Below are 57,671 nucleotides of genomic sequence, written 5' to 3' on the forward strand. Positions count from 1 at the left end.
TTCTTGTAATTGGAGCAGGTCCTGGTGGATATTCTGCTGCATTTAGATGTGCTGACTTAGGTTTAGATACTGTTTTAGTAGAAAGACACCCAACTTTAGGTGGAGTTTGTTTAAATGTTGGTTGTATCCCTTCAAAAGCATTACTTCATGTTGCTAAAGTTATTGATGAAGCTGCACATATTGAGCATGCTGGTATTAAATTCCCTAAACCAGAAATTGATTTACCAGGTGTAGCAGCATATAAATCAGGAGTTGTAAAAAAACTTACTGATGGTCTATCTGCTATGGCTAAAATGAGAAAAGTAACTGTTGTTCAAGGTGTTGCTAAATTTGTAGATGAGCATACTGTAATTGTAAATCATACAGATAAAGAGGGTGAACAAACTAAAGTTTCATTTGATAATTGTATTATTGCAGCTGGTTCTCAGTCTTCTAAAATGGGATTCATCCCTCATGAAGATCCAAGAATTTGGGATTCTACAAATGCACTTGAAGTAAAAGAAGTTCCAAAAAGACTACTTGTAATGGGTGGTGGAATTATTGGTCTTGAAATGGCTACTGTTTATCAAAGATTAGGGTCTGAGATTGATGTAGTTGTTAGAGGTCCTCAAGTTATGACAGGAACTGATAAAGATATCGTTAAGGTATATACAAAAGCAAATGAGAAGAAGTTTAACTTTATGTTTAAAACTCAAACTCAAGCTATCATTCCTAAGCAAGAGGGTATCTATGTAGAGTTTAAAGGTGACAATGCACCTGCTGAACCTCAAACTTATGATGCAGTATTAGTTGCTATGGGTAGAACTCCAAATGGATTAAACATAGGATTAGAAAATACTGGTGTTGAAGTTGATGATAAAGGGTTTATCTCTGTAGATAATCAAATGAGAACAAAAGTTCCTCATATCTTTGCTATTGGTGATATTATTGGTCAACCAATGCTTGCTCATAAAGCAGTACATGAAGGTCATGTAGCAGCAGAAGTTATTGCAGGTCACAAAGTATTCTTTGAACCTAAACAAATTCCTGGTATTGCATATACATTCCCAGAAATTGCAACTGCTGGTATGAGTGAAATTGAAGCAAAAGAGGCTGGAATCAACTATGAAGTTGCATCATTCCCTTGGTCTGCTTCTGGTAGAGCATTAGCTTCAGATGTATCTGAAACAGGTATGACAAAACTAATCTTTGATAAAGACACTCATCAATTAATCGGTGGTTCTTTAGTTGGTGAAAATGCAGGTGAATTACTTGGTGAAATTTCATTAGCTCTTGAGATGGATTGTGATGCTGAAGATATTGGATTAACAATTCATGCTCACCCAACTTTACATGAATCAGTTGGTATGTGTGCAGAAATCTTCCACGGAAGTATTACTGATTTACCAAACAAAAAAGCTGTAAAGAAAAAATAGTTTAAACTATTTAAACAATTTGAAATAAGCCTATCTTCTTTTGTGAAGGTAGGCTTTTCTATTAATGCATATCTCTTAGTGGATTATGTTTAAGAATTTCTTCTAATTCAGAAAATTGAGTTTCTGGAATTTTGTCAAAATCTAAATCTTTTAATGTATTTAGTGCTAATATTTTTATTTCTTCTGGCATATGAGGTACTTTCTTTATTCTTTCAAGAAACATTTCTTTTCTTTCCTCTTTCGAATAAGTAGATTTATACAAATCAAAAGTTTTTATATGATTAATTATTAATCTTCCTATAACTTCTTCAATTTTAGAAATAACTTCTAAAATAGTATGATCAAAACTAGTATATTCTTTTTTACCACTTTTATTTGGAATAATAGGTGGTGCAATTAATATTGGTATTTTGTCTGTAAAATTTATTGCAGAACTAATGTCATATCCACGATGAATAATTGAATTTCTTAATTCCCTTAGATAGTTATAGTTATTTTCCCCAGTATTTTCTTTATTGAAAGAAAATGCAATGTAAAGTTCTTTTTTGAAATTTTTATTATTTTTGTAAGTAGGTTCTAAAAGTACTTCTATCCCTGACATAAGTGATACAAAATAATTGGAATAAGACATTCTAAGTTCATGTTGTTCTATAATATTTAAAGGTGATTTTATTTGAAGTGCTTTATTTAAATTGTAGTTTTTAGATTCGAAATAGTATTTTAAAGCAGATATAATTTCTTCATTTTTATACTCACCTATTGCAAAAAACTCTTTTATCATATAATCTCCATAATCTATATATATTTATTTTATTTAAATTTCTTTAAAACCCATAGCTTTTTGTAATGCTTATAAAACATTATATTAATAAGTGCACCAATACAAGCTAAAAGTGTATCTTTATGTGCATCCCAAATATCTCCTTGTATTCCCAAGAAAGCCATTCCTAATTCAGGGTAGAAAGTAAATGCTGCAAACCATTCTACTAATTCATAAATTGTAGCAATACAAACCACTAAAGAAAAAGAAAAAAATAGGGCACTTTTTAAACTGTTTGAATAAATAACAACTATCTCAAACAAACTTCTAAAAACAAGTAGTCCAAAAAGAAAATGTACTACTCTATCAAAATGATTTCTTTCAAAACCAAAGAGTTGTGTTATAACATTAAAATACTCCATTTGGGCATATGTAAAATGAGCACCAAGTGAGTGTAAACTTGCAAATATTAAAAGGAAAAAGATACTTAAAAGAGTGAATTTGTATTTTATATCAGACCAAAGTACAAATGGGAAAAGTAGAAATACCAATATATTTTCTAAAAACCAGTCTTCTGGATATTTAGGATTTATTGCTAGAATAATCCAAATCAATATATAAATACTATAGATGATTTTATGAGACTTTGCCATTATATCTCCTCTTTTTAAAGTATACTCTTTTCTCGTTGACTTTATAATATATTTCAATAAAAAGAAAATTATGATAAAGTTTATTATGAAACATATTTTAATATTACTACTACTTACAAACTTTTTATTTTCTTATGATAAGAGCTTTTCATATAGAAAATATATCCATGTAAAGAAGTTTTATTCTTCTTTGGTAAAAGAAACCGTTGATATAGCTTTGAAACACAATATGCCACCAGCAGCTATCTTAGCAATAGCAAGTGTTGAGTCAGGATATGGAAGAGGTTATGTAGCTTCTATTTCTGGAAATATCTTAAGTCTTGGAGCAAATAAAAATGATAAGGCTCTACCTTCTTTATATTTACCTAATACTAAAGGGCCATATAAAGTAATATACAATAAAAAAGAGATAGCAACTTTTTCAAAAGATGAATTAGTATGGAAGCAAAGACCAAAGAGTCTTAAAAAAGATTATAGACCAAAAGGTATAGCTGGTACTACTACAACCCTTGATTACTTTGATTATAATAAAGATGCAAAGAGAAAAGCAAATCTTAAAAATATAGAAGAGTTTTGTACCCTTTGGATAAGTTATGAAAATCGTTTTAAAGCTTTTAATGGTGCAAGAGTCTTTTTAGATGAGCAGGTTAAAAAATATGGCAAAGAGATACTTTTTACAAAAAAGCTTAATGAAGAGTTTATAAATCATATTGGTGGAAAGAAAAACTCTTTTAACTACAGAAAAACTTGGCCAATAAAAGTAATCAAAGTCTTAGAAAAAACAGGATTAACTAAACTTACAAAAGATATTTACAAGAATAAAAGCTTTGATGAAAGCTGGTAAATATTTCTTTTTAATACAGCTTAAGTAAAATAATATATAATAAAGTATTATAAATTATTAGGAATATTATGCAAGTATCAAGAGTTGGAAATAAAGAAGAACTAAATCAAGTACGAATAGATGATATAAAAAAACCTATTACGGAAACTAAATTTGATGACTTACTAAATCAACTAGATGTAGAGCTTTTAGACGAAGAAAAAGAACTATTTCAATCAATTATTGTAGATAGAAGAGTTTCAAAAGATGAATTAAATACTTTAAGTTATGAAGAGGTAAAGAAACTTAAAGAGATAGTTTATAGAAGTGATTTAGATGGTAAATTTTTGACTGATTCTTTAGTTGTATTTGAAAGTTTGGATATGGCAGCTTATTTAGAAACACCAAATTTAAGTGATGATGACAACTTCAATAAAGCCGTATTTGAGATGTTAAGAAAGTTAAATCTTTCTCAAGAGGAAGGTTTAAGCCTTATTAGAGAACTTGGTGACTTTGTTGATAGTGAAGAAAAAAGAGATTTTGAAAATAGACTTTCAAATAGTCAATATGACTCAGGGGTAAGATATAAAGTGCATATGGGAAAAGATATGCAAGAGTTTATCTCTAACCGACTTGAGGAGTTAAATAGAGGTTTAGATACTACAAATGATGAGATAGTAAAAGAAGACTATTTATATTTAATTAATATCTATAACAAAATAGACTCAAAGTATAACTCTCTTAAACAAAAAGATGAAGCTTATTTAGAACAATATACAAGAGACACAAAACCAAACCCTATATATAATCAAGACGTAATAAATCTTTATAATGATGTTGTAAAAGAACATGAAGAAAAAGATAAAAAAGAGTTTGAAGAGCTTTTAAAAAAACTTGAGATAAACAATTTATCCCAAGATGAAAAAGAGAAGTTTAGGCTGATTTTAGAAGATAAAGAGTTCTCAAATATTGAAATGGATAGCTTAAGTTATGAACAGATGAAAAAAATAAGTCAGCTAATATCTCAAAAAGATTCAAATAATATTCCTATAGAAGGTACTTCTGTTACTTTAGGAAGTAGAACTTCTGCACTACTTAAAGCAGTAACTGCAACTGATGATGATAGTTTTAATAAAGCTTTATTTGAAAAGGTAAAAAGCTTTAGTACCATGGAAGAGATAAATAACTTTTTACTACCTATTTTGCATCATATTGATGAGCAGTTAAAAAGATTTGATGAGATCATAAAGTTAAATATGGATGAAGTCTTAAATGACTTAATAAATGGATTTAAAGAAGAGTACAACAAAGCAGAACATAAAGAGATAAAAGAACATTATGAAAGTGTGATTGAAGAGTATAGTGATTTTAAAGAGTTCTATGAAAAGATAAAAAAAGAGGATGAAAGCTTATAGTATTTTCTTTGAGTAAGGTGTAATTGACTTTAGTGTACAATCACTTTTTAAAACAAAATATATAAAGAGCATCATGATACAACTAAAAAATCTTTCAAAACATTTTGGTGAAAAGACACTATTTACAGATTTAAATTTAATATTAGGACAAGGTCAAAGAGTTGGTCTTGTAGGAAGAAACGGTACAGGTAAATCTACACTATTTAAACTTGTTTTAGGTGAAGAGCAAGCTGATGATGGGGAGATTTTAATTCCTAAAAACTATAAAATAGGGGCTTTAAAACAGCACTTGGTTTTTACAGAAAAAACTTTAGTGGATGAAACAGCTTTAGCTTTAGCAGAAGATGATAAATACTCTATTTATAAAGTAGAGAAGATACTTTTTGGTTTAGGGTTTTCCCAAGAAGATTTACAAAAAGATCCTTTATCTTTCTCTGGTGGTTATCAAATTAGGATAAACCTAGCAAAACTTTTGATTACAGAACCAAATTTATTACTTCTAGATGAGCCTACAAACTACTTAGATATCCTTTCTTTAAGATGGTTAAAAAACTTTTTAAAAAGCTTTGATGGGGAAGTGATACTTATTACTCACGATAGAGACTTTATGGATACTGTTTGTACACATACAATGGGTATTGTAAGACAATCCTTATTTATGCTTGAAGGAAGTACTCATAAGTTTTATGCTCAACTTGAAGCAAATGATGAACACTATGAAAAACAAAAAGAAGCACAAGATAAAAAAAGAAAAGAGCTAGAAGAGTTTATTGCTAAAAATAAAGCAAGAGCTTCGACAGCTGCACAAGCTCAATCAAAAGTTAAACTTTTAGAAAAAATGGATGAGATGGATTCAATTGTAGATGAAGCAACTTTAGAGTTTGACTTTAACTATAAAGATACTCCTGCAAAGGTTTTACTTGATGTAAAAGGTTTAAGCTTTGGATATAAAGAGAATGAGATACTTTTTAAAGATATCTCTTTTACTCTAAAAAAAGGTGAGACTTTAGGAATCATTGGTAAAAATGGTAAGGGTAAATCTACACTTCTAAATAATATTGCAAAAGAACTAAAACCACTTAGTGGAACTATTGATTATCATGGAACTACTACTTTTGGGCACTTTGGGCAAACAAATATTTCTCACCTAAATCCAAACAATACAATCATGGATGAAATCTATGTTTCAAATGCAAAACTTCCTGAAGCCACTGTAAGAGGTATTTGTGGTTCTATGATGTTTAGTGGAGATGATGTTAAAAAGAAAATTTCACTTTTATCAGGGGGAGAAAAAAGTAGGGTGATGCTAGGACAAATCTTAGCAAAAGATGTAAATCTTCTATTTCTTGATGAGCCTACAAACCACCTTGATATGCAATCAATTGATTCACTTACAAAAGCTATTAAAAACTTTGAAGGTTCTTGTATCATTGTAACTCATAGTGAAGAGTTATTAAGACAAGTATGTGATAGACTTATTGTTTTCGCAAAAGATGGAGCTGATTATTTTGATGGAACTTATGATGAGTTCTTAGAGAAAATTGGTTGGGATGAGGAAGAAGGTGAAGAACAAAAAGAGAAACCAAAACAACCAAAGATAAATAAAAAAGAGAACAAAAAGCTTAGAGCTTCGATTATTCAAGAAAGAAGTAAAGAAACAAATCCTTTAAAAAAGAAGATAGAAAAGCTTGAAAACTCTATTATGGAAATAGAAGACCATATTGAAAAACAACAAGCAGAACTAATCCAAGCTTCAAATCAAGGTGATAATAGCAAGATTATAGAGCTGTCTCAAGTTATCAAAAAACAAGAAGATGAAGTTGAGCTGATGTTTGAGTCTTTAGAAGAGAATCAACTAAAATTAGATGAGTTGATGGCTTTATATGATAAGAAGTTAGAAGAGATTTAGGGAGTGGAACTATTTCATAGTTGGCAATATTGTTTGAGGCCATACTAGATTAATTTTAAATTTATGACTTAAAAAGTAATTTTTGTTGTTCAAAAAGTCCTTAGAGTTTGAGCGAATCTCTAAACTCTATTTCTTGAATACTTTTGGGAACAAATTATATCTCTAAATAAAAGTATAAAGCCAATAAGTTAGATTTTCTAATTTTGTTCCAAAAGTAAGAGGTTGGGTAACGATTAAAATGAGCCTATTAAATAAAACTAATGGCCATCTCAACTTTCATAAATTTCATCTTTTATATTTATTAATACAATATTTTCCATATTAGCTAGTTCTTTAGCTCCACTAGTGAACCCTATTAAAGATACAACGATTGTGTTTGGATTATCAGGGTGATTCTGTCTAATACCAATCATTTCTCTAATAACTGCTACACCAACATTTTTAGTATATTTTTTTACTTGTACAATTGTTGGATTCTTATTTTTATCATTGCCTACTAGATCAATACCTCCATCAGCAAAGTATTGTGTTACTTTCAAATCGTACCCTTGTTTATTTAACCAAGTGGCTACTGCATATTCAAACTTTTTAGGATTTAGACTTTTCCAAGTATTATAGTTTTCTAACTGTTTTTCAAAAGATGATTTTACTTTATTTAAATTATCAGTTTTATTTTGAATCAGAGACTGTTTATATTCTAATAATTCTTTTAATTTATTAATATCTGCCTTTTTATCCTTTCGCCAAGTCTTATAATTCCAATCAATCATTAATAAAGCAGGTAAACAAAATAATATCATTCCCCAGCCATAATTAATTGATAAAGCAATAAATATAACTAAAATAATTGATGCTATAATATTCTTTGTGAAGTTACCTTTTTCTTCTCCTGCCCAATATTTCTCTTCATTAGTAAAATGTAAATATGCACCGATAGGAAGTTCTTCTAAGGTCTTTGTCTTACTCCATTTATATAATAAAATATCGTTTTGTTTAATTACTCTAAGATATTTTGCATTATATTCAATTATATTATCATTTATTTTTGTTTCTTCTTCTACTTCAAGTAAGTAATCTGTTTTATATCTACTATTGGACTTAATATGATTTTGAAATCTCATCTTAGTTATCTTGCTTAATTTATCATTCAAATCAAGAATTACTAATTTTTTATCGCTTATACGTTCTATTGCTACAAACTTCCCACTGGAGTTATATTTATAAATTTGATACCTTTTAAATGTCATTAATCTTATTTCTCCTAAAATTTATCTTTTTTCTTCTAATATCATAGACGCTGTTTTCCAATAATCTCTTTTATTTTCTTTCATAATAGTTACATTTTCTAGTATTTCTTTCATAAACAAATTATTAAGCTCATCTTTTTATGGTTTGTTCTTCTTTATAATATGCCTAATATATTATAAATAATTCTATTGGTAAACTAATAGATATCTCATTTAAGTAAAAAAGATATTTTAAGATAAATAGAACTATAAAAGTAGAATTAGTATTCTGATAAACAACAGAGAATAAAACATAAAATTATGGACGAATTGTTACAAATATAGATTATAAAAAATGTATCTTATTGAATATGCTCCAAATCTCAACTCTATTTTGAACAAGCTTTCTGTTAGTAAAAATTATTCAAAAAGTAAGAGGTTTAGTAACTTAAAGTTTATCTTGAGAAATAAGTTACCTTTAGGCTACTTATTTCTCTCTAAGTACTTGTTAAACTTTTATACATTTTAGCCAAGCAAATTTTCCTACAATAGAGTTCTCGTCTATATTCTCCCAAATGAAATCAAAATTAAAAGTATTTTTCAATTTGTAATGATTTCTAAATGAACTCAAATTACCACTATGTCCATTTGAAGTGTTAAATGTGTTGTCTCTTTTGGTACTTGCATTGAAGTATGGTTTTTCATCTGTAATCATAAAAAAATAGCCATTAATAATATGTTTATTATGTTCTTTTAAATAAGATAATCTTGCTATATCTTTATAAATTTTTTTTCTAGTTTTTGTTTGATTTGAATTTCCACTTGCTGATTTCATTGGTGCTTTGAATTCAATTGCATATTTATTATCAGGTTTTTCTAATTCATAAACAAGTAAATCTAAATATTTATCACTGCTATCAACTTTTTCATATACCTTAACTTCAAAATCAATAACAATATTACTACAGTTATACAATTTTGATAGTTCCATTGCAAATTTAAAAACAAGTGTTTTTTCAGATGATATTTAAATAACATCAGACTTTTCAATTTCTATTTGAATGTTATTCCAAGTTTTTTCAATGTTTTTTGATAATCTTTCACTCATCTAAATATCTATCCTTATGCATGTCTAACACTTACTTAATCGGAAAATATAGTTAGCTAAAATGTTTCATGAAGTGAAAACAGCCAACTGTATTTTTCCATTTGAAGTTCTTGTTAAATCTCGTTGTCTATAGCATCCCAGTAAACTCTATTAAGTGAACCGCCCCATTGAATTGGTAGAAGTTCAATCCAACCAAGAGCATAAAGAATTGTAATAATACCAATACCAAATGCATCGCCTTTTACTTCTTCAATTGCTAAGCTCGCCGAATAATCCTCATCGTAAAAAAGAGCGCTTTTAATCCCATCTGGTCCAATGTTCACAGTTTGAGTTGCTACTTTATCTTCCCCTAGAATCATAAGATCTGGGTTGTTAGAATCTACCGTAACTTTATCAGGAAAAAAACCATTCGAACTTCTAGAAATAATGGCACAAAAAGGCTGATTCTTCCGTTTAGGAAAATTCCTTGGCCAGTCCCTAGTTGTATGATTATAAATAGGACCATTTTTTTCAAAATCAGGGTTGATTTTTGCAGCTCGCTCTAAAATAAGGCTCTTGACCTTTCTGACTTGAGATAATGCTTTATTAAAGACATCTTCATCATTTATAGAGTTTTTACATTCAATATAAGAATATACAGCTTCAATTGGTATTTCCTGTTTGATAGAAAAATCATTCCCATACATTGGTCTAAGTACAGGGAAAGACATTTTATCAAAAATAATAAGATCATCTCCAGCAGTTTTTCCATTTTCACTAACTACAAACCCTCTACAGACACCAAATCTCTCAGGCAAAAAATCTGATAATAAGTAGCACATGGCTATTTCAAATTCATCTCCTAAGTCAAAATTATAGATAGCTTCAATATCATTTAATCTTGCCTTGACTTTCTTTGATAAACGTTGAATGTATCCATTATAACTACTCATATATACCCTTTAGATTTAACTATTTAATAAACATACATTATATATAAGATAGCCTGAAAATGAATAATAACATGCATAAAGTGTTGTGTATTAAAATAATGACAAAGACCTTAAATAAGACAATTATAAAAATCTTACACAAAAACATTCTAGTATGAAATATTTTTCAATAATTCTAATCTTTTAGTATAATTTATATAGATTAAGGTGATATCGTGATAAAGCTGCAACATGTTAAATATATTGGAAGATGTACTGTCGTTAAAAACTTGATACAAAGATGTGTTATAAAAATAAGTTCAACAACCTGTTATATTTGGCAATCTTTAGCTTTAGGGTAGAAATACGCAGCACCGCCATAGGTGACTACAAATACTATAAGGCTTATGATAGAGTTACTAGTAAATAATTGTGTAATAGTTACTGCAACTACAGCTAATGAAAATATGATAACTAACTTGATTATAAATTTATAGGGTGTACATTGTCCTAGCATTTGAACCTCATATATATTTTTAAAAAGTATATCAGAATAGTCTTCAGATTTAATTCTCTTCTATTTACTCTCTTTAATACTAGATATTAAGCTTGAAAGAGTACTTATTAAACTAGTATGCTCAACAGGTTTTTGAAGTATATGTGTTACACCTATTTCATTTAGTTGAGCTATCTTTTCTTTTTCAGTATGTGCAGAAATCACTAATACTTTTTGTTCTTTGTTTATTTTAAATATCTCTTTGCAAAGTTCTATTCCATCAAGTTTTGGCATACTTATATCTGTAATTACTAAGTCATAAAAGTTATCATTGTCTGTTTTGTGTTTTTTATACTCTTCAAGTGCTTCAAAGCCATTAAAACATACATCAATATTGGAAAAAAAGTTCTCAAATAGTTTGTTTAACTGTTCTCTTACATCAAGATTATCTTCAATAAAAAGTATTTTTAACCCTTTACTAAACTCTACTAATTCTTTTAAACTTTGCATTTTTTTCCTTTATTTTTAGATAGGTAAATCAATTAAAAATGTTGCTCCATTGTTTTCATTGATAACTTTTAGATTACCTTTACAGTGGTCGTTTATTATGATTCTACTCATATATAAACCTAATCCTGTGCCATCTTTATCACTTTTTGTTGAGAAGTATGGGTCAAAGATTTTTTCTATAAGAGACTCTTCTATTCCACCACCATTATCTTGAATTTTGATAATAATACTATGGTCATTTCTTTTATAGGTAGTGATACAGATTTTTTTATTTGGAATATCTTTTTCTGTTAGGATATCTTCTGCATTTTTTATGATATTTAAAATAACTTGTTGTATCTCTGTTGCATAAGAGAACAGTGTTAAGTTCTTTTCTAAGTCTATTTCTAGTTTAATATTTTTTGATTCAATTGAAGTTTTTGTAATACTTATTGATTTTTTAATTACCTCTTCTAAGTCAAACTCTTCTTTCTCTTTATCTGTTTTGAAAAAGTTTCTAAAGTCATCAATAGTAGAAGAAAGATGTTTTGAATACTCTGTTATTAAAATCAGCTCTTCTTCAAAGGACTTTTTATTTACTTTATCTTCAATCATAAGTTTTACTAGAAGATTATTTGTAGTAGCTGAGATTGCTGCAAGAGGTTGTCTCCATTGGTGAGCAATCATAGAAATCATCTCTCCCATTTGAGCTAGTCTACTTTGTTGTATTAGTTGTTTAGTACTATTTTCATTTTTTCTAATCTCTTTTTTGATTCTCTCTTCTAGGTTTGCATTTAACTCTTCAAGTCTTTGTTCTAATATTTTTCTATTTGAAATATCTCTAATAACTGTATGAATTACTCTTCTATTTTCAATCTCAATTGAAGTTAAAACTATCTCTACCCATACTTTTTTCATTTGATAGTTATAAAGTACTGCTTCAAAACTACTAACACCAAAGATTAAAACCTTTTCTAGTTTGTTATCAAATAGTCTTTCAGAAGAAGTGTTATCTGGTTGATACTCTGGAGCGATATCATGTAAGGGTTTATTTACAATCTCTTTTTTAGTAAAACCTAAAACATTTCTTGTTGATTCATTACAGTCAGTTATGATTTTGTCTTTTATAATTAAAACACTATCTGATGATTTGTTATATAGAGTCTCAAAAAGAAGTTTTTGTTTTGCTAACTCTATTGTTTTTTCTTCAATTTGATTATTTGCTTCTTGAAGTTTTCTATTGTGTTTATTTAAAATAGTTTGTCTGTAAATAAATACTGCAAAAACAATAATTGTTATGATGATTATTTGCCAGATTAGTTTATAATCAAACCCTTCTGTAATAGATACAGCCGTCCATTTATTAAAAATCTCTCTGTGTTCATCTTCACTTACTTTATCAAGGGCTTTATTTAAAATACTTAATAAAATATCATTGTTTTCATGTACTGCCATATTTACAGAGTAAGTCATATTTGTATATCTTGAAATATATAAGTTTTTTAAAGCGTATTTTGACATATAATATGAGGCAATAGGTAAAGGCTGAATGGCAAAGTAAGCATCACCTTTACTAACTTTTTCTAAAGCTTCTCTATGGGTTTTTGTAATAAGAATATTTAAACTTGGATTAGCACTCTTTAATTTACTGATTAAAAAAGAGTCATACTTTACAGCCATTGTTTTATCAAGGATTTCTTGTAATCCAGAAACAACAGATTCATCTTTTTGAGTAATAATTGCAAGTTTATAGTTTAAATAAGGTCTTGTAATACTTGTAAAATCTTTTATATCTTCATCATTTGTAACAGTTGGGATAATATCACATTGTTTGATTTTAAGAAACTCTTTTGTCTGTTCCCAAGAAACTGTTGGAATAGGAATAAACTTAATATTTATCAGCTCTTCTAGCTTTTCAAGAACATCAATAGAAATACCTTTTACTCTTCCACCTTCTTCAAAAGAGATAGGTTTTAAATCAGAGATATTACACATCCTAATAACTTTTCTATTTTTTAGGTATTCAAGCTCTTCTTTATTTAAAAAAGAGGCTTTCTTTCTTTTTACTTGTTTATTTGTACCAAACCATTTTCTTTTTAGTTCTAATATCTCTTCATCGCTAACACTTTTTTGTGCTTTTTTTAGTATATCTCTTAATATTGTTTTTTCTTTTGATGTTCCAATTGAGATTAAACTAACCATTCTATTATCATCAACAAAACTTGTAGGTGTAACTCCTGAGATATTGTTTGTAGTAATTACATAATCAAGTACATTTTTCTTTCCTACTGTTGCATCTGCTTTTCCTAAAGAAAGAAGTTTAAGTGCTTCAAGGGAATCTTTTACCAACATTTGGTTTATGTCAGGATAGTACTTTTCAATAGCTTTTTGAGCAAAAAAGCCTTTTGGCATGATTATTGTTTTACCCTTTAGTTTTTCTAAGCTATCTATATACTCATTGCCATCTTTTACATAAATGGCATTTGCAGCAGTATGAAAAACAGAAGTGAAGGCAATATATTGAGAACGTTTTTTATTTTTTGAGATATTTATAATTGCATCTATCTCATCTTTTTTAAGCATTTGTAAGAACTCATCCCACGAAGGACCAGTTATATATTTAACTTCAGTATCAAGTTTTTTAGCCAAAAGATTCATATAATCAATAGAAAAACCTTTTGGTTCTCCATTTTCAAAGAAGTTAAAAGGTGGCCAATTTAATTCATTGTGTAATCTTAAAGGAGAATTGTTTTTTAAAAACTCTTTTTCTTTTGTTGTTAAATCTATTTCACTATCTGAATATAGAAAGTTAAGAAATAATAGAAAAGTTATAAGATATTTACTTATTTTAATCATGTTGGTTTAATTATATATTATTTTAGATTAATTCCTATTATAGTCAAGATAAGAGTACCTTAAAGCTTTTTAGAGATAATTATGTAAAAGAAATATTTAAAGGGAAAGAATGAATTTTTTTACAGCTGATATTTGTGATGAACATCCAGACAAAGTACATGTACTTGATAATGAATTTAAAAACTATGGTGCAAAAGATAAAGTATGCGCACAAGTTGTAACAGTAAAGCTTGATAGAAATAATAGTGAGCTTATTAAGATTTTAAGAGATGAAGATGGAACTGGTAAAATAGTTGTTGTTGATGTTGACGATGAGTATTTTGCAGTTGTTGGAGAAAACTTAATGAAGTTTGCCCATGGAAATAACTATGAAGCTATATTAGTAAATGGTTATGTAAGAGATACTGAGCAAATCAAAGATATTCCTGTAGCACTTTATGCAAGGGGAACTTGCCCTAGAAAGTATATTCCTGTAACCGAAGGTGAAAGAAATGTTGAACTATCTTTTTGTGGAGTACAGTTTAATGATGGGGATTATGTTTACGCAGATGTAGATGGAATAATTCTAGCAAAAGAGAAGATTGTCTAATGTATCTTTTTGGTTTTGGTTCTTTGATTAATCTAAATAGTGCCCAAAAATCTTTTGAAAGAGAACTTAGCTATAAAGATTTAATTCCAGTTAGAGTAAAAGGTCTTAAAAAAGTTTGGAACTCTATTGAGCAGATTAATTTTGATGGCAAAGATACAAATGGAGTATTTTTAAATCTTCAAAAAGATGAAAACTCTTCTACTAATGGTGTAGTTATTAAACTAAGCCAAGAAGAGTTTGAAGTTTTAAAACAAAGAGAAAAGAACTACTCTCAAGTTATAATCAAAGCCCAAGATGTTCAAGGAGCAAATCTAGATGAAGATGTTATTGCTTTTATGACTACAAATGAAGAGAAGCTGGCAAAAGTAGGAGATGAAAATACTTATATTCCTGCTAAGTATATTGATATTTTAACAGCAGCTTTTGAACACTATGACGAAGAGTTTGTAAATGAGTATAAAAAAGAAGCTTTAGAAGAGTTTCCTTTCCCTTTAAAGCAGGGTGTTTATAAGTTTTCAGACCCTTTACAAAACAAGTTAGCTAAAGAGGGTATTAGAAAATAGATGATTCAAAATAAGTGTACTATATACTCTTCCACTCTATATAAAACAAATAGAGAAAAACAAAGTGATGCTCTTATTACTAAAAAAGGCAATTGTTTAGATATAACCTTTTGTGAAGAGGATGACTTCGATAAGTTTGAAGAGGACTTAAGCTCTTTATGTGGGAACTCTTTTTCTTATTATTTTAAGAAAAGAGTTTCATCTTCAATAATCTCAATAATCTCAATAGTTGTAATAATGTTTGCTTTCCTTTCTGTATCTATATATGAAGACTTACTTAAAAAAATAGTTTTTGAAATGCCTTTTGAATGGGAAACAAATGATTCTATTGCTTTAGGTTTTGTTTTACTATTTTTATTTGGACTTTTTTTAATGCCATCAATTTTAGAGGCAAAAAGAAGTGAGTTTAAAAACATACTAGCTTCATGGTTAAATAAGGATATTAAAAAACAAAAAAGAGTTTCTCTTGCTTTTTCACAATATGATAAAAAGACTCAAATAGATATATACAATATTGACTTATTAGAAAAAGAGCATTGGGTTTATCAAATCTTATTGAAAGCCTTATTTAAAAAGTTCTCAAATATAAATATTCATGTTAGAAATGATGAAGTAAAGAAAATAGAAAAAAGATTAAGTTCTTATAATATAACTAATATAGAGATAGTAAAAGAGAAATCAAAAGCCTTTACAAAAGATATAAACTTTCTTTTCTCTTCAAGGGAACAAAAACTAAACTCTTTATTACAACTATGTTCTACAAAGAAATTTAATACATCTTTGGTTTATGTATCATTAGAGCTTTTTGAGTATTGTGGTAAAAACCTATTAGAAAGCAATGAGAAGAATGAACATTTAACTTTTGGTTTCCAAAACTTTATAAATAGAAGTTTTGATGATTTTAAGTTTTTAAGACAAGAAGACTCTTCAAGGATATACTTTACTAATAACTTCCATTTTAAGGTTTTAAGTGATGAGCAAAGAAGATTAGCTTACTTTTTAAGAAATCATATAGAAGAGTGTATTGAGTATTTTGATAATCCTATTTCATTATTGATTTTATATAACTATGTAAAAGATATTGTATTAGATGAAAGAAGAGTTTTAAATATCTTAGAAAGGTTTATTGTAACTGTTGAAAAGAGACAACAGTATAAGCTTATAGATGAGTACTGGTTTGATATAGCTGGAAAGATGTTTGATTCATATGATTTAAAAAGTTTTGAAACTACAAAAGAGTCTATATATAGAAAACTATCTGTTGAGAGTCTAAATCTTCTTTTAGCTTTATTTGAAAGAAATGGTTATTTTGAACAAGCTATTTTAGTGGCAAAATATCTTTATGAAATAAATCCAAATAAATACTCTGTACTAATCTCATCTTTATATGAAAGAATGGGATTGTTTGATGAAGCCTTTTCATATTTACCAAAAGAGTTACAAATAAATGAAAATAAAAAGCCAAGTGAAATAGAAATAAAATACTTACAAAGAAAAGCATGGATAATAGTAAGTCAAAGAAAAGAAGAGTTAAGACAAGAGGGTAAAGAGACTTTAGAAAAACTATTTACTTTAATCTCTTCTCATAATGAAGATAATGAACCAATTTGGTTATGGCACTATTATAATATCAAAGCAAACTATGAAGAGTGGGATTGTAACTTTGAGGAAGCTATTAAAAACTATAAAAAGTGTCTAAGTATTCCAACTCTTGGAGCATTTGAGTATGGAGCTACTTTTGTTAATATGGCTATTGCTTATAGATTTACTTATCTAACAAGTACTAAACAAAAAGACGCTAGTATTATACAGAAGTCAATATATTATGGAAAAGTAGGTTTACAACTAAAAGAATCAGTAGGGGATAGAGATGAACTTCCTGTGGTTCAACACAATCAAGCTTTAAATATTTTATATAAAGAGTTATACTCTATTCAAAAAGAAGATGAGCTACTTAATGAAGCTTTAGCTTATACAAATGAAGCAATAGAGATTTTAGATTCAACAGGATCTATTAAAAGACTTGGAATGATACTTATGGAAAATATTATTTGTAAACAACTGCTTCAAGTAGATTTTGATGATATTGTAACTAGATTGAAAGAACATTTAGTTAACTTAGATGATAATGAGTTAAAACAGCTATTAAACCTATACAAAGAGTTTAAAAAAGCAAATAAAATAACAGCTATTAATTTTTTGGAAAATGATTAAGGGGAATCAATGGACTATATACGTAATACAATTAATTTAAGTGAGGGAACAGTAGAGGAAAAAAGAGAGGAGATTAAAAAGTATTTTTTACAAACATATGAGTTGGATGAAAAGCTTTTTGATTTATTAAAAGATAAAGAGCATATATTTAAACAACCAAATAGGCTAAGACACCCACTTGTATTTTATTATGGACACACTGCAACTTTTTTTATAAATAAACTTAACATAGCAAATATTATAGATAAAAGAATAAATAAAACATATGAATCTATCTTTGCAATTGGTGTTGATGAAATGTCATGGGATGATTTAAATGATGAACACTATACATGGCCAACTTATGAACAAACAAAAGCATATAGAGATGAGGTTAAAAAGTTAGTATTAGAACTAATAGATACTATAGAGTTTACAATGCCAATAAACTGGGATAGTCCAATGTGGATTATCTTAATGGGAATAGAGCATGAGAATATTCATATAGAGACTTCATCTGTATTATTAAGAGAGCTAAATTTAAAATACTTAAAAGAAGAAGAACTATTTACTTACTGTAATGAGTTTAGTGACTCTTTTCCCAAAAATGAACTAGTAGAAGTTAAAGGTGGTGAAGTAATACTAGATAAAGATTATGACAATCCTATCTATTATGGATGGGATAATGAATTCTCTTTTCATAAAGCTACAATTAAAGACTTTAAAGCTTCTAAATATTTAGTTTCAAATGGAGAGTTCTTAGAGTTTGTAAAAGAGGGTGGTTATTCAAAACCTGAATACTTTACAAAAGATGGAGAAGAGTGGTTAGAGTTCTCTAAAGCTAAGCATCCAACTTTCTGGGTTAAAAAAGAGGGAAGATATTATCTAAGAGAGATTAATAGAATAGTTCCATTACCGTTAAATTACCCAGTTGATATAAATGTTTATGAAGCAGAGGCTTTTTGTAAGTTTAAAAGTGAGAAGTTAGGTTTTGAAGTTAGACTTCCAAGTGAAGATGAGTTTTATAGATTAAATGATTATGTTAAAGCTCAAAGCCAAGAAGCCAATATAGGACTTAAATACTTTAATCAAACGCCAGTAGATAAATATAAGATGGGTGACTTCTATGATGTAGTTGGAAATGTATGGCAATGGAGTATTACACCAACGTATCCATTAGATGGATTTAAAACTCATCCTGTATATGATGACTTTACAACACCAACTTTTGATGATAGACATGCTCTTATGAAAGGTGGGTCATTTATCTCTTTAGGAAATGAGGTTCTTAGAAGTGCAAGATATGCCTTTAGAAAGCATTTCTTCCAACATGCAGGGTTCAGATATGTTCAAAGCTCAAATGACTATAGAACGCAATTAAATGACAATGTATATGAGACAGATGAACAGATTTCTCAATATTGTGAATTCCACTATGGAGAAGAAAACTTTGGTGTAAGAAACTTCCCTAAAGCTAGTGTTGAGTTATTGAAACCATATTTTGATGAAATAGACTCAAAAAAAGCACTTGATTTAGGATGTTCTGTAGGTAGAAGTACATTTGAATTAGCAAAACATTTCGATGAGGTACTTGGAATTGATTTTAGTGCAAACTTTATTAATGTGGGAGTTAAGCTTAAAAAATATGATACTTTAACATACAAAGTAGCAACTGAGGGTGAGCTTTTTGAAGAGAAAACTATCTCTTTAAAAGATTTTGATTTAGAAGATACTAAAAAGAAAACTTCATTTATGCAAGGTGATGCTTGTAATTTAAAAGAGTTATATACAGGTTATGATTTAATTTTCTGCTCAAATTTAATTGATAGATTATATTATCCTCAAAAGTTTTTAGATGATATCCCAAATAGAGTAAATAAAGATGGACTATTAGTTCTTTTATCTCCATATACTTGGTTAGAAGACTATACTCCAAAAGAGAACTGGCTTGGTGGATTTATAAAAGATAATAAAGAGATAAAAACTTTAGATACTTTAAAGCAGAACTTAGAAGATAGATTTGAACTTGTTCAAACTATTGATGTACCATTTGTTATAAGAGAGACTGCAAGAAAACATCAACATACAGTTTCACAAATGAGTATTTGGAAAAAGATTAAATAATAAATAAAATTATAAAATAAAAGATTGTAAACTATTCTTATGAATAGTTTGCAATTAATCTCAACTAAAAAACAGTTAATATCTTTTCTTTTAATCTTACTTGCTGTTTTTACTTTCAATATTTTTTATGAATACTTCAAATATAAAGATTTTACTAAAGAAGAAGTTTACCTTGATACTTATGAAGTGTTAAATATCTATGAAAAAGATGATTTTTTAGTTTTAAAACTTCAAAATGATAAGTTAGGCTTTTTTACTTCTATTGATAAAGAAAATAGTATTGAAAAGTTAGATTTAATAACTATTGCAGTTTTATCAAAGGGTGTTTCTTTTTATGAGTTTTTAAAAGGCTTTTATAGCAAATCAATTTTTTATGAAAACATTGAAAAAGTTGATAGTTTTAAAACAATGCTTTTTCATAAAATAAATACTCTTCATAAAGAAGAAAAAATACAAGAGCTATTTAATGCTCTATTTTTAGCTATACCAATTTCTAAAGAGAATAGACAAATATATACTGACTTTGGAATCAGCCATCTCATTGCTATTTCTGGTTTTCATCTTTCTATTATCTCTTTTATTATTTTCATACTTCTATTTTATCCATACTCCTTTTTTCATGGAAAATATTTTCCCTATAGAAATAAAAAAGCAGATGTTGTTCTTATTACTATATTTGTACTGCTTTATTATTTGTATTTAACTAATTTAGTTCCTTCTTTACTTCGCTCTTTTATTATGTTTACTTTGGCTTTTTTGTATTTACGTTCAAATATTAAAGTATTTTCCTTTGAGTCTTTAGTAATTACACTTTTAATCATACTCTCATTGTTTCCTAAATATCTATTTTCTATTTCTTTATGGTTTTCTATTTCTGGAGTATTTTATATCTTTTTATATATTCATTATTTTAAAACTTTGCCAAAACTAATTTCACTAGTCTTCTTTAACTTTTGGATATTTTTTGTTTTTAATCCTATTGTTCATTTCTTTTTTCCAAATACTTCTTATGAGCAGTTGTTATCTCCTTTTTTTACACTGTTTTTTACGCTTTTTTATCCTTTTGAAATAGTTTTACATCTAATAGGCTTTGCTTCTTTTCTAGATGAGTATATTATGATGTTTTTAAACTATAAAATTGATATCTATGAAGTTTCAACAAATTGGCAGTTTTTTATAAGTTATGTACTATTGAGCCTTTTTAGCATTTATAGTAAAAAGTCTTTTATTATTTTGAATATTTTGTTAGCAATATTTAATATTAAAATCTTTCTCTAAGTATAAATAAATTAAAATTTATTTAAAAATAATATTTAAATCATAATATTTGGCAAAGTTAAAAAATAGGAGAGAACTATGTCCCAACCTAATTCATGCTCATTTGACAAAAACTATTTAGCAAGTACAACAATTTTATTTATTGAAAATAATGATAAAATAAGATTTGAGACTTCAGAAATTTTTTCAGCCTTTTTCAAAAAAGTATTAGTTGCAAAAGAAGTAGAAGAGGCAATAAATATTTACCAAGATAATAAAGCAAGTATTGACATCATAATTACAGATGTAGATTTTCCAAACTACAGAGGAATTGATTTATTATCTCAAATTAGAAGTATCAACTGGGAAGTTCCTATTTTAATCACAACTACTTTTTCAGATATGAATATCCTTGTAAGAGCTATCAAGTTTAACCTTGCAAACTATATAGTCAAGCCAATTCAATTAAATACAACTTTAAAAATCATGTCAGAGATTGTAAAAAGAAAACAACAGAAAAAAGAGCTTGCTGTTAAAAACAATGAGTTAAGACAGTTTATGGCGATTTTAGACTCTTGTAATATCATTTGTGAGATGGATTTAAACTTTAAAATTACATCTGCAAATGATGCTTTCTTGATAAACTCTGAGTTTAGCTTAGATGAGTTAATAGGAATGGGCTTTAATGATAAGCAGATTTTTAAAAGTGCAGATGCCACAGATAGAAAAATTATTGATACTTTAAGAGCTGGAAAAACTTGGGTTGGACTTAGTAAGAAGCTTACAAAGCAGGGTGCAAACTATTATACTCACTCAACTATCTTACCAATATTTTATAATGATGGAAGAATAAAAAAGTATATTGAGTTTTCTACTTTAATCTCAAAATATGAAAATGAAGTTTTATCATTAAGAAAGCATATTTATTTATTAAAGAGTGAAAACCTAAAGGTAAACACTGAACTTAAAAAAGAGAAAGACTACTATTTTCAAGTAGCAGAAAAACTTCAAGAACAAGTTGATGAAAATGTAAATAATGCTCAAAAAATACTATTTGAGTTATATGAAGTAAAAAAACAAAATAAAATCTTACAAGAGAAATTAAAAATGCAAGAGAGTAGGTTTGAAGAGTTTCAAGCAACTATGTTGTGTGGAAACTAATAAAGAAGGAATAAACCTTCTTTAAAGCATATGACCTAAATGCTCTTTTTTAGTTTGTAAATAGTTTTCATTATACTTATTTGTTTTAGTAAGTGCAGGAACTCTACTATCAATCTCTAATCCACAACTTTTTACAAAATCAATTTTTTTAGGATTATTTGTAATTAGTTTTATCTTTTTTAAATTTAAATCTTTTAGTATAAAACCAACTGCTCCATAATCTCTTTCATCCGCTTTAAAGCCTAATTTTAAGTTTGCATCAATTGTGTTAAAGCCTTGGTCTTGTAGATTATAGGCATTGATTTTATTTACAAGGCCAATATTTCTTCCTTCTTGTCTATGATAAATAACTAAACCACCTTCTTTAGAAATAAGCTCTAAAGCTAAGCCTAGTTGATTATTACAATCACATTTTAAACTACCAATTGTATCACCTGTTAGACACTCTGAGTGTATTCTTACTAAAGGAGTTTCTATGTCTTTAAAGTTTTTACTCATGATTGCAAGATGTTCTTGGCAACCATCTTTATAAGCTTTTATATCAAAACTTCCATATCTTGTAGGTAGGTTTGCAATTTGTGATTGGGTAATATTTTTTTCAACAGTTTTTTTATCATCTTTTAAATAGCTTTTAAAGAAACAAGATTTTGCACCTGTATGACAAGCTGTATTTCCAACTTGCTCAACAATTACTAAAATTGTATCATCATCACAATCAACTCTTAAGTCAATAAGCTTTTGAATATGTCCGCTACTTTCACCTTTTTTCCAGATTCTATTTTTACTTCTTGAAAAGTAGTGAACTATTTTTGTTTCAATAGTTAAATCTAAAGCTTCTTGATTCATGTATCCAAGCATTAAAACTTCATTTGTACCATACTCTTGTGTTATTACTGGAACTAGTCCATTTCCTTTTTTAAAATCAATATTCATATTTTCTCTTTTCTTTATTTTTTTATACTCTTTATTATAAAAACAACTAATGCAAAAAGTGAGCTACTTACAATAATTGAAGGTCCAGAACTTACATCAAACTGATATGAAATATAAAGACCTAAGATAGTAAACACTATTGATAAAAGTGCAGAAGTAACCATCATAGATAATAGGTTTTTGCAAAAAAAGCTTGAAATGTAAATTGGTATAGTAAGTAGGGCAATAACTAGTATTAAACCTACAACTTTGATAGATATAACAATTGCTAAACTTGATAGAATCAATATTAATGTATAGAAAAACTTTGTTTTTATTCCTCTTAAACTTGCATACTGTGTATCATATGAGACAGCTAATATATCTCTATAAAAAACGATAACAATAGAAATTGTAAGTATAAGTAAAAAGGCCATATAATATAAATCTTTATTCGTTACTGCAAGTAATGAACCAAAAAGGTAACTCATCAAATCTGATTGATATCCAGGAGTAAGATCTGCTAAAATTATACCAAAAGACATACCAACAGCCCAAGTAAGACCAATCATAATATCTAGATTTTCTCTATTCTTATAACTTGCAATGGCAATAAGAATACTAATAAGTATGCAAAATACAGAAGTAGATAAAAGCATTGGTAAACCAAAGTACATTGCAATTCCAATACCACCATAGGCACTATGGGCAATTCCCCCTGATAAGAATACCATTTTATTTACAACAACATAGGTTCCAATAATTGCAGTAATAATACTTATAATAATTCCTGCAATCAAAGCATTTTGAATGAATGAGTATGAAAGTAGTTCTAACATCGACATCTTCCTAACATTTCTAAAAGCTCAATTTCACATATGTGAGTATCAATAGATTTAAATTCATCTTTCATTGTTGTTAAATCATGGTATGTAAGTTTTCTATTTACATAAAAAGCTTTTGATGCATATTTTAAAATAACAGAAATATCATGACTAACTACTATTATTGGAATATTTTTGTTTAACTTTTCAAGGGTAGAGTAAATCTGTTCACAACCTGTTATATCTATATTTGAGGTTGGTTCATCTAGAAGTAAAATTTTTGGTTTAGAAAAAAGGGCACGAGCAATTAAAACTCTTTGTCGTTGACCTCCTGAAAGATTGGATATTTTATTTTTTGCAAACTCTTCCATTTTTACTTGTTTAAGAACTTCTATAGCTCTTTGTTTTTCTTCTGATTTGTATCCAAACAGTCTTTTAAAAAAAGAGTTTTGTCCCATCATTACAACTTCTAATACTGTGATTGGAAAGTTCAGATTTACATTTGTATTTTGAGGAACATAACCTATATTATGTATTTGTTTTAAATGTTCTTGTCCAAATATTTTTATAGAACCTTTGTTTAAATCATTTATTCCAAGGATTAGTTTAAGTAAAGTTGATTTACCTCCACCGTTTGGACCTATAATTGTCAAGAAATCTTTTTTTTGAATTTCAAAGTTTATATCTTCTAAGACCTTTTGCTTATCATAAGAGAAACAAAGGTTTTTAACTTCTACTGCATTGTCCCTTTGCATTTGCTAATTTATTCCTTAAATTAATTGCAACTTAGTTGCAAAAATGATTTTAACAAATAAATATTAAATGCGACTTAGTTGCAAAAATAGAAAAAATTATTCTTGTTTTGTTAAGTTTTAAAAAGAGTAGAGTTTAATAGTATATTATATACTAATAAACTCTTTTTTATTTGTGATAACTTTTTTTAGATAATTTCTTGTCTCTTCATAGGGAAGATTAGTTCTTAGTTTATTATAAACATCTATTGGTTTTTTACTATTGATTTTGTTTATTGCTGTTGTTCTATTTGAAGAGAATGTTTTTAGTACATTTCCTGAACCTGTATTATACGCACTAATTACACAATACTCTTTTGAAATAGGATTTGAAATACCTTTTAGATATCTATTATTTAGTATATCAATATATGCAGAACCTAATTCAATATTGTTTTTTGCATTAAAAAGATAAGAGTTCGATGGTTTCCATCTTTTACCCTTTGTATAGCTGTAGGCATCAATTCCTGCTGTACTTGGAACAATTTGCATAAGTCCAATTGCTCCTGCATGACTTACTGCAAATTGATTGAAGTTACTTTCTGTTTGAATAATCGCATAAACAAGGTTTTCGCTAATATTGTATTTTCTAGCAAATTGTTGAACAAAGGGTTTAAACTTTGCAACTCTTACATTTGCATGGTCTTTTACCATAGGAATTTCAACATAAGATACTTTTAGAGTTTTATTTCCATTTTTGATTTTTTTAGTTTTAACTTTAGAGTCAAGTAGAATATTTGCATATCTTTTTGCTCTCCATTCCCATCTAATATCTTTATTTTGGTCATCTTTAACTTCTTTATAAAGATATGGTGTTTTTCCAAGCTTTACTTCTGATGTTCCAAATAAATCAAAAGCTCTTGGGTCTTCTGGTAGTAAAAGAGTTGTGATAATTGCATTTTTTAAACTTGATTTTGTGTCTTTTTCATCAATTGTCTCAACAGTTACTAATCCTTTGTCAAAATCAACAAAGGCTCTACTTTTATAGTCTTGCATGTATTTTACATACTCTTTTGGCTGAGGGACTTTTCTATTTCCTTTTCCCCATTTCTTATCAATATTTTCAATAAGTGAAGATAAGAACTTAATATCATTTATAAGTTTTTTAGGGTTTGAAGAATAAGAAATAGCTTGAGATTTTGCTAAAGATTTTAGTGCCGCAGACGGATCTTTACTTAGAGCAGCATTTGTAATTCTATAAGCATCATGAACACTACAACCAGTAAATAAAAAGGCTAAAGATATAAGTATTGTTTTTTTCATATTAATATTATTCTATAGTTTTTTAGCTTTATGAATACCCCCTTTAATCAAAATCTAGGTATTATTCCATTATAAATATAAGTTTTAAGGTATTTTATCAATGGAAATGATTTTAAATGAATATGATATGGTTGTAGGTGCTAAATTTGAAAATGGTACAATACAAGATTATGTAGATGAGGCACAAACTTACGGTTTAATTAGATATGAAGATACAAGTGCTAATTGGTTTTTATATAACGATTTAGATTCTCCTGAAGATATTAAAGAGTTATATGCAAAAGTTTTAAAACAAGAACATCATATAAAAGATGAACATGGTGAAGAGATGGTTATTTTCAATAAAGAAGGTAAAGTTTCTTATGAAAAGTTAGTTGATACAATTGATTCATACTTAGATGATGAATTAGCAAGTGTATATTAAAAAGGATACGTTATAAAAAAGTTTTTAGAGTTTAACTTTAATAAAGCAATTAATGCTGCTATTGAACAAAAAGGTTATGATACTCCAACAAAAGTTCAAAGAAAAGTTGTTCCTATTATAAAAAAAGGTATAGATACTATTGCTGCATCTAAATCTGGAACAGGAAAAACAGCTGCTTATGTTTTACCAATGTTAGACAAAGTAAATTCAAATCTAAACTTTAATAATAGAGTTTTAAGAGGTTTAGTTTTAGTTCCAACAAGAGAGCTTGTAGAGCAAGTTTCTAAATCTTTAAATGATTATGGTAAGTTTTTAAAAGTAAAACATACAAAAATCATGGGTGGTACAAGTAAAGCAAAACAAGAGCAAATTATCAATGGTGGTATTGATATTATTGTTGCAACACCTGGAAGATTAAAAGATTTAGTTGAAAGTGAAATTTTAGATTTAAGTAGTGTTAATTATTTAGTTTTAGATGAAGCTGATACTATGCTTGAAATGGGATTCTTAGAAGAGATTGAAGAAATCTTCTCATACTGTTCTCCATATAAACAAATAGTTATGTGTTCTGCAACTATCTCTCAAAATATTAGAAAGCTAGCAAAAGAATTTATGAAAGAACCTGTAACTGTACAAGTTCATGATAGAAGAGATACTGTTAGTTTAATTGAGCATAGAGCTTTTAAAGTTGATGTAAAAAAGAAAAAAGAGTTAATTACAAGATTAATCAAAGATTCAAAATATGAACAAGTACTTTTATTTGTAAATAAAAAAGATGCTGCAAATGCTGCTTTAGAGCATTTTAATGCACATGGTGTAAAAGCTGCTGCTTTACATGGAGAAATAGAGTATAAACAAAGAGTTCAAGCAATAAAAGATTTTAAAAATAAAAAAATCAAAGTTCTTATTGCAACTGATATTGCAGGACGTGGACTTGATGTTGAGAAACTTCCATTAGTAATCAATTACAATCTTCCAGAAACAACAGATGATTTTACACATAGAGTAGGAAGAACTGGTAGAGCTGGAAATAAAGGTGAAGTTATTACAATTTTAACAGTAGAGGATTATAATCACTTTACAAAGATAGAAAGAGATTTAAGACTAAATGTTAAAAGAGAAATACATGAAGACTTCCCTTTAAAAGATAGACAACCTAGACAAAAAGTTCAAAAAAAGAAAAAACTTAGTGAGAAAAAAAGAAGAAAAACTCCTTCTAAAGAGCCTAAAAAAACAGGTGCAAAATCTAAGAAAACTACAAAAAGAGACGCTAACAGAAGCTTCAGAAGATAATAGTTTAGGAAAACCTAAACTATTATGTATTATTGAATAATTCCTAATTTATTTAATAGTAAAACTACAATTGCAAATGGAACAATATATCTAATTAAGAAGTACCAAATATTAAATACAGCTAATGGCACATGCTGAGTAAACTTATCTTTAAGTGTTTGTTTATCAACAAAGTATCCTAAGAATACAGAAGTTAAAATAGCTGCAATTGGCATCATCACAGATGAAGTCATGAAGTCCATTAAATCAAATGCATTTTTTCCAAAGAAAGTTAATTCTGCACCAAAAGATTTACTCATTGAAAGTAGGGCAACAATACCTAAGATATAGAATGTTGTTCCTGAAATAATAGTAGCTTTTGCTCTTGTGATATTAAATCTTTCAATAAAGAATCTAAGTGATGGCTCAATCATAGATACAGCTGAAGTAATACCTGCAAAAATTAATGCAATAAAGAATGAAATTGCAATAACTTGACCTAATACTCCCCATCCTGAGAAGATAACTGGTAAAGAAATAAATACTAATCCTGGACCTGCTGCACTTGGAGCACCAGCTTCAAAAAGAAAAGAGAAAATGATTAAACCAGCAATAATTGCAATTGAAGTATCAACAAGTGCAACTGAGATAGAAGTTTTAACAAAGTTTGTCTTCTTTGATAAAGAAGCAGAATAAGTTAAGATTGTACCAACACCTAAAGATAGTGTAAAGAATGCTTGTCCTAAAGCTGCTAAAAGTGCATCACCATTAATCTTACTCCAATCAGGAGAGAACATAAATGAAATAGCTTGAGAGAATGAATCTAATGTTAAAGCATAAATTAAAAGACCAAATAGAATAAGTCCTAATAAAGGCATTAGAATTAAGTTTATCTTTTCAATACCTTCTTTAATACCCTTTAAAACAATAAAGATTACAGAACCTGCAATTAAAGTGTGATATAGAATTAACGAGCCAATATCATTTGAAATTAGTTTTTCAAAGGCAGCACCTGCAACTTTTGCTTCTGTTGGTAAGCCAGAGAAAGACGTAAATACATAGTTTAAAATCCATCCTAGAACAACTGAATAAAATGAAAGGATAATTAAACCTGTAAAAACCATAAAACCTGCAAACTTCCAGTTTTTGTTTTTTGATTTTGATAAAGTTACAAATGAAGTAGAAACATCAGACTGTCCATTTTGTCCAATTACTGTTTCTGCAATAAATACTGTAAGACCAATGAATAAGATAGCAAGTAGGTATACAATAACAAATGCACCACCACCATATTCACCTGTAACATATGGAAATTTCCATATGTTTCCTAATCCAACAGCTGACCCTGCAGCTGCTAGAATAAAACCAATCCTAGAAAATCGTGTCACTATAATCCTTGTGTAAGAAAATTTGTTATAATTATAGTGAATTAAGATGAAATTATTATGAAACTTTTATATAATTTATATACTAACCTAAAACTTTTTCTAAAGTATATTTTAAATCTTCGTCTAAATCCATATTAGATTTCATCCAGTTTAAGTATCCTGGGTCTTCTTGAGCTACTTTTGCAATCTCTTTATTTTTGTATTTTCCAAATTTAAAAGATTTTATAAACACAGGAGTTTTCGTTAAATCTACTAGTTTTTCCATTGGGTTGTAGTCTGGATAGATTTCTCTACATTTTCCTACTAGTTTAGTTAGGAATAGTTTCATAACTAAAACATCTCCAATTGCATCGTGAGCTTTGATTGTGATATTGTGTTTATCAGCTTCTGCTTCTTCTACTTTATATAGTTCAAGGGCATATCTTAAATATTGTAATCTATGATAAGGCATATCTGGGAATAGATGTTTAGCACATCTTAAAGTATCAATGATTTGATAACTATTAATAAATCCTTCTTTTTCTATCATTCCCATATCGAAAGCAATATTGTGGGCAATTAAAAAGTTTTCATTACTATTTAACTCTTCTAATCTTTTATAAAAAGTAGTTTCAGTAGCTTTTGGTTTTCCTTCAATTAAATCAGGAGTGATATTATGAACTTCCATTGCTTCAATTTTAATTTCAACATCTGAATAACAAAACTCATCATATGCTTCAATTTTACCTTTTTGGTCAACAATCATTGCTCCAAATTGGATTACTCTATCTTCTTCTTGGTTTCCTGTTGTTTCTGTATCAAATAGTACGTAGTGTGGCATTGTATTCCTTTAAATTGGTTCCCAATCTAAAGGGAACCGTTTTTCATGTAAAGTTGTATAAATTATTATTGATTTAGATAATAAGCATACCATCACCATAAGAGTAAAATCTATATTTCTCTTTGATGGCTTCTTCATATATTTCTAGTGTTTTTTCTAAACCAACGAATGATGCAATAAGCATAATTAATGTTGACTTAGGAAGGTGGAAATTAGTAAGTAAATGATCAACTTTTATAGGCGTATTAGCCGGATTTAAAAATAAATCACATTCCCCTTGTATTTTATTTGTTCTTGCATAATACTCAACTGTTCTTGTAACAGTTGTTCCTACAGCTAAAACCTTTTGTGCTTCATCTAAAGATTTTTTAGCATCAATTCCTATTTCAAAGTATTCACTATGCATAGGGTGAGATAAAATATCTTCACTATCAACTGGTTTAAATGTACCAGCCCCAACATGAAGTGTTAGATAGTTTACATCATATTTATTATTAATTTTTTCTAATAGTTCTTCTGTAAAGTGTAAAGAAGCTGTTGGAGCTGCAACAGCACCATAGTTTTTAGCAAATAGAGTTTGATAATCTTTATTATCTTTTTTTTCATCTTCTCTATTCATATAAGGAGGAAGAGGTAAATGACCTATTTCATTTAAAATTTCAACTAGTGTTAAAAAGTCAAGTTTTTTATCATCTTTTATAAAGTTTACAACTCTACTTCCATCATCATTTACTTCTAAAACTTCTGCTTGTAAGTTCATAGGGAAAAATAGTTTTGTTCCTACTTTAACTTTACCTCTAATCATTACTAAATATCTATCCATAAAAAGAGGTTTATTAAATAGTAGTTCAATTTTTCCACCTGACTCTTTTTCTCCAAAGATTCTTGCTTTTATAACTTTAGTATCATTTAAAAATACAGATAAGTTATCAGGAAGTACATCCATTAAAGACTTAAAAGTTGTATGAGTTATCGTGTCAGTTTCTCTATTATAAACTAAAAGTTTTGCACTGTCTGCTGGGTAAACTGGCTTCGTAGCTATGAGTTCTTTTGGTAAATCATAATCATAGCTAGAAGTTTTAAGTGGGTCTAAATTACTCTTCATCATCTTCATCTATTGGTTGGTGTGGATTAAATATTTTTGCAATATATATTGAAACAATATAAAGGAAAATAAGTGGTCCAGCCATTAAGAACTGTGTAATAACATCTGGAGGAGTTAAAAGTGATGCAAAGATAAAAATTATTACTACTGCATATTTAAAGAAGTCTTTTAATGCTTTGTCATCAACAAGTCCAATTTTTGCTAGGAAAAATGTAATTACAGGTAATTCAAATGCAACTCCAAAACCAAATAATAGTTTTGTAAAGAATCCAACATATTTACCAATACTTGGTAATACTGTAACAACAGCGGAACCAAAGTTAATAAGGAATTCAAAACCAAAAGGTACAACCACATAATATGCAAATGATGAACCTATTAAGAACATTAATGTTGCAAAAAATACAAAAGGAATAACTAGTTTTTTCTCATGCTCATAAAGACCAGGAGCTAAAAATAGCCACATTTGCCAAAAAATTACAGGTAATGAAACAATAAAACCTGCAAAAAATGCTACTTTAAGTGCTGTGAAGAATGTTTCTTGAATCTCTACTGCTACCATTTGAGAGTTTGGTGGAAGTACAGCTTCAACTGGAACCATCATCCATCCAAGGATTGGTTCATAAAAAAAGAAACAAGCAAAAAATGCAATACCAAGGGATAGTGCAGATACCATTAACCTTTTTCTAAGGTCAGCTATATGGGGCTTTAAATCATCAAGCATTATTTTTCTTCCTTAATTTCTTCGTCAAAATTTACTTTAAATTTATCACTATTTTCTTTTTTCTTTTTTTTCTTTGGCTCTTTTAACGAAACTTGTTCTTTAACTTCATCTTCTTTAGCCTCTTTTTTAGAATCTTCTTTTACTTTAGAAGGTTCATTATCATCACTTAAGATATTGTCTAAATCTAAATTCATATTTTCTTTTACATTTAGAGTATTTTTAGCGTCTTCAATTTGAGCTTTATATTTAGCAGCTTCTTCTTTCATTTCATTAATATTTAATTCATTGTCAAGTGTAGATTTAGCATCTTCAATACCTGATTTAAATTTTTTAATAAACTTAGCTATTTCTACCATTGCAGTTGGTAGCTTATCGGGACCTAGAGCGATAATTGCAACTACGGCAATTAAAAATATTTCCATAAAACCCATTCCAAACATTTCGATACTCCATTATCTATTTAAAGGTGAAGATTTTACCTTATTTTTGATAAAATCTCTCTATTATTGATAAGAAATGATAAGGAAAATTTATGAAATTAATTTTTTTACTATTTGTAGGAATAGTACTATATTTTATTGCAAAAAATTACAAGACAGAGAAGTTTGAAAATATTAAGCTAAATGTCAAAGAGAAATTTACTGGTGATTTAATGAATCACGAAGCAGGGCTTTTAGTTGCATTGATGGCAAAAGTTGCAAAAGCTGATGGTGAAGTTTGTGAACTTGAAAAAGAGATGTTAAAGCATACTTTTAATGATATCTCAAGACATTTTGAAAATCAAGATGAGATAAAAGTAAAGTTACAAGAGATATATACTAAAGAGCAAGAAAGCTTTGATAATACTATTGAAATTTGCGAAAAACTATATAAAATAACAAAAAATCACTACCAAAAGAGAGTTAAGATTATAGAATATCTATTAAATTTAGCATTTATAGATAAAGACTTTTCTCAAACTGAGTTTATGATTGCAGAAGATATTGCAAATGCCTTAAAGATTAAACGAGCAGATTTTGAAAATCTAGTTAATACATTTGAAAACTTCTATAAACAACAAAAAGAGAGTCAAGCTATCTCTATAGATAAAGCATATGCAGTTTTAGGTTCATCAGAAGAGGATGATAATAATACTTTAAAGAAAAACTATAGAAAACTTGTAAAAGAACATCACCCAGATATTGTAGCTGGAAGAGGTGAAAGTCAAAGTATTATTGATGAAGCAACAAGAAAACTTCAAGAGATAAATGAAGCATATGAAATGATAAAAAAACATAGAGGTATATAAGTGTTAAAAGATTTTGATTTAGATTATGAAGTTTGTAATTGTTTGAAAGTCTCTATAAATGATATTAAAAACTCAATTGAAAATAAAAATGTAAAATCATTAAGGGATTTACAAGAAGTTACAAAAGCAGGGACAGAGTGTAGACACTGTGTTTTCCCTGAAGGTGACTTTGGAAAAATCAAAAAGAAAATTTATTGTAAAACTGTATTAAATGAGGTATTAAATGGCTAAAAGTTTTCCACACTCTTTTGAAGTATGTAAATGTAAACATGTTACTTTAGGAGAAGTAATTCATTCAATAAAAGAAAGAGATGCTAAAAGTATAGATGAAATAGGTAACTTAACAGATGCAGGTACATGTTGTAAATGTTGTCAAAGTAGCGAAAAAGACTTTGGAACTGAAAAGATGGAATTATATTTAGAAGAAATAGTAAATAAGTTTATAAAATAATGACAGTAGAAATAACAAAAGAAGAACTAATAAAAGATATTAAACTATTAATATCTACAGATGATGATGACAAAGTTGATATCAATCCTAACTTTTTAGAGTACTTTCAAATAGAAGAACTAGTCTCTATGAAAGAGCAACTAATTAAAAGAAAAAATAACATAAGAGAAGACACATTTGATTATTTAGATGAAATTTATGAAAAAACAAAGGAAGATAATATATAATAATTATTATCAAAGGATTAAAGTTGATTGATTGGAATAATATAAAAAAACAATTACAGGAGTTCTTAAAAAAAGAACTTGCTAAAACTGGATTAAATAGAGTTACTGTAGGACTTTCAGGTGGTTTAGATTCTGCTGTAGTTGCGGTACTTTGTAAAGAGACTTTCGGTGATAATATGAGTTGTGTTTTAATGCCTTCTCAATTTTCATCAAAAGAGAGTGTTGATGATGCTGTAGAACTTTGCGAAAAATTTAATATAAAATATGAAATAAAATCTATAGCTCCTATGGTAGAAGCATATATCCAAAATATGGATGAAGACAAGCTTAGAATAGGTAACTTTAGTGCAAGAATGAGAATGTCTGTTTTATATGATACTTCATCAAGGGACAAATCTATTGTAGTAGGAACATCAAATAAAAGTGAACTTTTACTTGGGTATGGAACTATTTTTGGTGATATTGCTTGTGCAATAAATCCAATTGGGGAAATGTACAAAAGTGATGAATTTGAGTTTGCAAAATTTCTTGGTGTAACAGATGCTATTATCAATAAAAAGCCTAGTGCAGACCTTTGGGAAGGTCAAAGTGATGAAGAGGAGCTTGGTTACTCTTATGCACAAATGGATGAAGTACTTAAACTTTTAGTTGATGAAAATAAAACAAAAGAAGAATTACTTACTTTAGATTATGATGAAAAATTAATTGATTTATTAAACTATAGAATTAAAGCAAATGCATTTAAGGGTAAATTACCTGTAATAGCAAAAATTAAATGGAGTTAACAATGAGAGATATACCTTTTTACCAAACATCGATTGCTGAGGAAGAGTTAGACCAAGTTAAGGCTGTATTAGCACAAGATAAAGATACTAACAAAGTACTTGAGTTAGAAGATAATATTTCTAACTTTGTTGGTGCTAAGTATGCTGTTGCAACTTGTAATGCTACATCAGCTATTCATTTAGCTCTTAGTGCTATAAAGCTAAAAAGAGGTGATAAAATTTTAATGTCTGTTAACTCTTTTGTTAATGTACCTGAAGTTGTAAGACACTTTGATGCAGAGCCTATTTTTATTGATATTAATACAGAAGATATGAATATTGATGTAAATAAGTTTGAAAAAGCACTTGCTGAAAATAAAACTAAAAAACTAAGAGGTGCAATTATCACTTTTGTTGCAGGTCAAACTCCTGATTTAGATAGAATTTATGATATTGCCCAAGAATATGGAATTATTCTTATTGAAGATGCAACATGTGCTTTAGGTGTAACATATAATGATGAAACAGTTGGAAGCTTAAGAGCTGATATGACAATCTTCTCTACAAACCCATCTAATGGTAAGTATTCAGAGAGTAGATCTGGTATGATTGTTACAAACAATGAAGAAATAGCAGAAAGAGCTAGACTTCTAAGAACTCACGCAATTACTACTACATATGATGATTTTGGAAACCTTGATTATATTTATGATGTAGTTGATATTGGACATAAATATGATATCTCTGAGTTAGATGCAGCTTTCTCTTTAGCTCAATTAAAAAAGACAAATAAGTTTATTAAAAGAAGAAAAGAGATTGCAAAAATCTATAAAGATAGACTTTCTGATATTAAACATGTAACTATTCCTCAACATAAAGATGAGCATATCTTTACTCAATTTATTATCAAAATTTCAAGAAACAGAGATGCCTTTGCAAGAGCATTAAAAGAAAGAGGTGTAGCAACTGGACTAAACTATATTCCTTTACATCTTTTATCTTATTATAAAAATAAGTACTCTATTAAGATTACTGCATTTAGTTCGGCATTAACATCTTATCAACAAATTTTATCTATTCCTATGTATCCAGGTTTAACTGATGATGAAGTTAATTATATTTGTGATCAAATTATTGAGATTGCATCTGAGTGGATTTAATTTTTGAGACAAAAAATATTCCTATGGGTTGAAGATTATCTCTTCTTCCCAAATACCTTTCAACAAATAATATCTTTCTTTCTTCTACCATTTACATTTCTTTATATGTTAATTATTGCAATAAAAAGAGCAAGTGCAAAAGTAATTGAGTTTGGTATTCCTGTTGTTTCTATTGGGAATATTATTGTTGGAGGAAGTGGAAAAACACCATTTACTATTTATTTAGCTAAAAAATATGCTAATGTTTGTGTTGTCTTAAGAGGTTTTGGGCGAGAGTCTAAAGGTCTTTATGTTGTAGCAAACAAAGGCAAAATTCTAGAAGATGTAAAAACTAGTGGTGATGAAGCAATGCTACTAGCAAATAGATTAAGTGATGCAACAGTAATTGTAAGTGAAGATAGAAAAGAAGCTATTTTAAAGGCTAAAGAGTTAGGTTGTAAAGTAGTTTTTTTAGATGATGGTTTTTCAAAATACGATATTAAAAAGTTTGATATTTTAATAAGACCTAAAGAGGAACCTACAAACTTGTTTTGTCTTCCAAGTGGTGGATATAGAGAACCTAAAATGGCTTACTCTTATGCTGATTTAGAATTACAAGAGGGTAGGGACTTTAAAAGGGTTGTTTCTTTCTCAAAAGATGGTAAATATGTTGATATTTTACCTATGAAACTACTTTTGTTAACTGCTATTTCTAAACCAAAAAGACTTTTAGATTTTTTGCCAGAAAATACAGTTATGGAAGCATTTGAAGATCATCATACTTTTACTCAAGATGATATTGATAAAATAAAAGCTGACTATAAAGATTATTCAATAGTTACTACTGAAAAAGATTTTGTAAAACTACAAAAATTTGATTTAGATGATATCTATTTAATGAACTTAGAACTTCAACTTGAAGATGAAAATAAATTAGAAACTATTGATAAATATATAAATAGCTATAAGTAAAATTAGCTTGTATATTTAAGTAGTTCTTTTCTTAACTCTTTTTCATGCTCTTCTTCAACATAATCTTCTAAATAGTATTCAAAAGCACACTCTTTTGCTTTTAATATAATATCTTCATCATCAGGAGATAGTTTTATAGCCTTTAAGTAGTATTTGTAAGCATAAGCACGATTTTCGTCACTTAGATATAAGTTTGCTATTTTTAAAGCAGTGCTTGAAGTTTTATGTAGTTTAAAAGACTTCTTATAATTTTTATAAGCTTCATCTCTTAATTTATAATCTCCAGTTTTTAAATATTTTTTAGCAAGTTTCTTATAAAGCTTACTATTATTTGGGTCTTCTTTTATCTCTATTTTTAACTGAATTATTTTTTCTAAAAGCTTCTCTTGTTTATTCATTTTCTCATCCAAATACTATTTAATAACTATTCTATAGATTAAATACTTTATTCTTATTTAAAGAAATAAATAATCAAGACTATTATGCTTTTGAGATATTTTGTATTTGTTCTTTTATTGCAGATATTTTTTGATTTAGCTCTACTATTTTTTCATTTATTTGATTTGCTTCATGGTCATTGTCTGTAAAATTTAACTTTTTCATTAGTGATGCAACTTCACTCTCATACTCTCTTAGTTTTTTATATAGTTTTTGAAGTTGAGCCGCAGGATTATTTGCTGCTTTGTAAGCTTTTTGTTTTGCATCTTCTGATATATCAAGGAGGACACCTTCCTCTTTATTTGTATAGTTAGATTTATTTTCTTCTTTATTTTTTGCAATTGTTTTTTCAAAGAGTTCTTTTCTTATCTCTAATCTTTTTTCTTTGTTTTTCTTTTGTAATTCGTCTAAGTAGCTATTTTTAGCAGTATATGAAATTTTCATGTTAAGTCTTTAAATATAATATAAAAATGTATAATAATATTTAAATGATTAAAAAGGTTTGAAATATAGAATTTAAATTAACAACTAAGGAGAGGATTCCTTAGTTATTTTATGATGTGTCCTACAAATTTAGACATATTGTTTAGAATTTTTTCACCTCTTCTAAAACCTAGTCCAGATGCTTCATATGCATAGAATACTCCTGCTTGATAGTAGTTTCCTTCTGCATCAGTAGGAAGTTCAACAAACTCTTGATAAATAGCTTTATGACCTTCGTACTCACCATCAGTTTCTACATCAATAGAACCATCTTCATTTATGATTTTTGTATTAGCGCCTTCTCTTCCAAAACATCTTTTTTCAACTTGCTTTTTATTTTCTAAAGGCTCAAAAGATGTTTCAAGTAATAAAGGATGCTCAGGATATAAATCCCAAAGTATTTTCATAAACCCTTTTGATTGGAACATTAAAGTATATGCAGGATTAAAGATAATTGCTTTTTTCTCTTTTATAATTTCAGTTAAAAGTAAAGCTAGTTCACTTTCGTCAATAGCAATATCTTCCCATGGGATAAGTTTAAACCAGAATTCAAAGTTTTCCTCTTCTTTAAAGATACCATCATCACTAAAGTTAACTTTATCAATAAATTCAAAGTCTGTATTAAACCCTGCTTCATTTGCTAAATGTTGTAGTAGTTTTGTTGTATGTTCATCTTCTGGTAATCCAGAAACAGATGAAAATAAAATTTTCCATCCAAGTTTAGAGTAATACTCATCAAACTTTTCAATATCACTATCTAAAGTAATGATTCTTTTAAAGTTATCTTTTAATGCATCATATAGATTATTAAATTGGCTAGCTTCATCAAGGTTATTTGCTTTTAGCTGTGCCCATTGAATAATAGCAGTTTCAAATAATGAAGTTGGAGTATCCGCATTAAACTCAATTAGTTTGATTGGCTTTCCATCGATTCCACCTGCTAAGTCAAATCTTGAATATAAGTGCCAATGAACATCACTTTCCCATGACTCTTTAATCATCTCAACAAGGTTAAAAGGAATATTTAGTTCATGGAATAAATCATTTTCAATTACATATTCACCAGCTTCACAAAACATATCATAAAGCTCATTCGTGGCTTCATAATAAGCAGTTGCTTCTTCTTCTGAAATCTCAACTATTTCATTTGCTATATATGAAGTATTATCTTCATCGGTATGCCATACAAAGCCAATTGATTCTAAATATTCACTTGTTAAAGGTTCTAGTTTTTGTAGTTTCATTGTTATCCACCAAACGATTTAGTAGAACCAAATGAACTTTTAGAACTACTTGAAGAAGATTTGCTTCCAAAGAAACCACTTTTCTTTGAAGAACTAGCTGTAGATTTTGAAGTATTTTTAAATGAATTTTGTGATCTACTATATGTTTGCGGAGATTTGTATTGAGCTTTTCTTTGGTTTTGATAGTTTTGATTATTAAATAGTTTATTCCCTAACCATGAACCAATCATTGCCCCAGCAATTGAAGAAAGTAAAACTCCTCCAAGTCCCATTCCACCATTTGACATTTCAGGGTTTGTTAAAGGTGATGTTCCTGCATCGATTTTTGCTTCTTCTTGTTTTACTAAGGCATCAATTTCTGCTTGAGAAAGAATTCTTTCACTACCATCTGGTTTTCTTAATACAATTGTAGTTTTTGATGATGGAAATTCATCAGCAATAGCATATTTCCCATCTGCTGATTCTTCAATGATTACAAAGGCACCTTGTTTTTGTGAAGCATTTGTAAAAGCATCATTTTGACCTTGTTGTTGGTTATTATTAGAACCTGAATCAAAGCAACCAGTAAGTCCAGTAGCTAAAAAAGCTCCTAATCCACCAACAAGTGCGTAGTTAGATAGTTTTTTAATATGATTTTTTCTTTTTTCCAAGTTTAAGTCCTTTTATAAATATGTTTATAGTAATAAAAATTTGATTATGGTACTAAAATTATGCTATATCTTTAATGAGTTGAACTTTTATCTATCAATATTTGTTAATAAATACTTATAAATAATTTTTTCTTCTTTCTTTTAAAATTAAAAATATCAGAAAATTTATTTTAAAAATATAATTATAAAACTAATTGTAACTTTTGTAAGCAATGAATAAAAAATATACAGGTGTTTATTTTTAATTTAGCTTTTATTTAGGTCTTTATGCTATCTTATAGATAGTTAATACTTTGAAAATCAAAATAATATTTTTATTTAAAAAAGTTAAAAAATATATTACATATCTAATTATTCAACATAAACTATACTTATATAAAATTTATAAATATTACATCAATAATTTCTTACAAAATGTAATATTCATCAATTTTATATGTAAGAAAATCAATTTATAAAGGATATATGTGCCATACGTAAAAGAAGTTTTTAATTATTTAAAAAGAACAAGTCCCTCTCAATCAGAGTTTTATCAAGCAGCAGAAGAGGTTCTAGAGTCACTTAGACCTTTAATGCAAAAACACCCAGAATACAGAGATCACAAAATTATTGAAAGAATAGTTGAACCTGAAAGACAAATTCTTTTCAGAGTAAACTGGGTTGATGACCATGGTGAAATTCAAGTAAACAAAGGTTTTAGAATAGAGTTTAACTCTGCATTAGGACCATATAAAGGTGGGATAAGATTTCATCCAAGCGTTAATGCAGGGGTAATTAAGTTCTTAGGTTTTGAACAAATTTTTAAAAATGCTCTTACTGGACTACAAATTGGTGGTGGAAAAGGGGGAAGTGATTTTGACCCTAAAGGAAAATCTGATAATGAAATCATGAGATTCTGCCAAGCCTTTATGACTGAACTTTATAGACATATTGGACCAAATACTGATGTTCCAGCAGGTGATATTGGTGTTGGTGCTAGAGAAATTGGATATATGTTTGGTATGTATAAAAAACTAGTAAATAGATATGAGGGTGTATTTACTGGGAAGTCTTTAAACTGGGGTGGTTCTTTAGGAAGAACACAAGCAACAGGATATGGGTCTGTTTATTTTGCAAAATATATGCTTGAAGCTAGAAATGAAACTTTAGAAGGTAAGAAGTGTGTAGTTTCAGGAAGTGGAAATGTAGCAATTTATACAATTGAAAAACTTCACCATCTTGGTGCAATTCCTATTACATGTAGTGATTCAAAGGGAATGATTATTGATGAAGAGGGAATTGATTTAGAGCTTTTAAAAGAGTTAAAAGAAGTAAAAAGAGAAAGACTTACTGAGTATGTTAAGCATAGACCAAATGCTAAGTATATTCCAGTAGAAGAGTATGAAGCAGGAACAAATGGTGTTTACAGTGTACCTTGTTTTGCAGCTTTCCCTAGTGCAACTCAAAATGAACTAAATTTAAAAGATGCACAAAACTTACTTAAAAATGGTTGTGAATGTGTGAGTGAAGGAGCAAATATGCCTTCAACTCCAGAAGCAGTTGAATTATTTGTAGAGAAAAAAATCTCTTATGGTCCAGGAAAAGCTGCAAATGCTGGAGGAGTTGCAACAAGTCAACTTGAAATGGCACAAAATGCTTCAATGGTAAAATGGACTTTTGAAGAAGTTGATGCTAAACTATCACAAATAATGAAAGACATCTTTGATACAGCAACAGAAGCTGCATCTGAGTTTGGCGAGCCTACAAACTTAGTACTAGGTGCTAATATTGCAGGCTTTAAAAAAGTAGCAGATGCTATGATTGAACAAGGTTTAGTTTAATAGTTTATCTTATAGAAGGAGTTTTTTATGAAAGGTTTTGAAAATATTGTTGTAGGTTTAGATATCTCTAAACATAGTACTTATGTACTACAAAAAGCTTTTACTTTAGCAAAGGAGAATAGCTCAAAAGTTACTATTGTTCATGCTATTGATAAAGGTTGGTTTAGTGAGTTGTTTTCTGCTTCAAATTTTGAAGAGCTAAAAAGTCATGCAATAACAACTATTAAAGAGCAACTTAGTCATGTCGATACAAAAGAAGTTGAGTACGATATTTTAATTGACAAAGATAGTGGTTCTGAGCTTGTTGTTAAAACTGCAAAAGAGTTAAATGCATATTTAATCATAATTGGTGCAAATGAAAAAGACCATGATGAAGTTGCTGTTTTAGGTTCAACTGCCCATAAGATAGCTCAAAATGGTAGAGTACCAATGATTATTGTAAAAAACCCTTGTGAAGGTGATTATAAAAATATTGTTGCATTTACTGACTTATCAGAAACTTCTTTTAAGAGTTTAGTTTTTGCAAAAGAGCTATTAAATCAAGAGAGAATTAAAACTGTTTATACTTATAAACAAATGGGTGAAATAGCACTTAAATATTATAATGAAGATAAGAATAAGCAAAAAATCCAACAAGGTATTAAAGAGAAAGAAAATGCTAAATTTGGAAATTTCATTAAAGAGTATGATTTAAAAGATACTGAGATAGTTGAAAGTAATCTTGGTGTAAATAGTGGACTTGTAAACTATGTTAAATCAAATAATAATGATTTGGTAGTTTTAGGTTCAAATGGAGTTAGTAATCCTAACTCATTTGTATTTGGGTCTACAACTTCATTTTTAATGGAAAATCTAAAAAGTGATTTACTAATTTATGTACCTAAAAAATAAAGATAGAGTTTAACTCTATCTTTAAATAGTTATAGTCCCTTCAAGATATAAAACTGCTTCCCCTAAAATAGTCACACTTTTATCATCAACTATACATTTTAAATCGCCACCTCTTTTAGAAGCTTGGTAAGCGACTAATTCATTTTTATTTAGCTTTTCTGCCCATAAAGCAGCTGCCCCTGTGTGCATTGAACCAGTCACTGGGTCTTCAACTCCACCATTTGCTGGCCAAAAATATCTTGAGATAAAATCATACTTTTCTGATTTAGCTGTTATAGTTACATCTAAAGGGGCAAGTTTTTTTATCTCTTCTAGATTTACTTCTATGTTATAAATATCTTCTTCTTTTTCATAAATAGCAAAATAAGTTTGTTGGTTTACAAAAACTTCTTTAGGTTTAATTGATAAACCATTAATCAATTCATTAGGAATATCAGTAACAAGCTTTGGTTTTCTATTAGGAAATACCATTTTTATATAGCCATTATCTAATTGTGTTACATTCATATTTCCTACAGCAGCTGCTTTAAATGTAACTTCTTTTAAATTGGATTTACTAAATAAAATAAATGCAGTTGCTAAAGTAGCATGTCCGCAAAAATCAATTTCAGTAATAGGTGAGAACCATCTTATTTCATAAGTTGAATCTTCACTTTTTTTAGCAAATGCAGTCTCTGATAAGTTGTTTTCTATTGCAATCTCTTGCATAAGTTTTTCATCAATCCACTCTTCAAGAATAATTACAGCAGCAGAGTTTCCTTTAAATGTTTTATTTGTAAAAGCATCTACTTGATATATTTTTAGATTCATTATTGCCCTTTTAAACCTTTTCTCATAGCTTCAATAGTGTTTTCATCTGCTTTTGTATTTGTAAAGTATTCAAAGGCTAAAACACCTTGATAAAGGAGCATATCTTCCCCGTCTTTGATTTCACAATTATTTTCTTTCGCTAAGGCTAAAAAAGGTGTAATTTTTCCATATACACAATCAAATGCAAAAGAAGCTTTTTTAAGTATTGGTTCTAAAATTTCTTTATCACAAGGAAGGTATTCATCTTTTAATCCTGCACTTGTAGAGTTAACAACTAAATCATAGGTTTTAGGCTCAAAGTTATCCCAAGAGTATGAAGTGATGTTTTCATTTTTAAAAAACTCTAATTTTCCTTGGCTTCTATTTAAAACTGTTACATCAATACCTTTTTCTTGTAAGGCTAGGGCGATAGCTTTTGCTGTTCCTCCAGCTCCTAAAAGTAGTACATTTTTAACTTCTCCAAAAGACTCAATTGCTTTTAAAAAACCTGGTGCATCTGTATTGTATGCTATAACTTTTCCATTTTCATTTATGTATGTATTTACTGCATGAATTTTTTTTGCGATTCCTCTAACTTCATCGGCATTCTTAAAAGCAAACTCTTTATGGGGAACAGTTATATTTGCTCCTAAATAGTTCTCCTCTAAAAATACTTTTTTTATAGTATCTCCATCTTCAAGGTGATGTTTTTTATAGATACCATTAAAATTTAATTCTTCTAAACCTGCATTTTGCATTTGTGGTGATTTTGAATGCTCTACAGGGTTTCCAAAAATAGCAAATGTTTTTTTATTTTCACTCATAAATATCCTTTATTATGGGGATTTTAGCAAAAGTCCTATTAGAATAGATTAAAGTTTAATCTTCAAATAGTAAAATAGGCAAATAATACATAGCAGGAAAAATAATGGAAAATATTAACTATTTTTTTACAAATAAAGATGATGGAAATATTGCATACCATGTTGGTGATAAAAAAGAGAATGTAGATAAAAATAGAGAAGAATTATCAAAAAAATATAGTTTTGATTTAGAAAAACTTATTTACATGAATCAAGTTCATGGTAATAATGTTCAAGTAGTTGATGAAGACTCTGCACGATTAATAGAAGATTGTGATGGATTAATTACAAATACTAAAGGTTTAACTTTAATGGTTATGGTTGCTGATTGTATTCCTATTATTTTTATGGACAAAAATAAAGGAGTTGTTGCAGCAGTTCATGCAGGAAGAAACTCTACTTTTCAAAAGGTTGCACAAATTACAGCAAATAAAATGATAGATAAATTCTTATGTAAGCCTTCTGATATAGAAGTTATTATGGGTCCATCTATTGGTAAATGTTGTTATGAAGTAAATGATGAGCTTAAAAATATAGTTAAAACTAGTTTTGGTGAAGAGTTTATAAAAGGTAACAATATTGATTTACAAGGTATAAATACTATGTTACTAAATGATATAGGAGTAGTAAATATAAGTATAGCTAATACATGTACTAAGTGCTCAAATGAACCATATTTTTCATATCGAGTGGATAAAAAGTGTGGTAGGTTTGCAAGTCTAGTTACCATCAAATAGACAATTATGTAAGAATTGTGTAAATATCATGTCAAAATCATGTATCTTAAACTTAAATTAAAGTTTATAAGCAGAAATTATAATAAATTGAAAAAAATTAAGTTTCGATTAGTTACAATTACACTCTAAATTATATATAAAGGTTATGAAAATGAGTGTAAAAGTAACTAAGACAGAAGCATTAGACTACCACAGAGGACCCAACCCAGGGAAGGTTGCAATCTCTACAACTACAGAACTAACAACACAAAGGGACTTATCTTTAGCATATTCTCCAGGAGTAGCTTATCCTTGCGAAGAAATACAAAAAGAGCCAGAGTTAGCATACGAGTATACTTCAAAAAGAAATCTTGTAGCAGTAATTTCAAATGGTACAGCTGTACTAGGACTAGGTGACATTGGTGCACTAGCTTCTAAGCCAGTAATGGAAGGTAAAGCTGTACTATTTAAAAAGTTTGCTGCTGTTGATTCTTTTGATATTGAAATCGATGCAACAGATGTAGATAAATTTTGTGAAGCAGTAAAAGCTATCTCTCCTACATTTGGAGGAATCAATCTTGAAGATATTAAAGCACCTGAGTGTTTTGAAATCGAAAAAAGATTAATTGAGGAATTAAATATTCCTGTAATGCATGATGACCAACATGGTACTGCAATTATTACAAGTGCAGCACTACTAAATGCAAGTGAAATGATGAATAAAAAAGTAGAAGAGATGAAAGTTGTTGTTGTAGGAGCTGGTGCTTCAGCAATTGCTTGTTCTACTATGTATAAAGAATTAGGTGTAAAAAACTTAATTATGTGTGACTCTAAAGGAGTTATTCATAAAGAAAGAACGGATTTAAATAAATATAAAAAAGCATTTATGGCTGAAACTGCAATGACTATTGAAGAAGCATTTACAGATGCTGATATGGTTTTAGGATTATCAAGACCTGGAACATTTACAAAAGAGCATATTGCTTTAATGAGTGAAGAGCCAATTGTATTTACATTAGCAAATCCTACTCCTGAGCTTTTCCCTGAAGAGGTTAAAGAAGTTAAGCCAAAAGCAATTGTTGGTACAGGTAGAAGTGATTTCCCAAATCAAGTAAATAATGTACTTGGTTTCCCATTTATTTTTAGAGGTGCATTAGATGTGCAAACTAGAAAAATAAATATGACTATGAAAATGGCAGCAGCTAAAGCAATTGCTGATTTAGCAAAAGAACCATTAACTGATGACCTTAAAAAAGAGTTTGGTGATTTAACTTATGGTAGAGAGTATATTATTCCTGTACCATTTGATAAAAGACTATTTATTGAGGTTTCAAGTGCTGTTGCAAATGCCGCTGTAGAAACTGGTGTTGCAAGAGTTAAAGAATTTGATTTAGAAGCTTATAAAACTAACTTATCTAAAATGATTTAAATCTTTATTTTGGTATTATTCCTCTCTTAAAATAAATTGGAATTAAGGGTTTCTTTAGAAGACTATTCTTTTAGAGAAACCTAATAATAGGAACAAAATGAAAGATTACATACTTTTAATTAATACTCATGACTCTAAGGGACTTGTATACAATGTCTCTAAAATCCTTTTTGCAAATAACTTAAACATAGAAACAAATGCTGAATTTGTTGATAAAGATACAAATAAATTTTTTATGAGAACAGTTATTTCAGGAGATGTAAATAGAGATTTACTTTTAAAAGAGTTAACTGAGGCACTACCTGAAAACTCAATAATCAAATTAAATCAGAAATCTAAAAAAGATATCGTAATTTTAGCTACAAAAGAGTCTCACGTTTTAGGAGACTTACTTATTAGATATATTGATGGTGAACTTGATGCAAATATCAAAGCAGTAATTGCTAACCATGAGTATTTAAAAGATTTAGTAGAGAAGTTTGATATTCCATTTCATTGTATTAGTGCAGAAGATATGGATAGAGAGGCTCATGAAGATTTAGTAATTGAACAAATCAAAGAGTATAATCCTGAATTAATTGTACTTGCAAAATATATGAGAATTTTAACACCTAAGTTTGTTAATAATTTCCCTCAACAAGTATTAAATATTCACCACTCTTTCTTACCTGCATTTATTGGAGCAAATCCATATAAACAAGCGCATCATAGAGGTGTAAAAATTATTGGAGCTACAGCACATTATGTTACTGATGATTTAGACGAAGGTCCAATTATTTTCCAAGATGTTGTAAATGTTGACCACTCTTACTCATGGCAAGATATGAGAAGAGCAGGTAGAAATGTAGAAAAAATCGTATTATCAAATGCTTTACAGCTTCTTTTAGAAGACAGAGTATTTGTTTATGAAAATAAAACGGTGGTTCTATAATGTTTAATATAGTACTTCACGAACCAAGAATTCCAGGAAATGTTGGAACAATAGGAAGACTTGCTTTTGCTCTTAATTGTAAGCTTCATCTTATAAAACCTTATGGTTTTGGTGAAATTACTGAAAAAGAAGTAAGAAGAGCAGGGCTTGATTATTGGTTTGATTTAGAAGTTTATGAGTATGAAAATATTGAGGCTTTCTGGGCAAAATACCCTTTAAATGAAAGACATTTTTTTGCTACAACTAAAACTGATAATCTGTATTTTGAAGCAGACTACGAAGAAAATGACTTTTTCTATTTTGGAAGAGAAGATGCAGGACTTCCAGAAGAGATTTTAAATAAAAATAAAGAGGGTTGTATTACAATTCCAATGACAAATGATGCAAGAAGTTTAAATATTGCAAACTCTGTATCTATTGTTGCTTATGAAGCATTAAGACAAAACTTTAAAGAGCTTAAAAAGAGTTTTTCTTAAGCTTCTTTATAAGCTTTTTTACAGCCTTTAATTTTTTGTCTAACTCTTTCTTTTCTTCACAATCATCACATTTTTGAATTTTTTTCTTTAGAGTTTTTCTTTTTTCAAAGAGTTTTTCTTTTAACTCTTCAATCTCTTTTTTATTCTCTTTTATCTCTTTATTGTCCCATTCTAAAACAGTTTCTAAAGAGTCTATTATTTTACTTAACTTCATCTTCTTCTCCTAGCTCTCTTAGTTTGTTATCTCTAATAAATAAAGTATTAGCAATAGTTAAAAGGTTTGAACAAATAGTATAGGCATTTGATGTGTCATTGATAACAGATGTAGCCATTTTAGAAGTGATTTTTTCTTCTTTTATTAAAGAATCAATTCTTCCATTATGAATAACATCAAGATTTTGAAGTCTTTCTTTATCTACTTGAATTTGTGTAGAAACTTCTAACTCATCAGTTACACTATCACTTTCAAACTCTTTTTTTAATTGGTTTACTTCAAATATAAAAGTAACTATCTCTTCTTTTATAAATTTGTATTCTTCTTTAATGTGTTCATTTTTGCTATTTAGATAGAAGTTAATATTTTTTTGAATATCTCTTGTATCTTTTAGTGTTTGTATAATTATACTTGAGATTTGTTTCAGGTCTGTTACATATTTACTTTGCTCTTTAGTCATATTTTGTTGAGAGATAAGAGCATATTCAATAATGTCACTAAATAAAGATTTTAACTCTTTTTGATAGATATCATCTAAGTTTGTATCAATTTTAGTATATTGATTTACTACTTTTTTAATATCATCTTTAGTATTTAATTGACTTGTATGAACTGAAAGAGCATGTAAGATAGCTTTTTGAGCATTATCATAAAGTCTTATAGTCTCTTTTTGAATAGAAACCATGGCATTATATGGTATTTTTACATTAGCTTCAGCAAGATATAGAGGTTTTGAGCTTTTTTGATATTTATCAGTAATAAACTTCTCTGCAATTTTAACAATATAATTAATAAATGGAAATAATGCAATAATTCCAAGTAGATTAAAGATAGTATGAAATAGCGCTAATTTCATTGTATAGTTATCTTGTGCAATCCCAACTAATGGTGAAAGTATTTCAACTAAATCTCTTAGTGTATATATTAAAACTACAGCAATAAGCCCAGTAGAAATATTGAAAATAAAGTGTGCAAAGGCAAGTCTTTTACCATTTTCATTGGATGTTAGAGAACCTAAAACAGCAGTAACTGTTGTACCAACATTTGCTCCAATTGCAAGTGCTAAAGCATCTATATATAAAATATTTGATCCTGCTAAAGCTGTAATAATAATAGCCATAGTAGCAGAACTTGATTGAATAACTACAGTTGACACTGCTCCAATTAGAATATAAATAAAGATACCTAAATATCCACCTACAGAATAAGCTGCTAAGTCAATAGAGTCTTTTAAAGTATCAAAACCTTCTTTCATGTATGAAATACCTAAGAAGATAAATCCAAGTCCTAAAAGAATATTTCCCAATCCTACATATGTATTGTTTTTAGAGAACCTAAAGATAACACCAAAGATAATCATAGGCATAGCATAAACAGATATTTTAAGTTTTAAGCCAAATGATGAAACAATCCAAGCAGTTGTAGTACTACCAAGATTTGCACCAAAGATTATAGCGATACCTTTTGCTAAACTTATTAATTCAACTGATAAGAAAGAGATTACGATTACAGAAATTAATGAAGAACTTTGTACTATAGAAGTTGTAATAAAACCTGTAGTTAAAGCTCTTACTTTTGTACTAGTAAATTTTTCTAAGATCTTTTCTAATGTTCCACCGGAAAATAGTTTAAAACCATCTTCCATAAAGTGCATACCAATTAGGAAAATAGCAATACCAGAAAGTATGATTTTGATATTATCTTCTGAAATAACATAAAATGCTGTAATAAGCAGTAATAGTATAATTAACGTTTTTTTAACCATTAGGTATTATAATATATTTTTTTATAAAAATAAAGATTTAGGATTATTTTTTGATAAAGATTTTGATTTTAGAAGATGATGAGCTTTTTTTAGAGACCCTAGAGGACTTCCTATGTGATGAGGGTTTTGCAGTAAAATGTGCAAAAGATGGGGAAGAGGTTTTAGACTACTGTTTTGAAGAAAAATATGATTTATATTTACTTGATATAAATGTTCCAAAAATTAGTGGAATAGATTTATTAAAAAGACTTAGAGAAGCTAATGATACTACTCCTACAATATATTTAACTTCTCATAAAGATAAAGATATGTTAACAAAAGGCTTTTTAAGTGGTTGTGATGATTATTTAAAGAAACCTGTTGATTTAGATGAGTTATTACTTAGAATAAACTCTTTATTAAAAAGAAGTGGAAAATTCAAAGAACAAATAGAATTAATTGATGATTTAGTATTTGATGTAAAAAATAGAAGACTATTAAAAGCCCAAGAGGATTTAAATCTTACAAGTAAAGTTATTGATTTATTAGAGCTATTTTTAGAACAAAAAGATGCGATTGTTACTAAAGAGATGATTATAAATAGACTTTGGTCATATAATGAAGACTATAGTGAAGGTTCTATTCGTGTTTATATAAATAGTTTAAAAAAGATATTTGGAAAAGATTCAATAAAGAATTTAAAAGGAATAGGGTACAAATTTGAACTTTAAAAAAAGAAATTTCCTTATAACAAACTCTATTGTAATAGTATTTGTACTTTTATTGTCTTTATTTTTAAATTACTATCTAACATCAATATTTGGGTTTAATCAAAATACTTTTTTATTAATAACTATTAGCGTACTAATTTTCGGGCTTATTTTATATCTACTACTTAGCAAATCTATTTTTGAGCCACTTTTTAAAAGTGATGAAAATCTACAAAAAACAGTAAAAGAAACCTTGCATGAACTTAATATTCCTATTTCTACTATTAACTTAAATACTCAAATGTTAGAGAAAAAGATTAGCGATGAAAAGGCTTTAAAAAGATTAGAAAGAATTAAAAAAGCTTCAAATGAATTACTAAAGTTATATGAAAATATGGAGTATCAAATCAAAAAAGAGATTGATAAAATCGATATCACAGAGTTTAGTTTACACGAGCTAATCAATAATAGCTTAGAAAAGTTTGCTGATGTTAAAAGAGATATTAATATTGAAGTTGATTTAAAAAGTGATGTATTATTAAAAAGTGATATAAATGGTTTTGAAAAAACTATAGATAATCTTTTATCAAATGCTTTAAAATATAACTTAGAAAAAGATGGAGTTGTTAAAGTTTCATTTGAAGATACAAAACTAATCTTCTTTAATACTGGAAAAGAGATTGATACAAAGAACTTATTCATTATTTTTGAAAAATATTTTCAAGAAAATAGTGATAAAGAAGGTTTTGGTTTAGGTCTTTCTATGGTAAAAGAGTTTTGTGATAAAAACCTTATTTTTATTAAAATAGAACCTACAAAAAATGGTAATAAATTTATTCTAGATTTAAAAAATATAATATCAAAAAAGTAAAATTTAACATTTATTTAACATTAATTTAATGATTAATTAACACATCTAATTTATTATTCTTATAAAAAATTAAGGATAAGAATGAAAATTAGATTGTCTCTATTTACTTCAATTTTATTAGGTACTTCACTTTTAGCAAATCAAACAGTAGAGTTAGAAAAAGTATCTGTAACTGCTACAAAAGTTGCAACTGCATCAAAGGATGTATCTCAATCAATTGCAATTGTTGATGAAAAAGAAATCCAAGATAAAAATATTTTAAATATTCAAGAGGCTATTGGGCATATTCCAGGTATTCAAGCTGAGTCTTCAAGTAATTCACAAAACCCAAGGTTAATCATAAGAGGGGCTGGTCTTAAAGCAAGATATGGAGTAAGAGAAATCATGGTTATGAAAGATGGTGTTCCTATGACTGACCCTGATTCATTTACTAGATTTGATTATATTGATATGCAAGATGTAGAGGCAATTGAAGTTCAAAAAGGACCAGGTTCTATTAATGCTTCAAATACTACTGGTGGAGTTATTCAGCTAATTACTAAGTCTGTATTTAAAGAAGATAAAAACAGTATAAAAATAGGTGCAGGAAACGATAATCAAAGAAATACTAATTTTAAATATAGAACAGCTATTGATGATTCTAATTTTATGTCTTTTTCTTTCTCTTCAAGAAAAAATGATAATGACTGGAGAGAAAACAATGATTTTGATTCTACACAAGGAAGTTTAAAATATGGACATATTTTTGATGATGAATCAACATTAGAAACAGAACTTGCATACACTGAATCAAATGTAAACCTTCCTTCTTCTATGACTTTAGAAGAGTTTCAAGAGTTTAAAGCAAGTGGAACACAAGAAGATACTAGTAGTCAATGGCAACATAGTGCAAGAGATTCTAAAATCTTATCTTTAAATGCTAAGTATGAAAAAGAAATAGGAAATATTACATATAAACCAAGATTTTACTATAACAAATGGGAGCATTTCCACCCTGTAACTGGAATGATAAATGATAGTGATGATAATCAAGTTTATGGTACGGATTTAGAACTTAATTTTAATCATTCTCTTTTTTCAAATGATGCTATGTTAGTAGCAGGGCTTACTGCTAAAAGAGATATTACAAAAGACTCAAAAAAATATACCTATGAAGACTACGAAACAAAAAATGCAACAGGATGGCCTTTTACTCCTTATATAAGTAGAACCTTATCAAAAGATAAAGGTGATTTAGCTTCTACTGAAGATAGTGATACAAAGCTTTATGGTATCTACTTAATGGAAACTTTTAAACCAATAGAGGATTTAGCTATTGATATTAGTACTAGAGTTGATAAGTTGAAGTTTGATATTTCTGGAAATGAATTAATTAAATATGACTATAGTAAATCAAACTATGATACTGGAAAAGGTGAATACTCTTTACAAAAAGATTTCACTTTATCTTCTGCAAAACTAGGTTTAAACTATAGATTGACTGATTTCACAAATATTTATACTGCTATTGCAAAAGCAAATCAAGCACCAACAGGAAGTGAGCTAGAAAGTGCTAGTGATGATGGAATTGATTTAGAAAAAACAAATAGTATTAACTATGAAATTGGTTTAAAATCAAGAACAAATACATATGCTTACGATATGGCTTTATATCAAAACAATGTAGAAGATGAAATCATTCAAGTAAAAAATGCAAACGGACAGGCTGTTTATAGTAATGCAGGTGAAACAAAAAAGATTGGTTTTGAAGTAAGTGGTATTTACAATATCAATAAATATCTATCTTTTGGTGCAAACTATGCTTATAGTAAATTCAAATTTAAAACTTTTGAAGAGCAAGTAAGAGGTGTGTCTGAGTCAAGGGATGGAAATATCTTACCATATATCCCTAAACATCAATATTCATTGTTTACAACTCTTAATTTAGACAATGGCTTAAAAGCAAGATTAAGTACTAAAACTTGGGGAAGTTATTATATGGATAATGCAAATACTCAAAAATATGAAGGCTATAAATTTGTAACAGACCTAATGGTAGGTTATGAGAAAAAAGATCATTCAATCCAGTTAAATATCAAGAACTTAACAAACAAATATTATGCAATGGAAGCTAGTAAAGATGTTTATGGAAATGAAACATATAAAGCAGCAGCTCCAAGAAGTTTCATGTTAACTTATGCTTATAAATTTTAGGAATAATAAATGGTAGATAAAATCAATAGAGATAAAAATGATATCTATGGTATGCCAATTTTAGGGTTTTTATTTAAAAACCCTAAGTTCTTACTTACGTTAAAACTATCAGTTTTTGCACTATTTTTATATGCAATGACTTATGGTTTTATAAATACTAGTTCTGAAAATGTGTTTACTAAAGGGGTTTTTTGGAATCTATTTTGGCCATTTTTTATGGTTATAACTCTAGGAACATTAGGAAGAGTATTCTGTGGAATTTGTCCCCATGGTTTTATGGGAAAATATATTACAAAGTTTGGATTAAATAAGAAAATGCCAAAGTTTTTAGCTAATCCTTTTATAGGTCTATTGGTTCTATTATTTGCTTGGTGGTTAGTATATTATATGTATCCATCTTTTTATAAAACACCACTAGCTACTGCTTTAGTTTTTTTAGTTTTAACTATTATTGCAATGATTGCTTTTTTTGTTTTTGAAAAGATGTCTTATTGTAAATCTTTTTGTCCTATTGGTGCTGTTACAAATGCTTTTTCTAAAGTAGGTTTTACAAAGTTAGAAACATATAAAGATGCTTGTAGTTCATGTAAAACTTTTGATTGTGCAAAGGCCTGTTCTTATGATTTAAAACCATTTACTTTCCAAAAGAAAAACTCAATGGCTGATTGTACTTTATGTATGGATTGTAGTAGTTCTTGTGAAGCAGTTGCTTTTAAAGTTACAAAACCTTCATCTTCTTTACTTAAAAAATTTAAGCCAAGAAAATCAGATGTTTGGGCATTAATTCTTTTAACTGGTGCTATTTCTATTACTATGGGCTTTCATCATGCTTTAGGAAGAAGTGCAATTGTTGAAGAGTTTATTTGGAGTAAAACAGCAAGATATTTTGAGAGTTTTATTAACTTTGGAACTATTGATACAATAGGTCTATTTGCTTTTTCTTACGCAATTGCTTTTGTACTAATTGCAAGTGTAGGAGGAATGTTTATTGCTTCAAAGATTTTAAAAGTTGACTATGAAAAAACTTTTTATACTTTAGGTTATGCTTTTGCTCCTTTATTTATCATTGGTGGATTATCTCATGTTGTTGAGTTTTTCTTTTTACATTATGCTTCAAATATAGTAAATGGCTTTATTCAAGCCTTTTCTTTAAATTTTAATTATATGGAACCACTTGCAACAAGAAGGGACTCTTGGCTACATATATTCAAAATGTTTAATCATCTTGCATATATTTGGGCATTTATTATTATGATTGCTAGAATCAAACTTCTAGACTCGACAAAATTTAGAAAAATACTTGCATATCCTTTTGCTTCAGCACTTATAATTTTTTATACGGGGTTAAATTTTTATACAGGTTATGTATTTAAAACATATGGAGCTCAAAAAAGAGGAGGGCACAATCATATGCAACATCAAAAGCAAACAAACAATCATTCTTCTTTAAATATCGTGATAATAAAACAAGAAAACAAGGGATAGAGTTATGAATATCGAACTATTAAAAAATCTAGTTGATTATGGTGTGATTGCTTTACTTGTACTTATGAGTTTTATTGCAGTAATGTTCTTTATAGAAAGAATTCTTTTTTACAGAAAACTTGATGTAAAAAAATATGAATCAAAAAAGAAATTAGAAGTAGCCTTAACAAAAAACTTAACTTTTATAGGAACTATTGCTTCTAACTCACCATATATAGGACTTCTAGGAACAGTTCTTGCAATCATGCTTACTTTTATAACTATGAGTGAAGGAGACATTGAAGCAACTAAGATTATGGCTTCTTTAGCCCTTGCACTTAAAGCAACAGCAATAGGACTTGTTGTAGCAATTATATCAATGATTTTTTATAATATTTTATCAAGATATGCAGAGGTTTTAGAAAGTAGCTATGAAGATTAAAAAGTTTGATTCAATCAATGTAATTCCTTTTATTGATGTATTATTAGTTCTTTTAGCAATAGTTTTGATGACTTCAACTTTTATTGCTAAAGGAGTTATTCCTGTATCATTACCTGAAACTAAAAGTGCTCAAAAACTAAAAGAGAATAAAGAGTTTACAATCTATATTGATGCACAGAATTTTTATTATGTAAATAAAAATAGAATCACTTTTGAAAACTTAGAAGAAGAGCTTTTAAAGTTAAAACAAGAGTCACTTATTTTAATAAGAAGTGATAAAGAAGCTAGTTTTAACAGTTTTGTTCGTGTGTTAGACTTTTTAAAGTCAAAAGATTTTTTAAATATATCTATAGTGACAAAAAATGAGTAGATACTTTTCATCTTTTTTTATTACTACTATGCTTTATACAGCTTTATTTGGAACTGTTTTCTTTAGCTTTAATGAGTTTAAAGTTGTAGATAAAAAAGTAGAAGAAAAGAAAATCTCTTTAAACTTTGTAAATATTCAAAAGCAAGAAAAACAAGAAAAGAAAAAAATAGAAGAAAAAAAGCCTAAAAAAGAAGCAGTTAAAAAAGTAGAAAAGAAAAAAGAGCTTGTAAAAAAACAAGAGAAAAAAACTATAACTAAACCTAAAAAAATAGTAAAACAAAAGCATAAAAAAGAAGAAACTACTTCTGTTAAAAAAACAGTTAAAAAAGTTGAGACAAAAGTAAAAAAACAAGAAGTTATAGAGAAAAAAGTATATAACTATGAGCAAGAGTTTTTACATAAAAACTTATTACTTATTCAAAAACAAATACAAAAACATATAAAATATTCATCAAGAGCAAAAAAACTAAATATTCAAGGGGAAGTTTTAGTAAGATTTAGATTAACAAGTAGTGGTATTCAAGGAGACATTGTGACTTTAAGTGGACATAGACTTCTTAGAAAAAGTACTATAAAAGCCATTTATGAAGCTTCATCATATTTTCCAAAAGTAAGTAAAGATATAACTATAAAGCTTCCTATTGTCTATAAGCTTATTTAGTGTCCCATAAAATATATGAAACTTTTTAATGTACTAGTACATAATTGATTTTTCATATCATTCATTATTTTAAATGCCTCAAATGATGTCATTCTATTTTTATAGGTTCTTTGTGTTGTTAACGCATTAAATATATCACAAATAGAGATGACTTTAGCAAGTTTATTAATTTCATCTGTTTTAAGTCCCTTTGGATAACCTGAGCCATCACACTTTTCATGATGTTGTTCAATAACTTCTAAAAGAGTTTCATTATTTTCTCCATTCTTTTTTAGAATTTTAACTCCAAAAGTAGGATGTTTCTGTACAAGGCTAAACTCTTTTTGTGTTAGTTTTCCATCTTTAGTAATAATATCATGGGGAATGAATTTTTTTCCTATATCATGTAAAATAGCAGCTTTTCCTAAAAGTATTAATTCTTCTTTTGTTAGTTTTAAATATGCTCCAAAGCCTATTGCATATATTGCAACATCAATTGAATGGGTATATGTATAATAGTCATATGAAGTAACTTTTAGCATAGCATCCATTGCATTTTCTTCTTTAAGAAGTAGTTCTACTTTCGAGTTAATAAGAGTGTTTACTTTTGATAGGTTTTTAGAAGTGATTTCACTTTCAAAGAGTTCATTTATTGTATCAGTTGCTATTTCTTTTAAAAGTTTTGATTTTGAGTCAATACTTATCTCACTATCTTCAAGAAGTTCTTTTATATGGCTTTGTATATAGGTTTGATAGCTGATTTTATCTTCATTTTTTATATAAAATCTCGCATTGTTTTGTTCTACTGAAAAGTATTGACTACACTTTTCAAAAGGCTTGTTTTTAGGAAGTAAAAGGGAAAATATCTGTTCGTCAACCTTCCTATAAATATTATAAGGGTATTGTTCTTTACTTTTTAGAGTCTCTTTTATAATAGGAATGAACTTAGAGACTTTAGGCTCTTGCATTTTTCTTCCTTCTTTTTTTAGTTCTAGAAGTGTTAACTTTATATGTTGCAGATTTTAACTTTTCAATTAGATTAGAAGAGATTTTATACATATTCATCAAAGTATCTCTTTCTTTTTGTTCTAAATTACTTTTTGAGTTATCATAAATATCAATAAGTTCTAAATAGTTTATTTCTGCTAAAAAAGGATATAAGAACGTAGATTTTTCTTCTTCTATAACCCATTCACTTAGAAGACAAATAACAACAAGTTCAGGCATCCATTGTTGACCATTTTCTAGGTTTACTTCTATACCTTTCACTAAACTATCATAATAAACCATCAATGGTTCTTCTTTTTTTGCTAGTACTCTTAACATAGTATTTTTTGATGAAGAGGCAATGAGACTTCTTAAATATGTAGAGTTTACAACACACTCTTGTAAGTTTGTTAGTAAAGCTCTTAATTGTGTAGAGATATATTCACTATCTTTTTTATCACCTAAAGAGAACTTGATATTTCCATTATCAACTTGAAGGAAAAACTCTTCAAGTGTAGTTCTTATAAAAACAAGTAAAGCTTCAGTTTTCATTTCTCTTAAAAGTTTAGGTTTTATTCTATTTTTACAAGATTCTCTAATAGTCATATTATCTCCTTATTTAGTTTTTATTACTTGCATCAAAAACTATTTTTTGTGCAATCTCTTTTGCTTCTATAGCAATTTGATTTGTTTTATTTGCAATAGAGGCATTATTTTTTGTCTCATTGTTTATATTTTCAATCATAGAATTTATATTGTCAATATTTATATTTTGCTCTTTTGAGTCATCTGTAACTTGATTGATAAGTTTTGTTGTATTATGAATGTTCTCATTTAATTCAAGATATTCATTTTTCATTTTATTTGCGATATCTTTTCCAACATTTGCTTGATTGATTGCAGCTTCAACAAGAGTTTTATTCTCTTTTGCTGCCTCTGCACTTCTATTTGCTAAGTTTCTTACTTCTTGAGCAACAACAGCAAAACCTTGTCC

General features: G+C 28.1%; 59 protein-coding genes and 1 pseudogene (1 of these 60 running past the window's edge). 32 read left to right on the top strand and 28 right to left on the bottom strand.

The genetic code is table 11. The annotated features are described in order from the left end of the window. Positions 1–1,415 (top strand): dihydrolipoyl dehydrogenase (lpdA, locus tag CRV02_RS10625; protein WP_129090316.1); only part of this gene is annotated, 1,415 nt, incomplete at its 5' end. A gap of 61 nt (positions 1,416–1,476) precedes the next feature. On the opposite strand, the gene CRV02_RS10630 is transcribed toward lpdA, so the two are convergent. After that, a complete protein-coding gene (locus CRV02_RS10630) occupies positions 1,477–2,196 on the bottom strand; it encodes a hypothetical protein (RefSeq protein ID WP_129090317.1) in 720 nt (239 codons plus the stop codon). 29 nt (positions 2,197–2,225) lie between these two features. Next, positions 2,226–2,828, bottom strand: a complete 603-nt coding sequence (locus tag CRV02_RS10635) for a DUF2238 domain-containing protein (protein ID WP_129090318.1) — start codon at positions 2,826–2,828, stop codon at positions 2,226–2,228. Positions 2,829–2,898: 70 nt separating this feature from the next. Between CRV02_RS10635 and CRV02_RS10640 the strand changes: the two genes are divergently transcribed. The 3 genes from CRV02_RS10640 to CRV02_RS10650 all read left to right on the top strand — a co-directional run bounded on the left by CRV02_RS10640 (position 2,899) and on the right by CRV02_RS10650 (position 6,975). After that, entirely contained in the window at positions 2,899–3,672 is a 774-nt protein-coding gene (locus tag CRV02_RS10640) for a hypothetical protein (RefSeq protein WP_129090319.1), read from the top strand. A gap of 68 nt (positions 3,673–3,740) precedes the next feature. Next, complete coding sequence (locus CRV02_RS10645; protein WP_129090320.1) at positions 3,741–5,066, top strand: hypothetical protein; 1,326 nt, start codon at positions 3,741–3,743, stop codon at positions 5,064–5,066. A gap of 73 nt (positions 5,067–5,139) precedes the next feature. After that, complete coding sequence (locus CRV02_RS10650) at positions 5,140–6,975, top strand: ABC-F family ATP-binding cassette domain-containing protein (RefSeq protein ID WP_129090321.1); 1,836 nt, start codon at positions 5,140–5,142, stop codon at positions 6,973–6,975. Between the two features lie 269 nt (positions 6,976–7,244). On the opposite strand, the gene CRV02_RS10655 is transcribed toward CRV02_RS10650, so the two are convergent. The 5 genes from CRV02_RS10655 to CRV02_RS10675 all read right to left on the bottom strand — a co-directional run bounded on the left by CRV02_RS10655 (position 7,245) and on the right by CRV02_RS10675 (position 14,061). Beyond that, a complete protein-coding gene (locus CRV02_RS10655; protein WP_129090322.1) occupies positions 7,245–8,222 on the bottom strand; it encodes a restriction endonuclease in 978 nt (325 codons plus the stop codon). A gap of 487 nt (positions 8,223–8,709) precedes the next feature. Then, complete coding sequence (locus CRV02_RS10660) at positions 8,710–9,177, bottom strand: hypothetical protein (protein WP_129090323.1); 468 nt, start codon at positions 9,175–9,177, stop codon at positions 8,710–8,712. Between the two features lie 245 nt (positions 9,178–9,422). Further along, positions 9,423–10,241, bottom strand: coding sequence for a DUF6602 domain-containing protein (locus CRV02_RS10665; protein WP_129090324.1), 819 nt, complete (start codon positions 10,239–10,241; stop codon positions 9,423–9,425). Between the two features lie 556 nt (positions 10,242–10,797). Continuing rightward, positions 10,798–11,226 (bottom strand): response regulator transcription factor, encoded by a 429-nt coding sequence (locus tag CRV02_RS10670; protein ID WP_129085092.1) that lies wholly within the window; start codon positions 11,224–11,226, stop codon positions 10,798–10,800. A 15-nt stretch (positions 11,227–11,241) separates the two neighbouring features. Next, positions 11,242–14,061 (bottom strand): transporter substrate-binding domain-containing protein, encoded by a 2,820-nt coding sequence (locus CRV02_RS10675; RefSeq protein ID WP_129090325.1) that lies wholly within the window; start codon positions 14,059–14,061, stop codon positions 11,242–11,244. Between the two features lie 109 nt (positions 14,062–14,170). Between CRV02_RS10675 and rraA the strand changes: the two genes are divergently transcribed. The 6 genes from rraA (at position 14,171) to CRV02_RS10705 (ending at position 21,948) form a co-directional block, all read left to right on the top strand. After that, complete coding sequence (gene rraA / locus CRV02_RS10680; RefSeq protein ID WP_129090326.1) at positions 14,171–14,650, top strand: ribonuclease E activity regulator RraA; 480 nt, start codon at positions 14,171–14,173, stop codon at positions 14,648–14,650. Beyond that, complete coding sequence (locus tag CRV02_RS10685) at positions 14,650–15,213, top strand: gamma-glutamylcyclotransferase (protein WP_129090327.1); 564 nt, start codon at positions 14,650–14,652, stop codon at positions 15,211–15,213. The genes rraA and CRV02_RS10685 overlap by 1 nt, the downstream gene beginning before the upstream one ends. Beyond that, complete coding sequence (locus CRV02_RS10690; protein ID WP_129090328.1) at positions 15,214–17,427, top strand: lipopolysaccharide assembly protein LapB; 2,214 nt, start codon at positions 15,214–15,216, stop codon at positions 17,425–17,427. Positions 17,428–17,436: 9 nt separating this feature from the next. Further along, positions 17,437–19,530 carry a 5-histidylcysteine sulfoxide synthase gene (ovoA, locus tag CRV02_RS10695; protein ID WP_129090329.1) on the top strand — a complete coding sequence of 698 codons (2,094 nt, stop codon included), beginning with the start codon at positions 17,437–17,439 and terminating at the stop codon, positions 19,528–19,530. A 39-nt stretch (positions 19,531–19,569) separates the two neighbouring features. After that, positions 19,570–20,808 (top strand): ComEC/Rec2 family competence protein, encoded by a 1,239-nt coding sequence (locus tag CRV02_RS10700; RefSeq protein ID WP_129090330.1) that lies wholly within the window; start codon positions 19,570–19,572, stop codon positions 20,806–20,808. Positions 20,809–20,886: 78 nt separating this feature from the next. Beyond that, positions 20,887–21,948, top strand: coding sequence for a response regulator (locus CRV02_RS10705; protein WP_129090331.1), 1,062 nt, complete (start codon positions 20,887–20,889; stop codon positions 21,946–21,948). A 21-nt stretch (positions 21,949–21,969) separates the two neighbouring features. Here the strand turns inward: CRV02_RS10705 and ribA are convergent, their stop codons facing one another. From ribA to CRV02_RS10725, 5 genes and pseudogenes are all read right to left on the bottom strand, one after another. After that, positions 21,970–22,539, bottom strand: a complete 570-nt coding sequence (gene ribA, locus CRV02_RS15045; RefSeq protein ID WP_258239293.1) for a GTP cyclohydrolase II — start codon at positions 22,537–22,539, stop codon at positions 21,970–21,972. A 54-nt stretch (positions 22,540–22,593) separates the two neighbouring features. Then, a pseudogene (gene hisI / locus CRV02_RS15050) lies at positions 22,594–22,881 on the bottom strand (phosphoribosyl-AMP cyclohydrolase); the annotation flags it as partial. A gap of 14 nt (positions 22,882–22,895) precedes the next feature. Next, positions 22,896–23,699 carry a metal ABC transporter permease gene (locus tag CRV02_RS10715; RefSeq protein ID WP_129090333.1) on the bottom strand — a complete coding sequence of 268 codons (804 nt, stop codon included), beginning with the start codon at positions 23,697–23,699 and terminating at the stop codon, positions 22,896–22,898. Then, on the bottom strand, positions 23,693–24,439 hold the full coding sequence (locus CRV02_RS10720; RefSeq protein ID WP_129090334.1) for a metal ABC transporter ATP-binding protein: 747 nt from the start codon (positions 24,437–24,439) through the stop codon (positions 23,693–23,695). Before CRV02_RS10720 ends, CRV02_RS10715 begins: the two co-directional genes overlap by 7 nt. Before the next feature lie 144 nt (positions 24,440–24,583). Next, a complete protein-coding gene (locus CRV02_RS10725; RefSeq protein WP_129090335.1) occupies positions 24,584–25,738 on the bottom strand; it encodes a murein transglycosylase domain-containing protein in 1,155 nt (384 codons plus the stop codon). Between the two features lie 100 nt (positions 25,739–25,838). Here CRV02_RS10725 and CRV02_RS10730 point away from each other — a divergent pair, with 100 nt between their 5' ends. Together CRV02_RS10730 and CRV02_RS10735 are read left to right on the top strand one after the other, a co-directional pair. Beyond that, complete coding sequence (locus CRV02_RS10730; protein WP_129085082.1) at positions 25,839–26,162, top strand: hypothetical protein; 324 nt, start codon at positions 25,839–25,841, stop codon at positions 26,160–26,162. A 60-nt stretch (positions 26,163–26,222) separates the two neighbouring features. Further along, on the top strand, positions 26,223–27,455 hold the full coding sequence (locus tag CRV02_RS10735) for a DEAD/DEAH box helicase (protein ID WP_258239294.1): 1,233 nt from the start codon (positions 26,223–26,225) through the stop codon (positions 27,453–27,455). Between the two features lie 29 nt (positions 27,456–27,484). Here CRV02_RS10735 and CRV02_RS10740 read toward each other — a convergent pair whose 3' ends face one another. From CRV02_RS10740 to tatB, 5 genes are all read right to left on the bottom strand, one after another. Then, positions 27,485–28,822 carry a sodium-dependent transporter gene (locus CRV02_RS10740; RefSeq protein WP_129090337.1) on the bottom strand — a complete coding sequence of 446 codons (1,338 nt, stop codon included), beginning with the start codon at positions 28,820–28,822 and terminating at the stop codon, positions 27,485–27,487. Between the two features lie 82 nt (positions 28,823–28,904). Further along, the gene (locus CRV02_RS10745) at positions 28,905–29,642 is read right to left on the bottom strand and encodes a 3'-5' exonuclease (protein WP_129090338.1); all 738 of its coding nucleotides are present in this window, start codon (positions 29,640–29,642) and stop codon (positions 28,905–28,907) included. Between the two features lie 73 nt (positions 29,643–29,715). Then, positions 29,716–30,750 carry a tRNA preQ1(34) S-adenosylmethionine ribosyltransferase-isomerase QueA gene (queA, locus tag CRV02_RS10750; RefSeq protein WP_129090339.1) on the bottom strand — a complete coding sequence of 345 codons (1,035 nt, stop codon included), beginning with the start codon at positions 30,748–30,750 and terminating at the stop codon, positions 29,716–29,718. Beyond that, complete coding sequence (gene tatC / locus CRV02_RS10755) at positions 30,737–31,471, bottom strand: twin-arginine translocase subunit TatC (protein WP_129085077.1); 735 nt, start codon at positions 31,469–31,471, stop codon at positions 30,737–30,739. The genes queA and tatC overlap by 14 nt, the downstream gene beginning before the upstream one ends. Continuing rightward, the gene (gene tatB, locus CRV02_RS10760; RefSeq protein WP_129085076.1) at positions 31,471–31,911 is read right to left on the bottom strand and encodes a Sec-independent protein translocase protein TatB; all 441 of its coding nucleotides are present in this window, start codon (positions 31,909–31,911) and stop codon (positions 31,471–31,473) included. Before tatB ends, tatC begins: the two co-directional genes overlap by 1 nt. 92 nt (positions 31,912–32,003) lie before the next feature. Here tatB and CRV02_RS10765 point away from each other — a divergent pair, with 92 nt between their 5' ends. The 7 genes from CRV02_RS10765 to CRV02_RS10795 are packed head-to-tail and all read left to right on the top strand — an operon-like array spanning position 32,004 to position 36,312. Beyond that, positions 32,004–32,759, top strand: coding sequence for a TerB family tellurite resistance protein (locus tag CRV02_RS10765; RefSeq protein WP_129090340.1), 756 nt, complete (start codon positions 32,004–32,006; stop codon positions 32,757–32,759). Further along, on the top strand, positions 32,760–32,990 hold the full coding sequence (locus CRV02_RS10770) for a bacterioferritin-associated ferredoxin (protein ID WP_129090341.1): 231 nt from the start codon (positions 32,760–32,762) through the stop codon (positions 32,988–32,990). Further along, the gene (locus CRV02_RS10775) at positions 32,983–33,210 is read left to right on the top strand and encodes a bacterioferritin-associated ferredoxin (protein ID WP_129085073.1); all 228 of its coding nucleotides are present in this window, start codon (positions 32,983–32,985) and stop codon (positions 33,208–33,210) included. Before CRV02_RS10770 ends, CRV02_RS10775 begins: the two co-directional genes overlap by 8 nt. Then, positions 33,210–33,437, top strand: coding sequence for a hypothetical protein (locus CRV02_RS10780; protein WP_129090342.1), 228 nt, complete (start codon positions 33,210–33,212; stop codon positions 33,435–33,437). Before CRV02_RS10775 ends, CRV02_RS10780 begins: the two co-directional genes overlap by 1 nt. Before the next feature lie 23 nt (positions 33,438–33,460). After that, complete coding sequence (locus CRV02_RS10785; protein ID WP_129090343.1) at positions 33,461–34,222, top strand: NAD+ synthase; 762 nt, start codon at positions 33,461–33,463, stop codon at positions 34,220–34,222. Between the two features lie 2 nt (positions 34,223–34,224). Continuing rightward, positions 34,225–35,361, top strand: a complete 1,137-nt coding sequence (locus tag CRV02_RS10790; RefSeq protein WP_129090344.1) for a DegT/DnrJ/EryC1/StrS aminotransferase family protein — start codon at positions 34,225–34,227, stop codon at positions 35,359–35,361. Between the two features lie 3 nt (positions 35,362–35,364). Next, positions 35,365–36,312: a tetraacyldisaccharide 4'-kinase gene (locus tag CRV02_RS10795; protein ID WP_129090345.1), complete on the top strand. Its 948-nt coding sequence runs from the start codon at positions 35,365–35,367 to the stop codon at positions 36,310–36,312. Positions 36,313–36,314: 2 nt separating this feature from the next. Here the strand turns inward: CRV02_RS10795 and CRV02_RS10800 are convergent, their stop codons facing one another. From CRV02_RS10800 to CRV02_RS10815, 4 genes are all read right to left on the bottom strand, one after another. Continuing rightward, positions 36,315–36,710 carry a hypothetical protein gene (locus CRV02_RS10800; RefSeq protein ID WP_129085068.1) on the bottom strand — a complete coding sequence of 132 codons (396 nt, stop codon included), beginning with the start codon at positions 36,708–36,710 and terminating at the stop codon, positions 36,315–36,317. 82 nt (positions 36,711–36,792) lie between these two features. Beyond that, positions 36,793–37,194 (bottom strand): hypothetical protein, encoded by a 402-nt coding sequence (locus tag CRV02_RS10805; protein ID WP_129090346.1) that lies wholly within the window; start codon positions 37,192–37,194, stop codon positions 36,793–36,795. A gap of 104 nt (positions 37,195–37,298) precedes the next feature. Further along, on the bottom strand, positions 37,299–38,477 hold the full coding sequence (locus CRV02_RS10810; protein ID WP_129090347.1) for a glutathionylspermidine synthase family protein: 1,179 nt from the start codon (positions 38,475–38,477) through the stop codon (positions 37,299–37,301). 2 nt (positions 38,478–38,479) lie between these two features. Next, positions 38,480–39,127, bottom strand: a complete 648-nt coding sequence (locus tag CRV02_RS10815) for a UPF0323 family lipoprotein (RefSeq protein WP_129090348.1) — start codon at positions 39,125–39,127, stop codon at positions 38,480–38,482. Between the two features lie 467 nt (positions 39,128–39,594). Here CRV02_RS10815 and gdhA point away from each other — a divergent pair, with 467 nt between their 5' ends. Both gdhA and CRV02_RS10825 read left to right on the top strand, forming a co-directional pair. After that, complete coding sequence (gene gdhA / locus CRV02_RS10820) at positions 39,595–40,947, top strand: NADP-specific glutamate dehydrogenase (RefSeq protein WP_129090349.1); 1,353 nt, start codon at positions 39,595–39,597, stop codon at positions 40,945–40,947. 27 nt (positions 40,948–40,974) lie between these two features. Next, entirely contained in the window at positions 40,975–41,838 is an 864-nt protein-coding gene (locus CRV02_RS10825; protein WP_129085063.1) for a universal stress protein, read from the top strand. Positions 41,839–41,859: 21 nt separating this feature from the next. Here CRV02_RS10825 and CRV02_RS10830 read toward each other — a convergent pair whose 3' ends face one another. Both CRV02_RS10830 and CRV02_RS10835 read right to left on the bottom strand, forming a co-directional pair. Further along, positions 41,860–42,648, bottom strand: a complete 789-nt coding sequence (locus CRV02_RS10830) for a PhzF family phenazine biosynthesis protein (RefSeq protein ID WP_129090350.1) — start codon at positions 42,646–42,648, stop codon at positions 41,860–41,862. Then, complete coding sequence (locus CRV02_RS10835; RefSeq protein WP_129090351.1) at positions 42,648–43,451, bottom strand: shikimate dehydrogenase; 804 nt, start codon at positions 43,449–43,451, stop codon at positions 42,648–42,650. Before CRV02_RS10835 ends, CRV02_RS10830 begins: the two co-directional genes overlap by 1 nt. 104 nt (positions 43,452–43,555) lie before the next feature. Here CRV02_RS10835 and pgeF point away from each other — a divergent pair, with 104 nt between their 5' ends. The 4 genes from pgeF to CRV02_RS10855 all read left to right on the top strand — a co-directional run bounded on the left by pgeF (position 43,556) and on the right by CRV02_RS10855 (position 47,042). Next, complete coding sequence (pgeF, locus tag CRV02_RS10840) at positions 43,556–44,227, top strand: peptidoglycan editing factor PgeF (RefSeq protein WP_129090352.1); 672 nt, start codon at positions 43,556–43,558, stop codon at positions 44,225–44,227. Between the two features lie 151 nt (positions 44,228–44,378). Beyond that, a complete protein-coding gene (locus CRV02_RS10845) occupies positions 44,379–45,635 on the top strand; it encodes a malic enzyme-like NAD(P)-binding protein (protein ID WP_129085060.1) in 1,257 nt (418 codons plus the stop codon). Positions 45,636–45,732: 97 nt separating this feature from the next. Continuing rightward, positions 45,733–46,566 carry a formyltetrahydrofolate deformylase gene (gene purU / locus CRV02_RS10850; RefSeq protein ID WP_129090353.1) on the top strand — a complete coding sequence of 278 codons (834 nt, stop codon included), beginning with the start codon at positions 45,733–45,735 and terminating at the stop codon, positions 46,564–46,566. Further along, a complete protein-coding gene (locus CRV02_RS10855; protein ID WP_129090354.1) occupies positions 46,566–47,042 on the top strand; it encodes a tRNA (cytidine(34)-2'-O)-methyltransferase in 477 nt (158 codons plus the stop codon). The genes purU and CRV02_RS10855 overlap by 1 nt, the downstream gene beginning before the upstream one ends. On the opposite strand, the gene CRV02_RS10860 is transcribed toward CRV02_RS10855, so the two are convergent. Further along, complete coding sequence (locus CRV02_RS10860; RefSeq protein ID WP_129085057.1) at positions 47,023–47,256, bottom strand: hypothetical protein; 234 nt, start codon at positions 47,254–47,256, stop codon at positions 47,023–47,025. The genes CRV02_RS10855 and CRV02_RS10860 overlap by 20 nt on opposite strands. Next, positions 47,243–49,021 (bottom strand): Na/Pi cotransporter family protein, encoded by a 1,779-nt coding sequence (locus CRV02_RS10865; protein WP_129090355.1) that lies wholly within the window; start codon positions 49,019–49,021, stop codon positions 47,243–47,245. The genes CRV02_RS10860 and CRV02_RS10865 overlap by 14 nt, the downstream gene beginning before the upstream one ends. Before the next feature lie 50 nt (positions 49,022–49,071). Here CRV02_RS10865 and CRV02_RS10870 point away from each other — a divergent pair, with 50 nt between their 5' ends. The 7 genes from CRV02_RS10870 (at position 49,072) to CRV02_RS10900 (ending at position 55,711) form a co-directional block, all read left to right on the top strand. Continuing rightward, positions 49,072–49,731 carry a response regulator transcription factor gene (locus CRV02_RS10870; protein ID WP_129090356.1) on the top strand — a complete coding sequence of 220 codons (660 nt, stop codon included), beginning with the start codon at positions 49,072–49,074 and terminating at the stop codon, positions 49,729–49,731. After that, on the top strand, positions 49,721–50,581 hold the full coding sequence (locus CRV02_RS10875; RefSeq protein ID WP_129090357.1) for a HAMP domain-containing sensor histidine kinase: 861 nt from the start codon (positions 49,721–49,723) through the stop codon (positions 50,579–50,581). Before CRV02_RS10870 ends, CRV02_RS10875 begins: the two co-directional genes overlap by 11 nt. An 81-nt stretch (positions 50,582–50,662) precedes the next feature. Beyond that, the gene (locus tag CRV02_RS10880; RefSeq protein WP_129090358.1) at positions 50,663–52,774 is read left to right on the top strand and encodes a TonB-dependent receptor; all 2,112 of its coding nucleotides are present in this window, start codon (positions 50,663–50,665) and stop codon (positions 52,772–52,774) included. A gap of 9 nt (positions 52,775–52,783) precedes the next feature. After that, on the top strand, positions 52,784–54,259 hold the full coding sequence (locus tag CRV02_RS10885) for a 4Fe-4S binding protein (protein ID WP_129090359.1): 1,476 nt from the start codon (positions 52,784–52,786) through the stop codon (positions 54,257–54,259). 4 nt (positions 54,260–54,263) lie between these two features. Next, positions 54,264–54,680 carry a TonB-system energizer ExbB gene (exbB, locus tag CRV02_RS10890; protein ID WP_129085051.1) on the top strand — a complete coding sequence of 139 codons (417 nt, stop codon included), beginning with the start codon at positions 54,264–54,266 and terminating at the stop codon, positions 54,678–54,680. Further along, positions 54,670–55,050 carry a TonB system transport protein ExbD gene (gene exbD / locus CRV02_RS10895; RefSeq protein WP_129090360.1) on the top strand — a complete coding sequence of 127 codons (381 nt, stop codon included), beginning with the start codon at positions 54,670–54,672 and terminating at the stop codon, positions 55,048–55,050. Before exbB ends, exbD begins: the two co-directional genes overlap by 11 nt. Continuing rightward, complete coding sequence (locus CRV02_RS10900) at positions 55,043–55,711, top strand: energy transducer TonB (protein WP_129090361.1); 669 nt, start codon at positions 55,043–55,045, stop codon at positions 55,709–55,711. Before exbD ends, CRV02_RS10900 begins: the two co-directional genes overlap by 8 nt. Here the strand turns inward: CRV02_RS10900 and CRV02_RS10905 are convergent. The 3 genes in view from CRV02_RS10905 to CRV02_RS10915 are tightly spaced (at most 13 nt apart) and all read right to left on the bottom strand, a layout consistent with a single transcriptional unit that may run on beyond the window. Next, positions 55,708–56,658, bottom strand: a complete 951-nt coding sequence (locus tag CRV02_RS10905; RefSeq protein WP_129090362.1) for an HD-GYP domain-containing protein — start codon at positions 56,656–56,658, stop codon at positions 55,708–55,710. The genes CRV02_RS10900 and CRV02_RS10905 overlap by 4 nt on opposite strands. Further along, entirely contained in the window at positions 56,645–57,283 is a 639-nt protein-coding gene (locus tag CRV02_RS10910; protein ID WP_129090363.1) for a hypothetical protein, read from the bottom strand. The genes CRV02_RS10905 and CRV02_RS10910 overlap by 14 nt, the downstream gene beginning before the upstream one ends. A gap of 13 nt (positions 57,284–57,296) precedes the next feature. Beyond that, a protein-coding gene (locus CRV02_RS10915) for a methyl-accepting chemotaxis protein (RefSeq protein WP_164968995.1) crosses the window boundary here: on the bottom strand, positions 57,297–57,671 show its 3' end. The gene runs 1,371 nt beyond the window's last position; only the last 375 of its 1,746 coding nucleotides appear in the window; the start codon falls outside the window, past its right edge — the gene reads right to left on this strand; its stop codon occupies positions 57,297–57,299.

The sequence above is a fragment of the Arcobacter sp. CECT 8989 genome, assembly GCF_004116715.1.
In the GTDB taxonomy this organism is placed as follows: domain Bacteria; phylum Campylobacterota; class Campylobacteria; order Campylobacterales; family Arcobacteraceae; genus Halarcobacter.

Coding starts and splice junctions, on each gene's coding strand:
- CRV02_RS10865 (WP_129090355.1), bottom strand. CDS start 49,021: ATGGTTAAAAAAACGTTAATTATACTATTACTGCTTATTACAGCATTT.
- CRV02_RS10845 (WP_129085060.1), top strand. CDS start 44,379: ATGAGTGTAAAAGTAACTAAGACAGAAGCATTAGACTACCACAGAGGA.
- rraA (WP_129090326.1), top strand. CDS start 14,171: ATGAATTTTTTTACAGCTGATATTTGTGATGAACATCCAGACAAAGTA.
- CRV02_RS10715 (WP_129090333.1), bottom strand. CDS start 23,699: ATGTTAGAACTACTTTCATACTCATTCATTCAAAATGCTTTGATTGCA.
- CRV02_RS10650 (WP_129090321.1), top strand. CDS start 5,140: ATGATACAACTAAAAAATCTTTCAAAACATTTTGGTGAAAAGACACTA.
- CRV02_RS10855 (WP_129090354.1), top strand. CDS start 46,566: ATGTTTAATATAGTACTTCACGAACCAAGAATTCCAGGAAATGTTGGA.
- CRV02_RS10665 (WP_129090324.1), bottom strand. CDS start 10,241: ATGAGTAGTTATAATGGATACATTCAACGTTTATCAAAGAAAGTCAAG.
- CRV02_RS10670 (WP_129085092.1), bottom strand. CDS start 11,226: ATGCAAAGTTTAAAAGAATTAGTAGAGTTTAGTAAAGGGTTAAAAATA.
- CRV02_RS10725 (WP_129090335.1), bottom strand. CDS start 25,738: ATGAAAAAAACAATACTTATATCTTTAGCCTTTTTATTTACTGGTTGT.
- pgeF (WP_129090352.1), top strand. CDS start 43,556: ATGGAAAATATTAACTATTTTTTTACAAATAAAGATGATGGAAATATT.
- exbB (WP_129085051.1), top strand. CDS start 54,264: ATGAATATCGAACTATTAAAAAATCTAGTTGATTATGGTGTGATTGCT.
- exbD (WP_129090360.1), top strand. CDS start 54,670: ATGAAGATTAAAAAGTTTGATTCAATCAATGTAATTCCTTTTATTGAT.
- tatB (WP_129085076.1), bottom strand. CDS start 31,911: ATGTTTGGAATGGGTTTTATGGAAATATTTTTAATTGCCGTAGTTGCA.
- CRV02_RS10685 (WP_129090327.1), top strand. CDS start 14,650: ATGTATCTTTTTGGTTTTGGTTCTTTGATTAATCTAAATAGTGCCCAA.
- CRV02_RS10780 (WP_129090342.1), top strand. CDS start 33,210: ATGACAGTAGAAATAACAAAAGAAGAACTAATAAAAGATATTAAACTA.
- CRV02_RS10765 (WP_129090340.1), top strand. CDS start 32,004: ATGAAATTAATTTTTTTACTATTTGTAGGAATAGTACTATATTTTATT.
- CRV02_RS10720 (WP_129090334.1), bottom strand. CDS start 24,439: ATGCAAAGGGACAATGCAGTAGAAGTTAAAAACCTTTGTTTCTCTTAT.
- CRV02_RS10860 (WP_129085057.1), bottom strand. CDS start 47,256: ATGAAGTTAAGTAAAATAATAGACTCTTTAGAAACTGTTTTAGAATGG.
- CRV02_RS10630 (WP_129090317.1), bottom strand. CDS start 2,196: ATGATAAAAGAGTTTTTTGCAATAGGTGAGTATAAAAATGAAGAAATT.
- CRV02_RS10885 (WP_129090359.1), top strand. CDS start 52,784: ATGGTAGATAAAATCAATAGAGATAAAAATGATATCTATGGTATGCCA.
- CRV02_RS10635 (WP_129090318.1), bottom strand. CDS start 2,828: ATGGCAAAGTCTCATAAAATCATCTATAGTATTTATATATTGATTTGG.
- CRV02_RS10775 (WP_129085073.1), top strand. CDS start 32,983: ATGGCTAAAAGTTTTCCACACTCTTTTGAAGTATGTAAATGTAAACAT.
- CRV02_RS10730 (WP_129085082.1), top strand. CDS start 25,839: ATGGAAATGATTTTAAATGAATATGATATGGTTGTAGGTGCTAAATTT.
- CRV02_RS10880 (WP_129090358.1), top strand. CDS start 50,663: ATGAAAATTAGATTGTCTCTATTTACTTCAATTTTATTAGGTACTTCA.
- CRV02_RS10790 (WP_129090344.1), top strand. CDS start 34,225: ATGAGAGATATACCTTTTTACCAAACATCGATTGCTGAGGAAGAGTTA.
- CRV02_RS10800 (WP_129085068.1), bottom strand. CDS start 36,710: ATGAATAAACAAGAGAAGCTTTTAGAAAAAATAATTCAGTTAAAAATA.
- CRV02_RS10675 (WP_129090325.1), bottom strand. CDS start 14,061: ATGATTAAAATAAGTAAATATCTTATAACTTTTCTATTATTTCTTAAC.
- CRV02_RS10690 (WP_129090328.1), top strand. CDS start 15,214: ATGATTCAAAATAAGTGTACTATATACTCTTCCACTCTATATAAAACA.
- purU (WP_129090353.1), top strand. CDS start 45,733: ATGAAAGATTACATACTTTTAATTAATACTCATGACTCTAAGGGACTT.
- CRV02_RS10905 (WP_129090362.1), bottom strand. CDS start 56,658: ATGCAAGAGCCTAAAGTCTCTAAGTTCATTCCTATTATAAAAGAGACT.
- CRV02_RS10655 (WP_129090322.1), bottom strand. CDS start 8,222: ATGACATTTAAAAGGTATCAAATTTATAAATATAACTCCAGTGGGAAG.
- tatC (WP_129085077.1), bottom strand. CDS start 31,471: ATGCTTGATGATTTAAAGCCCCATATAGCTGACCTTAGAAAAAGGTTA.
- CRV02_RS10645 (WP_129090320.1), top strand. CDS start 3,741: ATGCAAGTATCAAGAGTTGGAAATAAAGAAGAACTAAATCAAGTACGA.
- CRV02_RS10830 (WP_129090350.1), bottom strand. CDS start 42,648: ATGAATCTAAAAATATATCAAGTAGATGCTTTTACAAATAAAACATTT.
- CRV02_RS10745 (WP_129090338.1), bottom strand. CDS start 29,642: ATGCCACACTACGTACTATTTGATACAGAAACAACAGGAAACCAAGAA.
- queA (WP_129090339.1), bottom strand. CDS start 30,750: ATGATGAAGAGTAATTTAGACCCACTTAAAACTTCTAGCTATGATTAT.
- CRV02_RS10705 (WP_129090331.1), top strand. CDS start 20,887: ATGTCCCAACCTAATTCATGCTCATTTGACAAAAACTATTTAGCAAGT.
- CRV02_RS10900 (WP_129090361.1), top strand. CDS start 55,043: ATGAGTAGATACTTTTCATCTTTTTTTATTACTACTATGCTTTATACA.
- CRV02_RS10910 (WP_129090363.1), bottom strand. CDS start 57,283: ATGACTATTAGAGAATCTTGTAAAAATAGAATAAAACCTAAACTTTTA.
- CRV02_RS10825 (WP_129085063.1), top strand. CDS start 40,975: ATGAAAGGTTTTGAAAATATTGTTGTAGGTTTAGATATCTCTAAACAT.
- CRV02_RS10640 (WP_129090319.1), top strand. CDS start 2,899: ATGATAAAGTTTATTATGAAACATATTTTAATATTACTACTACTTACA.
- ovoA (WP_129090329.1), top strand. CDS start 17,437: ATGGACTATATACGTAATACAATTAATTTAAGTGAGGGAACAGTAGAG.
- CRV02_RS10810 (WP_129090347.1), bottom strand. CDS start 38,477: ATGAAACTACAAAAACTAGAACCTTTAACAAGTGAATATTTAGAATCA.
- CRV02_RS10700 (WP_129090330.1), top strand. CDS start 19,570: ATGAATAGTTTGCAATTAATCTCAACTAAAAAACAGTTAATATCTTTT.
- CRV02_RS10835 (WP_129090351.1), bottom strand. CDS start 43,451: ATGAGTGAAAATAAAAAAACATTTGCTATTTTTGGAAACCCTGTAGAG.
- CRV02_RS10805 (WP_129090346.1), bottom strand. CDS start 37,194: ATGAAAATTTCATATACTGCTAAAAATAGCTACTTAGACGAATTACAA.